Here is a 54,197-nt window from a genome sequence, read left to right on the forward strand (position 1 = left end):
GCCCGCGCCGGAGCCGTGCAGCAGGACCAGCGGTGCGCCGGTGCCCGCCTCGTGATACCGCAGCCGGTGGCCGTCGACGGTGACCCAGCGCTCGGTGTTCTCCACTGTCAGCGTCATTTACAGCATCCGATCCGAGACTTCGAGGCCCATCGCTCCCTTACCGAACATGGCCAGCGCGCGCTCCACGTCGTTGATGGCGTGCACGCTGCCCGCGTGCGCGTCGCGCCAGTGCCGCTCGATCGGATTGGGCTTCTTGATGGAGTGGCCGCCGGAGTTCTTGAACAGCAGATCGATTGCCTCCAGAGCGCGTTCGGTGCCGCGCACCTGATCGCGGCGGGCGCGCAGGCGGATCTCGAACGGAATCTCCTCGCCCGCTTCGGCATAGCGCAGCTGTTCGGCGGTATTGCGCTCCATCTGGAGAATCGCGGCGTCGATCTCGCTGGCGGCACGGGCGATTCGCACATGCGCGAACGGATCGTCGGCGACCTTCTGGCCACCGTAGGACAGGCGCACGCGCTCACGCTGGCGCTCGATATGCGCCTCGTAGGCGCCTTCGGCCGCACCGATGATGGGCGCGGTGATGGTGTTGGAGAAGACGCTGCCGAACGAGATCTTGTACAGCGGAGCGGTATTCACCTGCTGGCCGGGTCCGATCAGATTGGCCTGATCGGTGGCGGAGTACATGCGGTAGGCCGGGACGAAAGCCTTCTCGATGACGATGTCGTTGGAGCCGGTGCCCGACAGGCCGGACACATTCCAGACGTCGTCGATGCGGTAGTCGGTGCGCGGCACCAGCACCGTGAAGTAGTCCATCCCTTTCTCGGTGGGCAGCAGCGCGCCCAGGAACACCCACTGCGCGTGATCGCAGCCGGAGGAGAAGCTCCAGCGCCCGGACAGCTCGAAGCCACCCTCGACGGCGACCAGTTTGCCGGTCGGCGCGTAGGAGGACGACACCAGAATGTCCGGGTTCTCACCCCACACGTCCTGCTGTGCGCGATCGTCGAACAGCGCCAGCTGCCACGGGTGCGCGCCCAGCACCGAGGTCACCCACGCGGTGGAGGGGCAGGCCGTCGCGACCGCGCGCACCACGCGGTAGAAGTCCACCGGGGAGGCTTCCGCGCCGCCGAATCGCTTGGGCTGCAACATGCGGAACACACCGGCCTCGGTGAGTTCGGCGATGCTGGCGTCGGGCACCCGCCGCTGCTCTTCGGCCTGCACCGCGCGTTCCCGGATCGCGGGCAGCAGATCGCGAACCCGATCGAGCACCTTGTTAGTCATGCGGGTGTTTCCTCCTCGTGCAGTGGTTCCTGCACCCGACGCTATGGCGCGCGGCACTATGCCGAGTCGAAAAGTCCCGGTCAACGGAATTCTCGGCAGGTAGCTGCCACGGCCTTGCGGTCGGCGGAGCGGCTACTTGTGCGCATATTCCCAGGTGATGTCCTCATCGAGCGCTTGGCGAATGCGCTCGGCGAGTTCGGGTGTCCAGTCGGCGGGTTGGGCGACCTGCGCCCAGGCGTCCAGCACGGTGGTGCCGTAGCGATGGCCGTGTCCGGAGGGGACCTTCTGCGCGTGCGCGAGATCGGCGCTGATCTGCCAGAAGGTGACGATGGGCCACCAGCGAATGGATCGCGAGACATCCGAACCGCGCGGCTCCTTCAACCAATCGGGTTGGGTGAACAGCAGGTCCGGGGACCACCAGACGATCGGATCGGAGGCGTGCTGGAGGTAGCCGATGCGGGGCGAAAGCCATTGCCGGTCGGGGCGTTTCAGGTCGTCGGCGGTCGCGCCGAAGCGCACGGCGAGGCCGTCCGCGTAGATGGGCAGGATCTCGGGTGTGCCGGGGTCGCGGCGTTCGGTGAACTGCGTCCACAGGCGATTCGAATTGGGCGGGCCGACCCACAGCACACCGTCGACCAGGGTGCGAATGTCGTCGAGTCCGGTGAAGGCGGCCTCGGAACCCTGCGAGCCCAGGCTCTCGCCGTAGATCAGCAGTTTCGGGCGATGCTCCGGCGCCAGGGTGGCCCAGCGTTCGTGGACCGCGTGCACCACCAGGCGTCCGGCATCGGCGGCCTTCTGCTTATCGGAGAGGAAGGACAGCACGCTCGGCAGATAGGAGTACTGCGTGGCCGCGATGGCGCTGTCGCCGCCGTACATGAATTCGATGGATTCGGCGGTGGTGGAGTCGACCCAGCCGGTGCCGGTGGTGGTCACCACCACGAGCGCCTTGCGCTCCCAGGCGTTGGTGCGGTCGAGTTCCTTGACCACCAGGTCGGCGATGTCCTGCTCGGTCTCGGCCGACTCCAATCCGGCGTACACGCGAATCGGTTCGCGCGCGGGCTTTCCCGTCACCTCGGCGATGCGCGCGGCGGTCGGCACGTACGAGACGAACCAGCGTCCCTCCGAGCCGAGGGTATGCCAGGGCGCGAGCGATTGCGGGCTGCCCGAGCGTTCGGGCAACTGCGGCTGTATCGCCGATGGCGAGGTATTGCCGTTGCGCACACTGAAGGCCGAATTCGCCACGGAGAAGAAGGCTTTCGCGAGTACGCCCTGGAACAGCAGGACCGACAGCACCACGATCACCAGCACCGCGCCCGGGACCGCGACCGCGCGGGGAATCCGCCAGTCGATATTGAGCACCCGGATGAGCCAGCGGAAGAACCAGCGCACCGTGCGATACGCGCCGATCACCAGCGCGACGGTGGCCGCGGCCAGCAGTTCGGTGCGCAGATAGCTGGGGGTCGCGGTCGGGGCCATTCCCATCAGCGTTTCCAGATCGCGCTGCCAGCGCGCGGAGCGGGCCAGCACCGCCGCGGCACCCACGGCCGCGCCGATGATGATCACGATCTTGGTGATTCGACGCGCTCGGTCCGAGGGCTGCCACAGCCCCGTCCATCGGTTCACCGACGCGGGCAGCCGGGGCCGCACCCAGCGGCGGAACGCCCAGTCCAGGACGCAGCCGACGCCGTAGCCGATGATCGCGTTGATACCGCTGACCAGGCCCTGGAAGGTCCACTCGCGCGGCAGCAGGGACGGCGAGACCGACCAGGCGAAGAAGATCGCGCCGACCACCACCCCGGTGTAATTGGGTCGGATGGCGTGCTCGACCGCCGGCAACCAGCCCCAGATCCGCGTAGGCAGCGACTCCCCCGGCCACGACTCGGTAGTCATACCGCGAGTCTTCCCGCCTCCGGCAACCCTTCGGCTATGCGACACGCGCACCCGCCCCGCCGATACGCCCGCGGGCGCGGCGCGCGGTGCGAGAATTCCGGCGCGTCCGCTCGGGTCGCGGAATCTACGATTGCGCTACGCACGACTTCGGGAGGATTGGCGCGCATGCGAATCGAGGGTGACCGGTCCACCATGCTGGTGCCGTGGGCGGTGACGGCCTGGGGCGGGATCGCCGCGGTGCTGACGGCCCCGATCGCCGCGGCGATCGTCGGGATTCTGCTGCGATTCCCGATTCCGTTCGGCGACTACGCCAGCGGTATCGGCGACACCATCAACGCCGGGATGGCGTCGGTGTTCTACCTGGTGTGGGGCGAAGGGGTGGCATTGGCCGCGTTCGGCGCGACCGCCGGATATTTCCTCTCGAAAGCCTTGGGGCCGTGGTTGATTCGCGGACTGCTCTGCTCCGTGGTGGCGGGGTTCGGTGTGGCGCTGATCGGCGCGCTGCTCATCGCGGCGTTCGGGTAGGGCTCAGGAGCCGGTCCAGGACAGCAGCTTGTCGACGGGCCAGGTATTGATGATGCGCTCGGCGGGCACGCCATTGTCCAGGGCGCGCTGCGCGCCGTAACCGAGGAAGTCGAGTTGGCCGGGGGCGTGCGCGTCGGTGTCGATGGCGAAGTCGCAGCCGATATCGAGGGCCAGGCGCAGCAGCCGGGTCGGCGGATCGCGGCGTTCGGGTCTGGAGTTGATCTCCACGGCGGTGCCGTGGTCCCGGCAGGCCGTGAACACCTGCTCGGCATCGAAGGCCGACTCGGGTCGCACCCCGCGATTACCCTCCACGAGTCTGCCGGTGCAGTGCCCGAGAATATCGGCCTGACCGCCCGATACCGCTCGCACCATGCGCCTGGTCATGGCCGCGGCATCCATCTTCAATTTGGAGTGCACACTGGCCACCACGATATCGAGCCGTTCGAGCAACTCCGGTTCCTGATCCAGGCTGCCGTCATCGAGGATGTCCACTTCGATCCCGGTCAGAATCCGCATGGGCGCGAACTGCTCCCGCAACTCGTCGATGACATCGAGCTGCTGCCGCAACCGGTCCGCGGTCAGACCGTTGGCCACCGTCAATCGCGGCGAGTGATCGGTCAGCGCGCAGTACTCGTGCCCGAGCGCCCGCGCCGCCGCCATCATCTCCGCGATGGGCGCACCCCCGTCCGACCAATTCGAATGCACATGCAAATCCCCCCGCAGTGCCGCCCGCAATTCCCCGCCACCCAAATCCTGTGCCGCATTGCGCAATTGGACCAGCACATCGGGCTCCCGCCCGGCCCAAGCCTGCGCGATCACCGCCGCCGTCTTCGGCCCCACCCCCGCCAACGACTGCCACCCGTCGGTCCGGCCGAGCTCCTCGCGCTGCGCCTCGTCCAGCGCCTCGACCACATCGGCGGCCTTGCGATAGGCCATCACCCGCCGGGTGTCCTCACGGGCACGGTCCTTGTAGAACGCGATCTGACGCAGAGCGACGACAGGGTCCATATCTCCAGTGTGCCCCCGGGCACCGCGCGCCCGCGTGCGGCCCGGCGTGCAGCCGCAGCGGCGCCTGCGTTGGGGCGGCCCGCCGATCGGCGACGGTATGAGCATCGACGGCGGAATTCACGTCTGGAGCTTCATCCCGGTACCGGGCGGCACGCCGGTGCGCACCGAGGAGAACTGGAGCGGAGCCCGGGTGGAGGCGGATGCGCCCTCCTCCACCCGGTATCTGGGCGCCGGTCTCGAAGCCTGGCTGGCCAACCCGCGCACCGCCGCCGAAGACTAGCCGAAAGGCGCGGCGGCGCAGCCTATTCCGTGCGGGCGGCTGCGGTTCCGGCGCGGCGGCCGAAGAAGGTGCCGTCGCCGAGGGAGGTACCGGAGATATAGCCGAAGCCGTGCAGGCCGTTGGCCGCGCGGCCCGCGGCGAAGAGCCCGGGGATGCGATCGCCATTGAGGTCCAGGACATGGCCGTCGAGATCGGTGTGCAGGCCGCCGAGGGTGAAGACCGAGGCTCCGGTGCCGCGACGGTCGCCCGCTTCGGCCGGGGGACGGATACCCGCTTTCACATCGATGGCGGCCAGCGGCGGGGTGAGCGGGCGGAGCCAGCGCGGGTTCTTGTGCAGATCGAGATCCGCTCCGCTCGCGGCGAATTCGTTGTAGCGGGCAATGGTGGCCGTCAATGATCCGGTCGGCAGGCCGGTCGATTGCTCCAGTTCTTCGGGGGTTTCGGCGACATGGGTGGGTTGCACGCCCCAGCGCTGGGGTGCGGGAACCTCTTCGAAACCTTCCTCGTCGACGATGACCCAGACCGCGGTGTCACCCCCGGCCCAACTGCCGCCCATATTGTTTCGATACAGCGCGGCCTGGCCGATGCGCCCCGGATAGGTGTCCTCATTGATGAAACGCTGACCGCGCGCGTTCACCACCATGCCGCGCGCGGCCAGCCCGGGAATCAATGACATACCCACTTGACCGGAGGACATATGCCGCACGGCCGCACCCAGCGCCTGCGCCATCCGAATCCCACTGCCGTCATCGGTTCCGGCGCTGACCTTGGTGTGCCCCAACAGTTCCGGGGCGTGCGCGGCCAGCATATCGTCATTGTCGACGAATCCGCCGGTGGTGAGAATGACGCCGCGATGAGCGCGAATGGTGATCTCGGTGCCGTACCGCCGCGCGACCACACCGGCGACCACACCGTCCTCGTCCACGATCAGCGTGATCGCCTGGGTGTCGAACAGTGTTGTCGCACCGGCTGATTCGGCCGCAGCCGCCAGGCACTCCATGAGCAGCTTCCCACCGAAGTCATTGGCGGTGGGCCGATGCCCGCGCGGCGCGGGTTGCGCCGATTCGGTGAAGGGCCAACTGTTCTCGCCCAACCACATGAGCCCGTCATCGGTGGGCGGCACCCAGGTGGGCGCATCCCACATGGTCGGCTTGAACGGCACACCCCGATCCACCAGCCACTGGAAATGCTCGACACTGCCCGCGCTGTACTCGTCGATCTTGGCGAGATCCGCGCCCGCGCCCATGGCGGCCTTCAGGAACGCGGCCATGGCCTCGGGTGTGTCGTCGTATCCGCAGGCGATCTGAATGGGCGTTCCACCGCCGAGATAGATCTCGCCGCCGGACATGGCCGAGGCCCCGCCCGCCCCGCCGGAGCGGTCGATGATGAGCACCCGCGCCTCGGTGCGCGCGGCCTCGAACGCCGCCGCGGCGCCGGCCGCCCCGTAGCCGACGATCAGTACATCGGTCTCGAAGTCGTAGTGGCTCACCTCGACGGCCGCCCGGGGCGTCACCGAATTCCGCGCTGTCATGTCCTGCACGGTGCCCGCTCGGAGCCGTCGGACATAGCGCCCCATCTTGCTCACCGACTCTCAGATCCCGATGACCGGGACTGTGACCAGTACTGGAGCAGCGCACTGGGGATGGTGTGTGAACGGCGTCACTGTGGTTGGGGGCGTCGCACGAGTTGGAGGAGAGTCAATGCGGATTCTGGTCACCGGAGTCACCGAGCTGAGCGGTCGTTCCGTGGCGCGCATGCTGCTCGCGGCCGGGCACGAGGTCGTCGGCCTGGACCGGCAGCGCAACCGTCTGGTGGACCCGCGCGTCGAGGTGATCGTCGGCGATCTGTCCGATAAGCAGGTCTGCGCCCGCGCCGTCGCCGGTGCGGATGCCGTGGTGCACCTGGCGGGCCGCGCGGTCGCCGTCCTCGCCTCGGCCGCGCAGGATGCCGGTGCGCGTCTGGTGATTCCCATTGCGGCGGGCTCGGATTCGACCGTCGAGAAGACCGTGGCGGGCAGTGGCGTGGACGCGCTGATCGTGCGCACCGCCCTGGTCGCGGGCCGCCGGATGGATTCGGGCAGCTGGCGCGTACTGGAGAATCTGGCCGGAGCCCGCGGCAATACCGCATTGCAGGTGCTGCACTACGACGATCTGGAGCGCTTCCTGGTGCTCGCGGCGCTGTCCCAGCGCGGCGGTGTCGTCGGCCTGGCCGCCCCCGGTGAGGTTTCCGGCGACGACGTGCGCGCGGCGTTGCGCGAGGCGGGCGTGAAATACAGTGCGTGGCTGCCCCGTTCGGCCTCGAACCGCGCCCAGGTCGATACCGCCGCCGCCCGCGAGGAGTGGGGCTTTCGCTTCGGCTGGACCGCCCGCGAGACCATCGCCGATGTGGCGCGCGGTCTGCACGGCCGCAAGGCCGCCGGTTCGGGTATCCGCGCGCGGCGCGGCGCGATTCCGCTGCCCGCGCACGTGGTGCCGCAGAACGCGCCCACCTCGGACGGCTACCAGCTGAAAACCTCCGCGCCCGAAGGACTTCAGGGTGAGTTCGACGATCTGATGGATGACCGCATCCCGGTCTTCACCGCCACCAACACCTCCGAGGCGCTGCCCGGCCCGCTCACCCCGCTCACCATCGACCTGCAGGCGGGCGCGATCCGCCTGGGCAATGAGGCGATGGGCCATATGATCGCCATCGAGGGTGTGGCACTGGAGCATTGGGTGTCCCGGGTCACCGGCGTCATGGGCCACAATATGTACATCAACGCCTCCATCGGCGTCTTCTCCGCCGAGAATATGCCCGGCTGGGATGAGGAGAGCGTGCGCCGCGATGTCTACGGCGCGATCGGCGATGTGGAGCTGCATCCCAAGGGCCGCCCCGCCATGGGCTCGGGTTTCGCGGCCAAGCTGGGCACCTTCAAGGCGCTGGGCCGGGTCGGCGCGACCGCGCTGAGCTACCGCAAGACCGCCGAGCTGATCAATGCCGCCTCGCATGCGGAAGCCCTTGACCGGGACCGTATCTCGGAGCTCACCGATGAGCAGCTGCACGCCCGCTCCCTGCTGTGGCGAGATCGCCTGAATCAGGCGTGGCAGGCCGCCTCCATCGGCGTCATGATGACCGGCGCCGCCACCGCCGCGCACAAGGGCGAGGTGAAGATCAACCTCGAACGCCTGGAGTCGGCCAAGACCATGCTCGCGGTGGAGCGCCTGGCGGCCCTGTGCCGCAAGGACTCCGGGCTGCAGGCCATCGCCAAGAGCGGTGATGTGGCCGCGGCCCGGGAGAAGTCGCCGGAGTTCGCCAGGGCCCTGGATCAGGAGCTGGCCCGGATCGGCCATCGCGGCCCGGGTGAGTGCGAACTCATCAACGCCACCTTCGGCGATCGCCCCGAACTGCTGGTGACCGCCGCCGGTCGCGCCGCGGAAGTGCCCGCGCCGCACCGGGAACCGGTCGCCGAGCCGACCTCTCGCACCGCCAAGATGGCGGTCGGCGCGACCGTCTACCGCGAGCGCGCCCGCGATGCCGTTGTGCGCGTGACCAATTGCCTGCGCCTTGTCACCCAGGAGCGAGCGGCGCGCCTGATCAAGGCGGGCAAGCTCACCGAGATCGAGGATTCGGCCTTCCTGACCCTCGACGAAATCCTCTGGGCCCCGGCCGATCTGAAGGAACGGGTGGCCCGCCGCCGCGCCGAGCGGATTCGCTTCCAGGGCGTGCGCATGCCCGATGTCATCAATGGCGTCTGGGAGCCGGAGGAGATCTCCGGCGCGCTCGCGGTCGGTGAGACCCTCTCCGGTCTGGGCGTGAGCCCGGGTGTGGTCGAGGGCACCGTCAAGCGGATCCTGTCCCTGGACGACGATATCGAGCCCGGTGACATCCTGGTCGCCGCCGTCACCGATACCGGCCACACCGCCATGTTCGGATACGCGGGCGCGGTGGTCACCGATATCGGCGGCGCGGCCTCGCATGCCGCGATCGTGGCCCGCGAATTCGGCGTGCCCTGCGTGGTGGACACCAAAACCGCCAGCACCAGCCTGAAGGACGGACAGCGGGTGCGGGTCGACGGCGCCGCGGGCACCATCACCCTGCTCGCCGACGCCGAGTGATCCGAACGGGTCCCCACCACCCCGGGCCGCAACCCGAATCCCGGTGGCCGGGACCGGAAGTCCGCAGGCCGGTCAGTTCGCCGGGATCTCATCCCCCTACACCATCCGGCCAAGAATCCAGGTGCACCTGCTCCTGCCCGGCACCCCAGGGCGACGTGGGCACGCAGGCCGTCAGCCGATCACGCCCGCTTGGCCCATGAACCCGGGCCGGGTACCCACTATCCGGCCCGTGATTGAAAGGAATACCCATAGTGACGATTTCGCGCGCAGCACGCGGCACCCTGACCGGTGTAGCCGCCGCGCTCATCGCCGTCTTCCCGGTCGCGATGACACCCGCCACCGCCGCCCCGATCGCGATCGGGCACCAGGCTCCGGTCGGTGCGGACTTCAAGCTCCAGGCCGCACCGAACGCCCGTGACATCGGCGGCGTCACGGCGCAGAACGGAAAGATCAAGTCGGGTCTGGTATTCCGCGCCGATGCGCTGAACCGGCTCACCGACGCCGATCTGTCGACGCTGACCGCCGCGGGCATCACCAAGGTGATCGACTTCCGCAGCCCGACCGAGCGCGGCGCGAACCCGGACAAGCCGCTGCCCGCCGGGATCACCTCGGTCCAGTTGCCCGTGTACGACCCGGCCAATGACTTCTACGTGTTCTTCGGCAAGCTCGTGCAGGGCGGTCCGGACGCGCAGCAGGCGGCGCTGGGCGACGGCAAGGGCGCGCAGTACATGCGCGACTACTACAAGTGGATGATCAACGACGCCTCCTCGCGTGACCAGTTCGGTCAGGCGCTGAAGGAGATCGCCACCACCTCCGGCGGCGTGCTCTACCACTGCACCGCCGGTAAGGACCGCACCGGTCTGATGACCGCGTTGCTGATGAGCGTCCTGGGCACCCCGCAGGATCAGATCTACAGCAACTTCCTGCTGTCCAACGATCGTCTCGCGGGCAGCAACAAGGCCACCCTCGACGCGCTCGTGGCACAGGGTCTGGTCAAGGATCGCACCCTGTTCGAGCCCGTGCTCGGTGTGCAGAGGGACTACCTGGAGGCGGCGCTGACCCAGGCCGTGGCGTCCTACGGTTCGATCAACGATTTCATCTCCAAGGGTCTGGGCGTCGACCAGCAGACGTTCAAGCTGCTGCAGGACAAGCTGATCGAGAAGGGTGGCGTCTCCACCGGCTCGTTCGGTAGCTGATCCGCCTCGAATGCCGGCGCCACGTGTGGGATGACGCCGGCATTCGCATGTCCGGACACGGCAGACGGCATGTCCGGGACACGCGGGCATACCGCATGCGAAAATTCGCATGGTGCAGGAGATCTGGCATCTCGACGGGCGGCGCACCCGCTCGATCAGCGCGGAGAATCCCACCGGCGAGCCCGGTGCGGGCGGGCGTGCCCTCTCCGGGACCGGGGCCTATGCCGCCGCCGGACTGGGCCGCGGCTGGAAGGTCTCACCCTCGGTCGATGTGGAGCCCGGTCAGACCGTCACCCTCGCCGATATCACCGGACCCGGTGTGATCCGGCATATCTGGCTCACCACCGATCGCACCCTGCTGCGGCACTTCACCCTTCGGATGTATTGGGACGGCGCGCTGGAACCGGCCATCGCGGTACCGCTCGGCGATTTCTTCTGCAATGGCTGGGAGCAACTCGCACTGGTCAACTCGCAGATGGTTGTGGTCGCGCCGGCGGGCGGCCTGAACAGCTACTGGCCCATGCCGTTCGGTACGAATGCGCTCATCACCCTGCACAATGGCACCGAACGCACGGCACCGGTGTACTACCAGATCACCTATCTGGAAGAAGAGGTGCCCGCGGCGGCGGGATATCTGCACGCGCGCTGGCGCTGTAGTGATCCTCTGGGTTCGCCCGCGGTCCATCCGCTCGTGGAAGTCACGGGCGGTCCCGGTCGCTATGTCGGCACGTATTTGGCGATCGAACCGCGAGTGCCCGGCTGGTGGGGTGAGGGTGAGCTCAAGTTCTATCTCGATGACGACGGCGAATTCCCGACCGTCTGCGGGACCGGCACCGAGGATTATTTCGGCGGCGCATGGAATTTCGATCTCAATGGCGCGCAGCCGCCCTACTCGACGCCGTATCTGGGCCTGGTGCAGGTGCTGCCGCGCGATCGCATCTACGAGCCGCAGCAGCGATTCGGCATGTACCGCTGGCACATTCCCGATCCGATCTGTTTCGAGCACAGTCTACGCGCGACCGTGCAGGCGCTGGGCTGGCGCGAGGACGGGCACTATCTGCCACTGGAGCACGCGCACATCGCCTCGACGGCATTGTGGTACCAATCGGTCTGAATCCGGAATCCCCTAATGCCACCGCAATCAGGACGAAATGTGATCGACGATGTGATTGCTATTGGGTAAAACACATCGACCGGACGGCGATCGGGTGCATGGTATTTGTATGCGCGCGTTGGTGGTCGAGAAGCCAGGGCGGTTCTCGGTCGAAACAGTGCCGGATCCCACGCCTTCGGCGGGGGAAGCGGTGGTACGGGTCGATGCCGTCGGGATTTGCGGTACGGATATCCATATCGTCGAGGGTGAATTCCCGCCCACGCCCTATCCGATCATCCCCGGGCACGAATTCGCCGGGGAGATCGTGGCTCTCGGCGCGGGCTCGTCCGGGGTGCGTATCGGTGATCGGGTAGCGGTCGATCCCTCACTGTTCTGCGGCAGATGTCATTACTGTGCGATCGGGCGCGGAAATCTCTGCGAGAACTGGGGCGCCATCGGCGATACCGTCGACGGCGCCATGGCCGAGTATGTGAAAGTGCCCACGGCCAACTGTTATCGACTACCCGGGCATCTGTCCGCCGCGCACGGTGCGCTGGTGGAACCGCTCTCCTGCGCGGTGCACGGATTCGATGTGCTGCCACGGCAACTCGGCTCGCACTATCTGATCTACGGTGCGGGCACCATGGGTCTGCTCATGCTGCAATTGGCCATCGCGGCCGGGGCTGCCTCGGTCTCGGTGGTCGATACCAATGCCGATCGGCTCGCGGTGGCGCGCACGCTCGGCGCGGACGCGGCCACCGTCGCCGCCGACGCCATGGATCGGCCGGAGGGCTGGGAGATCGTCATCGATTGCAGCGGAACCATTGCCGCGATCGAGGACGGCCTGTCGCGGGTGCGGCGCGGCGGGACGTATCAGCAATTCGGGGTCGCGGCGGCCGACGCGCGCGCGGTCATCTCCCCGTTCCGCATCTACAACGACGAGATCACCATTGTCGGTTCGATGGCGGTCCTGCACAGTTTCGGGCGAGCCGTGGATCTGCTCGGGGAAGGCGTCATCGACGCCGACACCATGATCACCCACGATTTCGCGCTCGACGAATTCGGTGATGCCCTGCGGACTTTCCGCGCGGGCACCGGCCGCAAAATCCAGCTGCATCCCGGACGGGCGGCACGATAGGGACGGGTGAGGACCAATGACGGTCGTTGCCGGAGTGGACTCTTCGACGCAATCCTGCAAACTCGTGGTGTGTGACGCGGACACCGGAACGGTGTTGCGGCAGAAACAGATCGCGCATCCCGAGGGCACCGAGGTGGCGCCCGCGCTGTGGTGGGACGCGCTACGCGCGGCCTGCGATCGCATGATGCGCGATGTGGAGGCGATCGCGGTCGCCGGACAGCAGCACGGGCTGGTGGCGCTGGACCGCACCGGAATGCCGGTGCGGGATGCGCTGCTGTGGAACGACACCCGCTCGGCGGAGGCGGCCGAGCAGTTGGTCGCCGAATTGGGCGGGCCGCAGGCGTGGGCGGATGCGGTGGGCAGTGTGCCGCTGGCCGCGCACACCGTGGCCAAGCTGCGCTGGTTCGCCGACCACGAGCCGGAATTGGCGGATCGCACCGTTCGGGTACTGCTGCCGCACGACTATCTGACCTGGCAATTGCGCGGCGGGGATCCCGATTCGGAGCCGACCACCGATCGCGGGGAGGCTTCCGGAACCGGGTACTGGTCGCCCGCCACCGGGCACTATCGGACCGATCTGCTCACCATGGCGCTGCGCGGCCGAAGTCCCGGTCTCCCAACGGTTCTCGAACCCGCAGGGGTGGCCGGGCATACCCCGGGCGGGCGGCTGATCGCGGCCGGGACCGGCGACAATGCCGCCGCCGCACTGGGATTGGGCATCGAGGACGGTGATGTGGTGGTGTCGCTGGGCACCAGCGGAACCATCTTCACCCGCTCACCCTCCCCCAGCGCCGATCCCTCGGGCGCGGTGAACGGCTTCGCCGATGCCACCGGGGCCTTCCTGCCCCTGGTCTGCACACTGAACGCGGCCCGGGTGCTGGAGGCCACCGCGGTCCTGCTCGGCACCGACCTGTCCGGGCTGGAAGTGCTTGCCGCCCAATCCCCCGCGGGCGCGGACGGTCTCACGCTGCTCCCGTACCTCACCGGTGAGCGCACGCCCAATCTGCCCAACGCCACCGGCAGCCTGCACGGTCTGCGCCCCGCGACCATGCGCCCGCACCATCTGGCCCGGGCCGCCATCGAGGGCATGCTCTGCAATATCGCCGAAGCCTTCGATCATCTGCCGACCACGCCCCGGCGCATCCTGCTCATCGGCGGAGCCTCCCGCTCCCGCCTGATAGCCCACGCCGCGGCCACCATCTTCGGCCGCACCGTGGCCGTACCCAACCCCAGCGAATACGTGGCCCTGGGCGCGGCTCGCCAAGCCGCCTGGGCCCTGCGCGGCGGCCCCCGCCCACCCCGCTGGCCGGTCCCCCAATCCACCGAGTTCCACACGGCCACACCGGCAACGGGCGCGGCGATCCGCGCCCGCTACGCCCAGATCCGCGACAGCTACTACAACTGACCGCCGAGACAGACGTGCCTCGTCCACACGAGGACGGCACGTCATCCCGGCGTACGCGCCCTCGTAATACCGGCGTGCTTGTGGCCGGGATCCACGCCGCGCTCAGCTGAATACCACCGGTTCGTCGAAGAGGTAGTCCGCCCAGGTGCGCTGACGCTCCAGATAGGTGCGCAGTGCGTCCCGGGTGATCTCCTGCTTCGACCGTCCCTCCAGTAGGGCCTGCGCGTGCAGCGCAGCCTCTTCGTGCTCGCTGAGCCGCAACGTCCATGCCACGGCGCAAGTTGTACCACCTCGCCGCCCGCGTGTCCTCCGATCGACCGCGCGAACCTGGACGTGTGATCAACCGGACTTCGCGCGCCCTCATGCGCCGCGCGCGGCGCGGTGCTGTTCGGCGGCGAGGAAGTGGGCTGTGGCGCGGGTGGATTCGTAGAGGGTGCGGTAGTGGCGGTAGTAGGGGGCGTAATGGGCGGTGGCGGCGGGGTCCGGCTCGATGGTGGCGGTGATCGGATTCCAGGCGGCGGTGTCCACGCCGATGGCCTCGGCCGCCAACAGGGCATTGCCCAGCGCCGCGCCCACGGTATCGGCGGGCAGTTGCTGTGGCAGGCCGGTGATATCGGAGACGATGCGGGTCCAGAGGCCGCCCTTGGTACCGCCGCCGACCGCCACCAGCCGGGTCGGGGTGCCGCCCGCCGCCACCATGGCCTCGAGATTGTGCCGGACCCCGTAGCCGATGCCCTCCAGCACCGCACGGTAGATGTCGGCGCGGTCATGGGTGAGGGTGAGGCCGGCGATGATGCCGCGGGCATCCGGATCGAAGAGCGGGGTGCGCTCACCTGCGAAGTAGGGCAGCACCAGCAGACCTCGACTGCCGGGCGGAACCGCCGCGGCCTCGTCGACCAGATCGGTGAAATCACCCCCGGTGAGCGTGCGCAGCCAGTCGGTGACCGCACCGGAGGTCGCCATCCCGGCCGCGGAAGTGTATGTGCCGGGCCAGGTTCCGCAGGTGGTCCAGAGCCCCGGATGCGGGCGCGGTTCGGTGAGCACCTGGGTCAGGAATAGCGTGGTGCCGTACATGATCATGACGTCACCGGGTGCGCGCACGCCCACACCGGCAGCCTCGGCCCAGGCGTCGATGGTGCCGGTGGTGACGGGCAGCCCCGCCGGAAGTCCGGTCGCCGCAGCGGCTTCGGGGGTGATGCGACCGACCACCTCTGTGGGCCAGGCCAATTCGGGCAGCGGCAGACCCGGCGCGACCGAATCGGCCCAGTCGGTCGCCCACTCGCACGCCATCAGGTCGTACATGGGTACGCACTGACTGGCCGATTGATGGTCCAGCACATAGCGCCCGGTTAGTCGATGCACCAGAAAGGAACTGGCCATCAACAGCATTCGGGTCTGTTTCCACACCTGCGGCTCGTGCCGGGCGAGCCAGCGCAGTTTGGGTCCGACGGCCTGGCTGGTGAGCGGGGATCCGCACCGCTCCAGCACGGTGTCCGCACCCAATTCCGCTGTCAGCTCCTCGATTTCGATGCCCGCGCGGGTATCGACGCCGTAGAGGATGGCAGGTCGCAAGGGCCGCCCGTCGCGATCGGCGGGCAGCAGACACGGCCCGATCCCGCTCACCGCCAGGGCGTCGATGGTCTCACCGCCGACGGCGGACACCAGTTCACGCGTGATGGCCACGAAGTCCGCCCACCACACCGTCTCCGCGTCATGCTCCACCCAGCCGGGCCGGGGCGTGGAAACCCGGTGCGGCCGTTCGGCTCTCAGCGAGACCATCCCGTCGTGGTCGACCAGCACACCCTTGGATCCGGAGGTTCCGATATCGATTCCCAGCAGCATGATCAGCCCGCCCTGCCGAACTCGTCCATCGTCACCCCGAGCAGTTCGCAGGCCGCCCGCACCTGCCCGGCCACCGCGACCGCGTCCCGATTGCCGCCCACCGGTCCGCGACCGCGCACCACGGCGTGCCCGGGGGCGGTGAGTTCGGCGACCAGCCAACCCTCCACCGTCCGAAGGAATCCGACAATTCTCCCGTGCACACAGTCACGACCATCGGAGATGCTGATAACGCCGATCCGGGCCATTGCCTTGCCTCCCCACACCGGGTGGACTCTCGACTCCCCTTCAGAATCTCAGCTCACCGGGGCTCGCATGCCCGAAACCGGAAGATCGACTTCCGGAAGATCGACTGCGGACGGGAAGGACAAGGGGACCAGCCGCACTCCCCGCCGACCCGAACCCGCCCGGGTGATCCGATACCGTTCGGAATCGCGGATGACCTCGGCGAACGTGTGCCATACGTCCGCGATGCCTCGAATCACGGTGTGGTCGTCGACATACCGGCGGAGTTGGTCGCGGTTCGGATCGAAGATCCGCCGGAACCGCCCCGCCGGCACCCGCTGGCGCAGGCACCGAGTGCGGGTCTGGCGGCGTGAGTCGGGGGAATCGGAGAACGCGGGCCGTCCGGCTCAGTTCGGCGGCCCGGTGATTCGTGCTGTGGCCCCGTAATTCGTGCTGTGGCGCGGTGATTCGTGCTGTGGCGCGGCGCGATTCAGCGGCGTTTGAACAGGGACCTGCTCGCGAGATGCTGATCCACGGCGAGCAGGTACGCCACCTGTGATTGTTCGCGCAGCACCCGTCTGGCTTTGATGCGCCCGGCCACATACGGCGCGACGGTGAGGGTGAGGCCCGCCGCGGCCACCACCGGCTGCCCGGCCGTCGCGACCGGACCACCGATAATGGTGCCCGAGGCCAGATCCACCTTCAGGCCGAGCATTCCGGTGCTCGATTCGACGCCGAAGGCGCGCATGGCGCGGCGCAACTCCTCGAGCTGGGGTTTGGTAGTCGAACGGTAGATCGAGTGCAGATGCGCGTGTGCGGCAATGGGATTCTCGATGGCGGCGAGCGCGGCCAGCTCCTCCGAGAGCGAGCCGACGTGTTTTCGGAAGGCCGCCAGCTCACCGGTATAGCGTTCGCGGAAGTCGATCAGCTTGCGCACCGGGACATCGGCGATATTGGTGGGCCGGAGTACGGCCTCCACGGCGAGGTGGATGTAGGCGTGATCGAGATCGCCGATGGCGGGTCTCCTCGCCCCCTTCTCCAGCAGGAGTTCGTACAGCCTGTCGAGGGTGCCGACGGCGCTATGGGAATCGAGGTCGTCGGTGACCGGGGAGAGCAGCGCGCTCGCCGCCATCGCGTCGGCGAGCGCGGTCAGATAGATACGGGCGAAAAGGGGGTGCAGGCCGACATGGGTGACGCCGTCTTCTTCGGCGATGACCGCCAGCTCCATGCGGGTGAGCGAGAACGACAGCGAGCGCGTCATCTTGGGTCCGATCCCGCCCGCGTACACCCACACCAGGCCCGGATATCTGGCGCGCAGACCGGTCGCCGCCGGAGCCGCGGGCGCCGACTCGATTGCGGCACGCACCGAGAACCGGCCGCGCAGCTCCCCGCCACCGAGCTCGGCGATCTGCGCGAACAGCTCGCCGACGGTGTCGAGATCCTGTTCGCTCGGCTCCAGATCGAAGAGGAAGCCCGTCTCCGCGCGCAGCTGTCGGACCAGGTCGGAGTCGCTGTCCATGGTCAGTCGAGGCCGGATCCGCCCCACCTGATCCCAGGTCAGCATGGCCAGCTTCAGCCATTCCTCGCTTCGGAAACGCATCCTGGGGTAGTACAGCGCAATCGTCGGCACCGCCCCAGCATGACAGCTCGCCTACCGCCGGGGTTCACGATTCTTTACGACTCACGTTGTGCGCCAGTGCATTCGAATTCGCAGATGCACAGTCGCCATGCGGGCCGCAACCTCCATGCACAACTAGGACCTGTTCCGTCCTAATCGGCTCGGACAATGGGTTCATGACGGAGATCTCCCTGCGCCAGCTGAACCGAACCCTGCTCGCGCGCCAAATGCTCGCCGAGCGCGTCGATATGCCCGCGGCAGACCTCATCCGCCAGCTGATCGCGGTTCAGGGTCAGGAGGCCAATTGGCCCTTCATCGGCCTCTGGAGCCGCCTCGCCGACTTCGCACCGGCGGACCTGGATTCGCTGCTGCGCGATCGAACCGTGGTGCGCGGCACCATGATTCGCCGCACCGTGCACCTGGCGCACGCGCAGGACTACCGCTGGCTGTATCCGACGGTCCGCCCGATGGTCGAACAGACCCTGCGGCTCGCCTACTACCGCGAAGCCTTCGAGAATCTCGACCACGCCGAATTCCGCACTGCCGGGCGGAAACTCCTCACCGGCCGCACCCTCACCCGCACCGAGATCGGCCGCACCCTGGCCGCGGATTTCCCCACCCCGCATCCCGATCGCCTCTCCGCCATCCTCGGCCTGCTCACCCCCGTGGTGCACCACGCCGAGGCGGGCACCTGGGGTGCTTGGCGCAACCGGCGCGTCTCGATCTCCCTGGCAGAGGAGTGGATCGGCGCACCCCTGGCGGATCGCCCCGACCCCGAACAGATGATCCTGCGCTACCTGGCCGCCTTCGGCCCCGCCACCGTCGCGGACGTCCAATCCTGGTCCGGAGTCACCAAATTGGCCGAGGTGATCACCCGCCTGCGCCCCCGCCTGCGCGTGCTCGTCGACGACACCGGTCGCGAACTCTTCGACCTCCCCGACGCACCGATAGCCGACCCGGACCTACCCGCCCCGATCCGCTTCCTCCCCGCCTTCGACAATGCCCTCCTGGCCCACAAGGACCGCCGCCGAGTCATCCGGGACGAGGATCGCGCCCGCATCACCAAGATCGCCTCCGGCGGCGTCCCCATGTACCTGGTCGACGGATTCGTCCACGGCCGTTGGGATCTGGACGGCCCCGACCTCCGCATCACCCCCTGGCATCCGCTCGCCGACACCGACGAAGCCCCCCTGCGAGCCGAAGCCGAACAACTACGCCGGACAATCGCCCCCGACCAGAACGGCACCGTACTGATCGCCAAGGCGCACTAGCCACCCCCAGACCGCCACCCACCGCGCCTGATCCGCCACGTGCATGTAACCACGCAGGGGCCTACTCGACATTTGCCTGCGCCATTCCATGCGCATCACTGAACTGGGTGGGGGCTCTTGGGCTTCAGGCGACCAGGGCTGACCGGAGCGCCTCGAGTTCGTGTTGTGTGAGGCCGTTGGCGAGTAGCCAGTTGGCTGCGCCGCCGTGGTCGGCGTGGAGGTTTTTCAGGAAGCCGAGCATTACCTCGGTGGTGATGGCCAGGATGCCGGTGTTCGCCTGCGGGAGGCCCGCGTAGGACGGGAGGGCGTCGAGGCGGTCGCGGACCCGTGGCATACGCTCGTTGGTCAGGACGTAGTCTTCGGCGATCGCCTCCGGGGGGACGCCTACCGCGTCCAGGAGGATGGCGGCCAGGACGCCGGTGCGGTCTTTGCCCGCGGCGCAGTGGAACAGGACCGAGCGGCGGTCGGGGTCGATGATCAGGCGGACGGCTTCGACGATGTGATCACCGCTGCCCGCGAGCAGCAGACCGTAGAGCTCGGTCAGGTCCACGCGGGTCTTGTCTGGGACGAGATCCCTTGCGGCGAGCGAGGACCGGGGGGACTTGCGGATCGGCAGGTTGGCGATGTCGACGGCCGCGTCCGCGAACAGGCCGTAGCCTTCGCGCTCCACCTCATCGGGCAGGCGCAGGTCGATGACCGTGCGCAGGCCCAATGGCTCCAGGAGCCGGGTGAGGTCGTCGCAGGTGGCCTGTTGCAAGGTGCTCGATCGGAAGACCACGCCGAAACGTGTGGTGCCGCCGCCGGTTACGGGCAGCCCGCCCAGGTCGCGGACATTGTCGATCTCGGCGAAGTCGATCCAGCGGGTGTCGGCCGGGTCGGCCGCGGGCTCAGTGGGCACGACCGGCCGCTGCCTCTTCGGCGCGGGTGAGACCGCACAGGCCGATCAGGTCTTCGTGCAGTTCGAACCAGACGGTGTGGTAGCTGTCCATGATGGGGCGGGCCACATAGGTGTGGTCACCCTCGGCGATGCGCTCGATGGCGCGGTCGAGGCGGGCGGTGTAGCCGGTCAGGCGCGGGGCCAGGTCGCCGAGGCGCTGCACCAGGGGACGCAGGGCGCGGTGGGTGTCGGCCAGGCGGGCGAGAACGGCCGCGTCGTAATCGGAATCGGCGTGGTCGTTGACCGTGGCCGGATCCTTCATCTGCCAATCGGTGATGATCACCTTGAGATCGGCGTTGTAGACACAGAATTCGTCATAGGCGGCGGTCAGCGCGGCGGCATCGACGGTGGCGCGTTCCTCGGTGAGCAGTTGCTCCAAGCGGGGGCGGCCCTCGGGGGTGAGGCGGAAACCCGCGGGGGTGCCGGCGCACAGGCCCGCATCCACGAGACCCGCGCAGCACGACGCGATCTCGGCCGCGTCGGCGAAGAGGCTGAGCGCCAGATTGTCGGCGTTCACGCGGCCCTTGATGCCGACCAGGCGCAGCAGCGCGAGTTCGGTGACGGGGGTGTGCCCGGAAACCTCTTCCTGCTCGGTGCTTTCCGGGGTGGCGGTGCGTGCTTCGAGGCGGTCGGCCAGCTGTGCGCCGTCGACGCCCGCCCACTGGGCCAGCTGGGCGACATCGTCGAGAATGATCCGCTCGACCGGTTTGGCGACGATCTCACCGTCCAGGATCAGGCCCGCGCCGCCGTCGACGGTGACCGTGCGGCCGACCAGCGCGTCCACCACGCCGGGACCACAGCCGACCACGCAGGGGCGACCGAGTTCGCGGCTCACCAGCGCGGCATGTGAAGTGGTGCCGCCCAATTCGGTGACGATGGCGCGGGCGGCGATCATGCCGTGCAGATCGTCCGGGCTGGTGGTGGGGCGCACCAGGATGACATCCTCACCCGCCTCCGAACGGGCTTCGGCCTCATCGGGATCGGTCACGACCACACCGGAAGCCAGTCCGGGACAGGCGGATTCGCCGCGGGCCAGCGGCTCGAGACCGGCGGCCTCGCCCGAGGCGGGGCGCAGCACCTCGCGCACCTGATCGGCGGTGACGCGATCGAGGGCCTCATCGGCGGAGATCAACCCCTCGGCGACCATGGCGACCGCGGTGCGCACCGCGGCCCGCGCCGAGCGCTTGGCGGCGCGAGACTGCAACATCCACAGCGTCCCGGCTTCCACCGTGAACTCGATGTCCTGCATATCGCGACCGTCGCGCTCGAGCAGTTGGGTGGCGGCGATCAGACGCTCGTGCACCTGCGGCTGGGTGGCGGCGAGCTCATCGAGGGGACGCGGGGTGAGGCGGCCGGAGACCACATCCTCGCCCTGCCCGCCGATCAGCCATTCGCCGTAGACGGGGCCGTCGCCGGTATTGGGATTGCGGCTGAAGAGCACGCCGGTGCCGGAGCGCTCGTCGAGATTGCCGAACACCATGGCCTGCACGGTGACCGCGGTGCCGAGGGTGTCCGGCACACCGCGATTGCGGCGATAGGTCTTGGCGCGCGCGGAATCCCAGGAACGGAAGACCGCTTCGATGGCGCCGCGCAGCTGATCCCACGGATCGGCGGGGACCGCGGCGTTCGCGTCACCGAGGACGGTCTCGCGGTACTGATGCACGAAGCGCTGACGAGTGTCGTTGGCGTACACCGGATTCGAGGTCTCCTCGGCGAGCGCCCGCTGGACCGCGTCGGTCATGCCGAGGTTCAGGACGGTATCCATCATGCCCGGCATGGAGATGGCCGCTCCCGAGCGCACCGACACCAGCAGCGGCTTGTCGGCCGAACCGAAGCGCCGTCCGGTGCCGCGCTCGATCATGGCGACCCCGGCCCGCACCTGCGCCCAGATCTCGGCGGCGATCGCACCGCGCCGGGTGTAGTCCGCCCAGCCCGCGGTGGTGATGACGAACGCGGGCGGCACCGGCAGCCCGAGGGCCCGCATGTGATTGATGCTCCACGCCTTGCCGCCGATCCGCTGCCGCGACAGCTCGCACGCACCGTCGAGTTCGACAACGGTCACGGCGTCGGCCGCCACATCGGGTCGCTGCGCAAGCTCCGCTCCGGCGGTCATGTCACTCCTTCGATGTTCTGAATTCATCAGCACTCCAGCGCTCGCCACTCACCGCGGCCCGCCGGGCCATTGCCGCACACAGACACGGCGGTATGTCTCTGCCATCGAGCGTGCCGCGTGACACCCCTCACCCCCAACTGCCATCCCGATCAGCGGAACAGCCCGGCGGGCGGGGCCGCGGCCCACCCGGCGTGCGTATCCGGCACGCCCGGTCAGCGGGATGGCACGGCGGAAACGGGCAACCGGGACGGGGTCTTGCGGCAGGATGGGCGCATGGATCGGCGGCATGCGGCGGCCATCGGTGGCGGTTCCGCGAGCGCCCCGGTATCGACAATTCCGGCCCTGGTGGCGGACCGTGCGCGGCGGTATCCCGATGCGGTGGCCATTGCCGGGCCGATGGGGCGGTTGACCTTCGCCGAGTTGGCGCGGGAGGTGGGGGCGGTGACGCGGGCCGCCATCGCCTCGGGGATCGAGGCAGGGGATCGGGTGGGAATCTGGGCGCCGAACAGCAGTCGATGGATTGTGACGGCGCTGGGCATGTTGGGCGCGGGGGCGACACTGGTGCCGATCAGCACGCGGTTGCGCGGAGCGGAGGCGGCCGAGGTGCTCACCCGCAGCGGGGCCAAAGCGGTCTGCACGGTGCAGGAATTCCTGGGCAATGACTATCCGACCATGCTGGCCGAGTCCGGATATCCGCTTTCGGCGCTGGAACACCTTATCCTGCTGGATGATTCGCGCGGCGAGGATGCCAGGACATGGGATATCAGCTCCTGGGCCGGATTTCTCGCACCGGGCACGGTGGTCGCACCGGAGGCGGTGGCCGAGCGTGCCGCCGAGGTCGATCCGGAATCCATCTCCGATATCCTCTTCACCTCCGGCACCACGGGCGCACCGAAGGGCGTACTCGCCACGCACCGGCAGACTTTGGAGGTCTTCGCCCGCTGGGCCGATGCGGTGGCACTGCGCCCGCGCGACCGGTACCTATTGGTGAATCCGTTCTCGCACACCTTCGGATACAAGGCGGGCATCATCGCCTGTCTGCTGCGCACCGCCACCATGATCCCGGTCGAGCGCTTCGACGCCGATGCGGCATTACGCCTCATCGAGAGTGAGCGCATCACCGTATTGGCCGGTCCCCCAACACTCTTCACCGACCTTTTGGCGGCCGATCACCGCGACTACCTGCTGGGTTCACTGCGCCTGGCGGGGATCGGCGGCGCACCCATCCCCACCGCATTGGTGGAGCGGATTCGCACCGATCTGGGTGTGCCCTACGTCTTCACCGCCTACGGCCTCACCGAATCAATAGGCGTGGTCACGGTCTGCCCACCCGACGCCCCGGCCGAACTGCTCGCGGGCACCGTCGGGAAGGCTTTGCCCGGCACCGAGATTCGCATTGTCGACCGGGTTGGAGCGAATACGGTCCCGGGCGAGCCCGGTGAGATCATCCTCAGGGGGCCGAATGTCATGCGCGGCTACCTCGACGATCCGGAGGCCACCGCCGCCGTCATAGACCCCGCGGGGTATCTGCGCACCGGCGATGTCGGCACCCTCGACCAGGACGGCTATCTGCGCATCACCGACCGCCTCGAGGACATGTTCATCGTCGGCGGGTTCAACGCCTACCCCGCCGAGATCGAGCGGGTTCTCCTGCAACACCCCGATATTCGCGACGTAGCGGTGATCGGGGTCCCCGATGATCGGCTGGGCGAGGTGGGCCGCGCGGTGGTCGTGCCGCGAAGCCCCGCGGCCGCCGATGCCGCCGCGATCATCGAATGGTCGAAGGGGCGGCTCGCCGGTTACAAGGTGCCGCGCGAGGTGGTGTTCCTCGAGCGGCTGCCGCGTAATGCGGGTGGGAAGGTGATCAAGGGGCGGCTGTACGGTCCGGGCCGCCCGGCCTGATCACACCCCGAGCACCGCCCCTGCGCCCACCGAGACAGATGGGCGATACTCGGCTCGACGATGGATCCGGGAATCTCGGTATCGAACCACCGATCCACATTCTCCCGGCGATGCGGGTGCAGCGGGGGCGAAATACCAGTTCACAGCGCATTTTTCGAGCCACGGGCGATGGCCCCGCACCCGATGAGCGCGGGGCCGTCGAACCTCCGGCCGCCGTACGCGGTCAGCGGTGAAGTCAGATTTCCTTGCGCATCTGCGCGGTCAGCGGCTTCATATAGGCCGAGCCGAGCAGGCGGCGCATCCAGTTCATCGCCTTGGCGTCGGTGCCGATCAGAATGAGCGGCTTGTTCTTCTTCATGCCGTTGGCGATGATCTGCGCGCACTGCTCCGGCGTGGTCTTGGCCAGGCCGTCGAAGTTCTGCGCCAGCGCGTCCCGGTCGCGATTGGCCGAAGCCCTTGCCTTCCAGGCGATTTCGGTCTTGATCATGCCCGGATGCACCGAGGAGACGCCGACATTGTGGCCCGCGATGATCATCTCCTGGCGCAGCGCGTCGGTGAAGGCGTGCATGGCGTACTTCGAGGAGCTGTAACCGCTCTGGCTCGGGCAGGCCACCAGCCCGAACATGGAGGACACATTGGCGATATGCCCGTCACCGGAGGCGATGACATGCGGCAGGAAAGCCTTGGTGCCGTTGGCGGTGCCCCAGAAGTTGATATTGAAGATCCATTCGAAGTCTTCCCAGCTGACGTCTTCGACATTGGCGGTCAACGAGACTCCGGCATTGTTGACCACGATATTGACCTTGCCGAAGTCGGCGACGACATCATCGGCGTGCGCGTAGACGGCGGCGCGATCGGTCACATCCAGCCTGTAGGCGCGGGCCTTGGCCCCGAACTTCTCGCACAGCGCCGCGGTCTCGGCCACGCTCTCCAGATTGCGGCCCGACAGTGCCAACTGCGCGCCACCCCGCGCCAGTTCCAGCGCCAGCGCGCGGCCGATACCCGCACCGGCGCCGGTGATTACGGCGACTTTGCCGTGGAAGTCCTTCATAGCTGTTCCTTTTTACTGAGTGGTGAAGCCGCCGTCGGCGATGAATTCCGACCCGGTGCTGTAGGAGGACTCGTCCGAGATGAGGAACAGCACCAGATTGGCGAGTTCCTCGGGTGTTCCGGGCCGCGCGATGGGCTGGGTGGACGCAATCGATTGCGAGCGTTCGGATGTCGCGACCATCTCGGTAGCGACAATGCCGGGGTGCACGGAGTTGACGCGAATATTGTCGACCGCGAACTCCTGCGCGGCGGTCTTGGACATACCGCGCACCGCCCACTTGGAGGCGACGTAGCCGAGGATGTTCGAGTAGCCGATCAGCCCACCGGTCGAGGAGATGTTCACGATCGATCCGACACCGGCCCGGCGCATGGAGGCCACGACCGCCTTCATCCCCAGGAACACACCGACCTGATTGACGTCGATTACCTTGCGGTAATCGGCCTCGGAGAGCTCCTCGATCGGATCGACGTGCACGATGCCCGCATTGTTGACCAGGCCCGATACCGGTCCGAAACGCTCCTCGGCGACGGCTACCACCTCGGTCCAAGCGCCCTCGTCGGTCACGTCCAGGGGTAGGAACAGCGCGTTCTCCCCCAGCTCGGCGGCCAGTGCCGCACCCTCCTCGAGCAGGACATCGGCGATGACCACCCGGGCGCCCTCGGTGGCGAGCCTGCGCGCGAAGGCCGCGCCCATACCGCGCGCACCGCCGGTGACGATCACATGTTTGGAGTCGACTCGTCCCATGATCACTTCCCCTGGTTCGCGGGCGCGCGGCGAGCCGGGCGCTTGGCGGTAACGGCTTCGGCCGCGACGGCTTCCGCGGCCGCGGCGACGGATTCGACCGGTTCCTGATCGGCCATATGGTTGGCGGCGATATAGCCGAAGACCATGGCGGGGCCGATGGTCGCGCCCGCGCCGGCGTAGTCATTGCCCATGACGGCGGCCGAATTATTGCCCGCCGCATACAGGCCCGCGATGACCGCGCCGTTCTCGTCGAGCACGCGCGAGTGCTCGTCGGTGACCAGGCCGCCCTTGGTGCCGAGGTCGCCGGGCACCATTTCGACCGCGTAGAACGGGCCGCGGGTCAGCGGTGCGAGGGTCGGATTCGGCCGCACCGTCGGATCGCCGTAGTAGCGGTCGTAGGCGGAGTCACCGCGCCGGAAGTCCTCATCGCGACCGGCCTCGGCGAAGCCGTTGAAGCGCCGCACGGTCGCGGCCAGCTTGTCCGCCGGGATGTCCAGCTTGCGCGCCAATTCCTCGAGGGTGTCGGCCTGCTTGATGATGCCCTTGTCGAAATACGCCTGCGGCAGTGGACGTTTGGGGAAATTGCCCAGGAACAGGTACCGGTCGCGGAAGTTCTGATCGAAGATGAAGTGCGCCGGAATGCTGCCGGTGCCGTTGGCCTCGTCCTCGTACATCTTGTGCACGACATTCACATACGGCGCGGATTCATTGACGAAGCGCTCACCATTGTTGTTGACCATGATGGCGCCGGGCTGCGAACGCTCGGCCAGGCAGAAGAACGGCGGGCGGCCCTCGGGGCTGCGCACCGACGGACCCCACCAGGCGTCATCCATGAGATCGACTGCCGCGCCGACATTCTGGCCCGCGACAATGCCCTCGCCGACATTCTCGATGGCGCCGACGGTCCATTCGGTGGACTGCGGACCGGAGATGTACTTCTTGCGCATCTCCAGGTTGTGCTCGAAACCACCGGCGGCGAGCACGACCCCGCGCTTGGCCTTGATGACCACGGGGCGGCCCTCATGCTCGGCACGCACGCCGACCACCACGCCGTCCTCGGTAATCAGTTCGGTGAGCGGCGTGTTCAGCCACACCGGCACCCCCGCGTCCCGCAGCGACAGCCACAGCCGGGCCGCCAGGGCCTTGCCCAGACTCAGCGGCAGCGCGCCCTTGGCCAGCGCCAGCGCGGTACGCGCCCCGACCTTCACGGCCGTCTTCTTGCCGGTCCAGGTCCGCGCGATCATATTCAGGTCGTGGAAGTCACTGACCGTGATGGCGATTCCCTTGGGCGCGGACATGGTCGGCTGATTGATCTTGTGCAGATCGCCGCCGAGCAGTCGGCCGTCGATGACGGCGGGCTCGATACTGCGACCCTGCGCCAGACCGCCAGGGAACTCCGGATGGTAATCGGAATACCCACGGTCGTAGACGAATTCCCAATACTTGGAGCGAGCCCCGATGTAGGAGAACATCTCCGGGCCGTGATCCAGGAACGCCTGCTGCTTGGCCTCGGGAACCCGGTCGCCGACAACGGCTTTCAGATAGGTCTTGGCCATGGTCGGGCTGTCCGGCACGCCCGCGGCCCGAAGCACCGGGTTGTTGGGCACCCACACGCCGCCGCCGGAGCGCGCGGTGGAGCCGCCGAACAGCCGGCTCTTCTCGATGAGGGTCACCGACAGTCCGCGATAGGCGGCGGTCAGGGCGGCGGTCATACCGGCCGCGCCGGAGCCGACGACAACGACGTCGAATTCGAATTCCATTGCGTATCAGTCCTTAGTAGCCGCAGCTGGTGAGCATGCCGCCGTCGACGACGAATTCGCCGCCGGTGCAGTAGCTCGAGGCGTCCGAAGCCAGGAAGAGTGCCACCTCGGACACCTCGACCGGCCGACCCCAGCGCGGAATGGGCAGATCGGAGAAGAAACCATTGCCGTCCAACCCGGTGGCGCCCGCCACGGAGGCGGTCATCGGGGTGGCGATACCGCCGGGATGGATGGAGTTCACCCGGATACCCGAATGCCCCAGCTCCCGCGCGGCCGACTTGGTGAGCCCGCGCAGCGCGAACTTGCTCGCGCTGTAGGCGGACAGTCCGGCAGCGCCGACGAAACCCTCTACCGAGGACACGTTGACGATGGAACCCGCACCGGTCTCGATCATGGCGGGCGCGACATGCTTGATGCCCAGGAACGCACCCGTCACATTGATGCCCTGCATCAGGTTCCACTCGTCCAGACTCATATCGAGCAACTTCACGAAGCGAAGAATGCCCGCGTTGTTGATCAGCACATCGAGGCGTCCGAAACGCGCGATCGTCTCGGACACCGCTGCCTGCCAATCGCTTTCACTGGTGACATCGTGATGCACATAGTGGACCGCAGCGCCGATCTCGGTGGCCAGCGCCTTACCGTCGTCGTCGAGCACATCACCGAACACGACCCGCGCGCCCGCGGCCACGAAGCGGCGCACATGCTCGGCGCCCATACCGCGCGCGCCGCCCGTAACCAGGGCGACCTTCCCGTCCAGCTGTCCCACCGGTGATCCGTCCTTCCTCAGCATGTGAACCGACGCTAAGACCGGGGGCTGGGTGCGGCACGGTGTGGTCCCGGCCACTGAGACAACCGAATGACCTGAAGGTTTGAGTCCTGAACTATTCCGGTTAGGCATAGCGGCCGCACCGGCCCGGAACAGGGCCGCGAGGAGTACCCGAATGAAGTTCGCGATGATCTCCGAAGCACAGCTGACGGACCCCACCCCCGAGCACAAGGCGCAGGTGCCGCGCGACAGCGTCGAACAGGCCGTGCTCGCCGTTCGGGTCGAATTCGACACCGTCTGGGCCGTCGAGCATCACGGGCTCGAGTGGTACGCGCATATGAGCGCACCGGAGATCTTCCCGACCTGGGTGGCCGCGCGCACCGAGCGGATTCGTCTCGGGCACGTCGTGGTGTGCATGCCGATGGGCACCGTGCCGCAGGACGCCTGTATGGAGACCATCCGACAGTGGGGCGACAAGGTCATTCCCCACTTCCGCACCGAATAGCACCGAGAAGCACCGAGTAGATCGAGTAGAAGGAAACGAAATGGCTGATCTCACAGGCAAAGTCGCCCTGATCACCGGCGCGGCGCGCGGCCAGGGTGCGGCCGAGGCCCGGCTCTTCGTCGAGCGCGGCGCCAAGGTGCTCATCACCGACGTGCTCGAGACCGAGGGTAAGGAACTCGCCGAATCGCTCGGCGACGCAGCACGTTTCGTCAAGCATGACGTCTCGGATGCCGACAGCTGGGATGCCGCGGTGGCCGTGGCGGTCTCGACCTTCGGCAAGCTCGACGTGCTGGTCAACAATGCCGCGATCTACACCATGAAGCCGCTCATGGAGACCGAATCCGCTGAGCTGGAACGCATTCTGAAGGTGAACCTGATCGGCGCGTTCAACGGCATCAAGGCCGTGGTGCCCGCCATGCAGGCCGTCGGCGGCGGCTCCATCGTCAATATCTCCTCGCAGTCCGGACTCGAGGGGCTGATGAACCATGCCGCCTACGGCTCCTCCAAATGGGGTCTGCGCGGCTTGAGCAAGGTCGCCGCGCTGGAGCTGGGGCTGTCCCAGATCCGGGTCAACTCGGTGTATCCCGGCCCGATCGCCACCCCGATGGTGCCGTACCTGACCACCGGTCCGGGCAGCTTCCCGAACCTGCCGCTGGAGCGCAGCGGACTGCCCGAGGAGGTCGCCGAACTGGTCGCCTTCCTGGCCTCGGATGCGGCGGGATACATCACCGGCGCCGAGGTCTCCATCGACGGCGGTCTGGCCGCAGGCAAGTTCATTCCGCGCGGCATGTAGTTCCTCCGCGCGGAGCCGTCTTCGAACGCTTCGCGCGGTCGGTGCGCCGCCCGCACCTGCGAGGCGGGCGGCGCGCCATTCCACCCGACAATTGTTGCCCAGCGAAGGAGTCCACGATGCCACTCCCACCCGAATGGCAGGTCTTCGTCGACGCGGCCACCGCCGCCTTCCCCGAACTGGGCACCAAGGTGGTCGATGCCGCCGAGGCGCGCGCCTTCCTGGCCGCGCGCCCCGCACCGCCCGCCGCCGAACCCGTCCCCGTCGCGGCGGTGGAGGATTGGCTGGTGCCCGGCCCCGTCGACGCACCCGAGGTGCCGGTCCGGATCTACCGGCCGCTGGACGCCGAGCAGACGCCCGGGGTGGTGGTCTTCTACCACGGCGGCGGCTTCGTGCTCTGCAATCTCGACAGCCATGACAAATTCTGCCGCGTCATGGCGAATGCGGCCGGGGCGCTGGTGATTTCGGTGGACTACCGCCGCGCACCCGACGCCCGCTTCCCCGCCGCCACCGCGGACGCCTACGCCGTACTGCGCTGGGTCGCCGACAATGCCGAGGCCCTCGGCGGCGATCCCGCCCGCATCGCCGTCGCCGGTGACAGCGCGGGCGGCAATCTCGCCACCGTCGCCGCACTCCAAGCCCGCGACAACGGCGGACCGGATCTGGTCTTCCAACTACTCCTGTACCCGATGCTCAACCCGGCCTGCGATACCGTCTCCTACACCGAGAACGCCACCGGCTACTTCACCACCGCCCCCCAAATGCGTTGGTACTGGCAGCAATACCTGAACTCCCCCGCCGAAGCCGACGATCCCTACGTCAATCCCATGGTGGCCGACCTCACCGGCCTCCCACCCGCCCACCTCGCCACCGCCGAATTCGATCCGCTGCGCGACGAAGGCGAGATCTACGGCAAACTGCTCCGCGAAGCGGGCGTACCCACCGAGATCCAGCGCTGGGACGGCACCATCCACGGCTTCATGTCCATGGCCTGGCATCTCCCGGAAACCCAGCGCGCCAACGCAGCCGCCTTCGCGGCACTGCGCCGGGCGCTCGCCCGGACGACCTCCCACAGTCGCTGATTCGCTGGCGCGCCGCCGCGAGATGCGCGTCGACCATGGTGCGCACGAGCGTCTCCACGATCGCGAGGCCGCGGCCGATATCGCGCCGGAAACCGGTGCACGTACTGAATCCGGGCATTTCGCTCACGGGCTGAGAGGTCTTGGTTGCGGTGCGGTCAAGATCGGGCGGAAATGGCGGGGGCGGCGGACAATGGGGTACCGGGACCGCGCGGTGCGCCGGTGAGCAGGGAGAACGGTGATGCCGGAGAAGTTTCCGTCACCCGCGGGGTGGACTCCGCCGGGGGCGCAGTTTCGTAGCAGCGGAGGGTTTTCGCGCACCATCGCCGGTGCGCTCATCGGTCTCATTGTCACGCCGATCGGTATCGGCTTCGCGGCACGGGGGGCCGCCGGGACCCGGCAGTGGGTGATCCTCGGCGATCTCACCGACCGTCTGGGCGCGACCGTGCAAATTCTTGTGGCGGCGGTGCTGTTCCTGTTGGTGGCCGCGCTGGCCGCCTATTCCGCGGCGGGAACCATTGTGGCGGGGCTGGTTTGGGGCGTCCTGCCGGGAATCATCTATCTGATCTTCCCGGACGACACCTTCCGCCTGATCGGCGATCTCCCGGTCTCGGACGATATGCACATAGCGCTGTTCCAATGGCTGCAAACCGGATTCCCACTGATCGTGGGCATTCTGCTCATCGGCGCCGGAGGAGCCGCGACCCTCCGGCGCCGATAGCCGTCATCCCTTGACGCACAACACCTGTCGCAGCGTGTGCACCACATCCACCAGATTCCCCTGTGCCGCGATCACCTGATCGATGTCCTTGTACGCGGCCGGAATCTCATCGACAACCCCCGCGTCCTTACGGGATTCGACCCCTTCGGTCTGCTTGACGAGATCCGCGACGGTGAACTGCCGCTTGGCGGCATTACGGCTCATCCGGCGGCCCGCACCGTGCGACGCGGAGTAGAACGAGTCCGGATTTCCCTTCCCCCGAACCACATACGAGCGCGTACCCATGGAACCGGGAATCAATGCCAGATCACCCGTCCCTGCCCGCACCGCGCCCTTGCGGGTAACCAGCATCTTCATCCCGTCGATGACCTCCTCCGCCACATAATTGTGGTGGCAGGAAATCGGCTGATCGAAAGACACCTCCCGCTCGGAGAATTCATCCCGGACCGCCTTGCACACCAGCGCCAACATGACCGCACGATTGCGCGCCGCATACTCCTGCGCCCAGGTCAGATCCCGGCGATAAGCATCCATCTCCGGTGTTCCGGAAACGAATACGGCGAGATCTTTGTCCGGCAGATCCCGGTTATGCGGCAATGCCCGCGCAACCGCCATATGCCGCTCCGCCAATTCCTTACCGATATTCCGGCTTCCGGAATGCAGCAGAATCCACACCTGCCCATCCAAATCCAGACAAACCTCGCAGAAGTGATTGCCGCCTCCCAGCGTTCCCATCTGTTTGTGCGCCTTGGATTCCCGCGAATGAACAGCCGGATCCAACGCATCGAAGGACTTCCAGAACCGGTCCCATCCCGAACGCAGGGTACTGCTCGCGCGATGCCCGGAGACCTCGGCATTGAGCCGATTCACATTCACCGGATCCTGGTGTGCGGCAAAGCCGACCGGAACCGCGGCCTCGATGCGCGAGCGCAGGGCATGCAGGTTGTCGGGCAGATCCGAAGCCTTCAGCGAGGTCCGCACGGCCTCCATTCCGCACCCGATATCGACGCCGACCGCCGCGGGCGAAACCGCATCCTTCATGGCGATGACCGAGCCGACCGTGGCCCCCTTGCCGAGGTGTACATCCGGCATGACCCTTACCCCGTATACCCACTCCAGCGCGGCGATATTGCGCAGCTGTTGCAGGGCGGCGGGCTCGACCTCGTGCTCGTGGGCCCACATGAGGGTCTGCGCTCGAGTTCCGCGCAGCTCGACGGGAAACATTGGACTGTCCTTCCTTCGGATTGCTTCAAAGGTAGGGGCAACCCCGTCGAAGCGCACCGGATTATTTCGAGCGACAGCGCGCCTCAGCGAGTGCGCAGACCATCGAGGATTACGGCGAAAGTGCGCTCACGCCGCGCCGAATCCATGGTGTCCATATGCACGGCGATGAAGAATCCTTTGAGGATCGACATGAGATCGTCGAGCCCGATGTCCTGGCGCACCGCACCGGCCTGCTGTGCGCGGGAGAGTAATTCACCGATGGCGGCCTGCAATTCCCGGGTGGGCCCCTCGTACGCGTGCGCACCCTGCGGTCCGAGCGCATCGGCGAGATCGCGTTTGACCCCGCCGCCGGAATCCATCTGGCGCAGGAAGGCGAAGAAGGCCGGACCCGGATCCGCGGCGGCCAGTCCCTCGCGGGCCCGCCCGGTCATCCGGTCCACGCGATCCACGATCGCCGCCTCGAAAAGCGCTTCCTTGGTGGGGAAGTGGCGATACACGGTGCCCGCGCCGACCCCGGCGCGTCGCGCGATCTCATCCAGGGGTACCGAAATGCCTTCCGCCGCAAAGGCTTCCTGTGCGGCGGCCAGCACCCGTTCGCGATTGCGGCGGGCGTCGGCGCGGAGCGGGCGTTCGGTCATCCCCCGCAGCCTACCCATTGACAAGCGGGTCGAGCGCCCCGCATATTAACCGGGTCGTACGTTCCGTTTAATTCCGACACCGTGGAGACCCCATGTCCGCTAAGGCAGAAACCCCTCGTGAACTGGTAGAACGACTCTTCCGGCTATTGCCCGAACGCGATGCCGACGCCTTCGTCGCCCTCTTCGCCGCCGATGCCGTCTTCGAGATCCCCTTCGTCCTTCCCGGCTTCCCGAACCGCTTCGAGGGTCGCGAGGAGATCCGGGCACACCTGGAGCGCTGGTGGTCGCCGCAGCGCCTCTCCGGTGTGGTGATCCACGGTATCCACCCGACCATCTACGAGACCTCCGATCCCGAAACCCTGTGGGTGGAGAACGATGTCGACCTCACCCGGCCCGGTACGGAGCGCGCCCGGGTGCGCACCTCGGTCAATGTGGTCCGGGTGCGGGACGGACAGGTCACGCTCTTGCGCGACTACATGGATACGAACCGGATCGCGGCCATGGTCGACCGAATGAAGCGGGTGTGATCCGAACGACCCACTCGATCGCGTGCCAATAGTTAGTGCGTTAAGTATTATCGCCCTAACGGTATCGATCGAGGAGGGCTCGTGCGGGATATCGAGGATCCGCTGCGCTTGGACCGGCAGGTCTGCTTCGCGCTGGCGGTCGCCAATCGCGCGGTACTGGCCGTCTACCGGCCGCTCTTGGAACCGATGGGGCTCACGCATCCGCAGTATCTGGTCATGCTGGCACTGTGGGGTGAGGCCCCGATGTCGGTCAAGGATATCGGCGAGGCCATCCAACTCGATTCCCCGACGCTGTCGCCGCTGCTCAAGCGCCTCGAAGCCGCCGGACTCATCACCCGGCGGCGGGACAGCCACGATGAGCGCACTCTGATCGTCGACCTGACCGCGGCCGGGCGTGAATTGCGCAAGCAGGCGGAGAAGATTCCGCCCGCGGTGGTCGAACGGCTCGGCGTCAGCCTGGCCGATCTGGAGGATCTGCGCGCGGTGCTCACCCGCGTGAACGACGCCGCCCGGCGGTCGGTGCTGTCCGGTGCGGCGGAGACGGCGAAGGGAACCCGGAGATGAAGCACCCCAACCCGATTCAGTGGGTCGGCTATTCCTGCGGTATGCGGCTGCCGGATTCACTGGAGGAGTGGGTCCGCAATGATCTGACCGGGAAGTTCGCGGTGCCAAGGCATTTGGTGCGCGGATTGTTCCCGCTGCTGCCGATCTTCGCGGCGTTCCTGCTCTTCCCCGGCGAACTGTGGCTGCGCGGGGCGATGATTCTGCTGGCCGTGCTGCTCGCGGGTTTCTACGTCATCGCGTACATGCCGATGAACCGAGCGCATCGACTCCAAAAGCACGGCCTTCCAGCCGATCTGGAGAATCCCACCCGGGCCTCGCAACGCGCCGCCGAACGGGCGGCCTACGAGGCCCGCTACGGGCGATAGTCGCCGGGCCGCGCCTACTGAATGCCACCGGTGCAGGTCGAGGCCACGACCTTGGCGGCCTGCGGACTGGCACTGCCCAGGTCCGGGAAGGGCGGATTGCTCCGGCCGAGTCCGGCGACCGCGGCGGCCTCGGCCTCCTCGCGGGAACTCGCTGCGGCCCAACCGAAAATACCGTCCGCACCCTGGGCGAGCGCACCGCAACCATCGGTGAAGCGGAAGACGATATCGCAGTCGTAATTGGCGCAGTCGCGAATAGCGGCGGCGTCGGCGGTGACCTTGCTGTTGCCGACGGTGACAACACCGGCGTTCTTGAGCTTGGAGATCGCGATGGTGCCGTAGGACTGGGCGGCGGCCGCCGCGGTACCGGCGGCGCCCAGGGCGCAGGACATGGTCACGGCCGCGGTAATGGCGGTGATTCGAGCAACCGACAAGAGAATTCCTGACATTTCAGAAACTGGCGAACGAGGCCGATAGTAGACGATCGACCTTGCGCGCCAGGTCGGCTTGGGTGAAGGCGCTCAGTCGACTTCGGCCCGCGCGGGTATCAGCCCGAACGGGTCCGGATGGATGCGCCGGGCGAAGTCCATCACCTCGACCGCATGCGGGCGCAACCGCAACAGGATGAAATCGTCACCCTCGGGGCCATCCGGGAAGTAGGCGCGAAAACCCGCTATCCAGCGCTCTTTTCGCGTATCCGGGTCGTCGACCAGCTCCGCGGTCGCGTAGACGCAGACGTAGGCGGGCGTGGCCTGATCCTGTACCGCGTAGGCCACCCGCGGATGCCGCGCGATCTGAGCGACCTTGCGCGATTTCGGGCTGGTGCCTATCCAGAGGGTTCCGTCCGCGTCAATGCCCACGTGCTGCACGAGCCTGGCATGCGGGGAATCACCGCCGCTCGTGGTGAGGAAGCCGCGCGGATTCGCGCGCAATATCGCCGGCGCCGCCTCGAACAGTTCCTCGTTGTTCAGATCCTCGGACACTGTGGTCTCCCGCCGTTCTATATGAAGCATTTGCTCTATATAGAGCGAGCGTACTACTTTCCCGGGCGGCAGCATATTCGCGGCCCCGACCGGGGTGGATGGCATCGGCGATTCCGTCGGCACACCCGGAGCTCACGGCGCGCCGGGGTGCGAGGTTATGGTCGGGCTGGGTCGTGTCGGTGCGGTGAGGCACGATGGAGCGCGTGACCTCGACCGACGCGACCCGAACCGAAACCTCCAGCGACCTGCGAGCGGACGCCGAGCGGTTGTTGCGCGAACTCGCCGGACCGGGGGCGCGGTTGCGCGAGGATCAGTGGGTGGCCATCGAGGCCCTGGTGGTGCAGCGGCGGCGGGCCCTGGTGGTGCAGCGCACCGGCTGGGGTAAGTCGGCGGTGTACTTCATCTCCGCCAAACTGCTGCGGGCCGCGGGGCGCGGGCCGACGGTGATCGTGTCACCGCTGCTGGCGCTCATGCGCAATCAGGTTTCCTCCGCCGAACGCGCGGGAGTCGTTGCCGCGACCATCAATTCGGGCAATGTCACCGAGTGGGACGAAATCCACGCCCAGGTCGCGGCGGGCGAGGTGGATGTATTGCTGGTAAGCCCGGAGCGGCTGAACAACCCCGATTTCCGCGATGCGGTACTGCCCAAGCTGGCCGCCGATGCCGGACTCGTGGTGATCGACGAGGCGCACTGCGTCTCGGACTGGGGTCATGATTTCCGGCCCGACTACCGCCGAATCCGCACGCTCATAGCCGATCTCGGCTCCGATGTGCCGGTGCTGGCCACCACCGCCACAGCCAATGACCGCGTGGTCACCGATGTGGCGACGCAGATCGGCCACGACACCCTGGTGCTGCGCGGCGGCCTGGATCGCGAATCGCTGCACCTGTCCGTCGTGCGTATTCCCGACGCCGTGCAGCGCACCGCCTGGCTGAGCCGGAAATTGCACGAATTGCCCGGCAGCGGAATCGTTTACGCGCTCACCGTGGCGGCGGCGCACGATCTGGCCGATGTACTGAACTCACACGGGCATCACGTCGCGGCGTACACCGGCCAGACCGATCCCACCGAACGCGAGGCGCTGGAGGCCGCGCTGCTCGGCAATGAGGTCAAGGCGCTCATCGCCACCTCGGCCCTCGGAATGGGCTTCGACAAACCCGATCTCGGCTTCGTCGTCCATGTCGGCGCGCCCTCCTCCCCCATCTCGTACTACCAGCAGGTCGGCCGCGCGGGCCGCGGTACCGAACGCGCAGAAGTGGTGCTGCTACCCGGGCCGGAGGACCGCCAGATCTGGAGTTACTTCGCCTCGGTGGCCTTTCCGCGCGAACACATCGTCCGCTCGGTGCTGGCCGCGCTGAACCCCGATCGCGCGCTCTCCACCGCCGCCCTCGAACCCCTGGTGGAGTTGAACCGGTCCCGCCTGGAGATGGTGCTCAAGGTGCTCGATGTGGACGGCGCGGTACAGCGCGTGCGCGGCGGCTGGATCAATACCGGCCAACCGTGGGAGTACGACACCGAACGCTATGAACGCCTGAGCATTGCCCGAAATGCCGAGCAGCAGGCCATGATCGACTACCAGTCCACCGACGCCTGCCGAATGAACTTCCTGCGCGGACAACTCGACGATCCGGACCTGCGGCCCGACTCCCCCGGCTGCGGTCGCTGCGACAACTGCACCGGCACCCGCCAGGACACCGCGGTGGACGCCACCGATCTGGCCGCCATTCGCACCCGCCTCGATCGTCCCGGCATCGACCTGGCACCGCGCAAGCAGTGGCCCACCGGTATGGCCAAACTCGGAATCCCCCTGTCCGGCAAGATCACCCAGGGTGCGGAGACCGGCCGCGTACTCGGCCGCCTCAGCGATCTCGGCTGGGGTCAGCGGTTGCGCGCACTACTGGACGGCCCCGACGGCCCCATCCCCGAGGAGGTCTTCCGCGCCTGCACCACCGTGCTGCGCGAATGGGATTGGGCGGACCGCCCCACCGCGGTCCTCGCCCTGGAATCGCCGAACCGCCCGCTGTTGACCGCCTCGCTCGCGGCGCGCCTGGCCGAGGTCGGCCGCCTGCGCGACCTCGGCACCCTGTATCTGCGCCCGGATATGCCGCCGGTCTCCGCGGTCAACTCCGCGCACCGGGTCGCGGCACTGCACAATGCCTGGGAGACACCGGATCTCACCGATGTCGACGGTCCCATTCTGCTGGTCGACACCCTCACCGACACCGGCTGGACCTTCACCATGGCCGCGCGCACGCTGCGCGCCGCGGGTGCGGATGCGGTCCTACCGTTCGCCCTGGCCACGCCCTCGTAACCGCCGCCGGGACGCCGCGAAGTCGTATTCGACCGCGCCACAGCGACGGTCGCCGATACTAGGAGTCTTTGGCGAGCCCTCGATCCTTGAGGGCCTCGAGCGAATCCACGTACTTCAACATCAGCCGGGCGAAGTCCAGTCGCTCGGTTTCGGTCCAGTCGGCGGTGATGTAGTCGTAGGCATCGCGCTGATGCCTACGGAACCGCGTCATCAGCTCCCGGCCCTGCGGGCTCAACTCCAGCACCGTGCGGCGCCCGTCCTGCTGTGAGGCGGCGCGCACCAGGAATCCGGCCTTGATGTTGTCGCTGACCATACGGCTGGCCACCGAGGGATCGGTGCCGAGCAGTTCGGCGACCTTGCCGACCGTCACCTCCGCACCGGGTTCGCGACTGTGCTCCAGCACCAGATTGAGCACCAGGGTTCGGCTCAAATCCTTTGCCGAGATGGGGTTCTCGACCTCGAGCAGGGAGGTCCGGCGCAACTTGCCGAAGGCCGGTCCGACGGCATCGAGCAGCTCATCGGGGGTCCGGGGGTCCTGTGCACTCATATGCACATCGTATATCCATGCCCATTCGAAGACATGTGTTGACTTACAATTGTGTGCATGACAACATGCATATGTACACAACCACAGAACAACCACCCGATGGAGAACCTCATGACCACCCTCGTCACCGGCGCTCGCGGCAAGATCGGCCGGTCGCTCATCGCCCGGCTGCACGCCGCCGGTCTCCCCGTCCGCGCCGCCAGCGCCGACCCGGCCGCCCTCACGGTCCCCGCCGGCGTCCAGACCGCCGAACTCCGGCTCGACACCCCCGCGACCTTCGACGCCGCACTGACCGGCGTCACCCAGGTGCTGCTCTACGCCGAGCCCGCCGGCATCGACGCCTTCATCGCCTCCGCCCGCACCGCCGGGGTCGAGCACATCGTGCTCATCTCCTCCTCCTCGGTGCTCGGCCCGAACGCCGCCGACGACTCCCTCGGCGCGCACCACCTCGATGTCGAGAACGCGCTCGCCGCCTCCGGCATCCCCACCACCGTGCTGCGCCCCGACGCCTTCGCCAGCAATGCCCTCGGGTGGGCCCGGTTCATCGGCAACGGCATGCCCATCGAGCACGCCTACGCCGATGCCGAAACCGCCCCGATCCACACCGACGATATCGCCGATATCGCCTTCGCCGCCCTCACCGGGCACGAATTGCGCGGTGGCACATACCATTTGACCGGCGAAGAGGCGCTCACCTTCCGCGCCCAGCTCGCCGTGCTCGCCACCGTGCTCGACCGCGATATCCCGGTCGTCGATATCACCCCCGAGGCCGCGCGCGCTCAGCTCACCCAGCACATGCCGGTCGAAATGGCCGATTCGCTACTGGCCTTCTGGGACTCGGCCACCCGGCGCCCGGCCCCCATCGCCGATACCACCCGGTCCCTGCTCGGCACGCCCGCCCGCACCTTCGCGCAGTGGGCCCGTGAGCACGCGGCCGCGTTCTCCCGCAATTGATTCCGGTCTCGCCCCGGCGAGACCCCTCTCCCCCAAGGCAATCATGTCCACCCCACCGGCGGCCACGCCACGCACCGCCGACCCCCGCAAGACCATCCGCGCCCGCTGGGCCGTACTCGCCGTCATCCTCTTCGCCGAGATACTCGATCTGCTCGACTCCACGATCACCACCATCGCCGCCCCGACCATCGCCGCCGACCTCGGCGGCGGGGAATCGCTGGTCCAATGGCTCGGCGCGACCTACGCGCTCGCCATGGGCGTCCTGCTCGTGGTCGGCGGACGACTCGGTGACAAATTCGGCCGCCGCCGCCTGTTCCTGATCGGCATCGTCGGCTTCACCCTCGCCTCGGTCGCCTGCGGACTCGCCTTCGGTCCGGCCGCGATCATTGTCTTCCGCCTGCTCCAGGGCGCTTTCGGCGCACTGCTCATACCGCAGGGCTTCGGCATTCTCGGGGCCGTCTTCCCGCGCGACCAACTCGGCAGGGCGTTCGGCGTCTTCGCCCCGGCACTCGGACTCTCCGCCGTCTGCGGTCCCATCCTGGCCGGATTCCTCATCGACGCCGACCTTTTCGGACTCGGCTGGCGATCGATGTTCCTGATCAATATCGTGCTCGGCGGTCTCGCCACCGCGCTCGCCGTCAAACTGCTGCCCCGCGACGCCGGTGATCCTGCGGTCACCGTGGACGGACTCGGTTCCATCCTGCTCGCCGCCGCCATGCTCGGCGTGCTCTACGGACTCATCGACGGTCCGGCCAATGGCTGGGCCACCCGGCCGATCCTGGCGCTCGCCGCCGGATTCATCTTCTTCGCCGGATTCTGCCTGCGCCAGCGGCACGCCGCCGCACCGCTCATCGAACCCTCACTGCTGCGCAATCGCGGCTTCACCTCCGGGCTGCTGCTCGGCCTGATCTACTTCGCGGCCACCTCCGGACTGCTCTACGTGCTCTCGCTCTTCCTACAGAATGTGCTGGGCCGCACACCGACCCAGGCGGCGATCGCCCTCGCCCCACTCGCGGTCGGCATTATCGTGGCATCCATCGCCACCCATCAACTGCTCGAACGCCTGGGCCGCGGACTGGTTCTCATCGGCCTGCTGCTCACCCTGACCGGCAGTCTGATCCTCTACGCGCTCATCGACCACTACGGCGCCGACCTGTCCGGCCGGCTGCTCATCGCGCCCATCCTGCTCACCGGCCTGGGCCTCGGCGCGTGCTTCGGCACCATCTTCCGGGTCACCCTCGGCGATATCGATCCCGCCGAATCCGGCAGTGCCAGCGGCACCCTGTCCGCCGTCCAGCAGCTCGCCAACAGTATCGGCGCGGCCGCGGTCACCACCGTCTACTTCCACACCTCCGGCGGCGCGCCCACCAGCTTCCTGGTCATCGCCGGACTCACCCTCGCCTGCTGTCTCGTCCACCGGCTGCTGCCCGCACACGCCGCCGCCGAATCACACTGAAGGACAATGACTCTCATGAAGCCCATCGGCTACTGGCTCAATCGCACCGATCGCGCCATCACCACCTACATGAACAACACCCTCGCCGAATTCGGCATCACCCGGCTCGCCTGGCAGGTGCTCAATGTCGTGCGCGACGGCGAGCAGGTCACCGACGACGAGGTGCGCGCCCTCCTGGTCGCCAATGCCGATACCGCCGAACTCGACACCGCCCTCAGCCTGGTGCTCACCGGCGGCTGGGTCACCCGTCCCGCTCCCGAACAGCTCGCGCTCACCGATGCCGGCCGGGCGCGGCTGGTCGAGGTCGGCGCGCACATCAACACCTTCCGGGAGATCTCGCTCGCGGGGGTCACCGATGACGAATACCGCACCGCCGTCTCGGTTCTCGAACGCATGACCGAGAATCTCGAATCCCGCGCGTAGGCTCGAACCAACCCAGCATGAGCATTCCCCTGTCGAACCGGTTGGAGTTGATCATGGCGTCCGCAACAGTTCCGCCCCTGCCACTACTGCGCGCACTCGGCTGGTTCCGCGACGGACTCGCGGCACTGCACCGGCGACTCGTCCCCGGCCATGTGGCACTGCTCGAATTGAATATGACCGGATTCCTCACCCAGGCCATCAATGCCGCCGCCGAACTCGGGATCGCCGATGAACTCCGCGATGGCCCACGGCAACCCGCGGAGCTGGCCCGCGCCCTCGGCGTGAACGAGGACGGGCTGCGGCGGCTCATGCGACTGCTCATCAGCTTCGATATCTTCACCCAGCGCCGCAATGGGGCGTACGCACTCAATGGCATAGCGCAGGCGCTGCGCAGTGACGGCGATGTCACGCTGCGAGATGTGTTCCTGTTCTTCGGATCCGAATTCCATCGCGGACACTGGACGCACCTCGCCGATGCGGTGCGCACCGGACATTCGGTCGGCCCCGCATTGGACGGCATGCCGTTCTTCGAATACGCCGCCGCACACCGCGATATCGGGGATATGTTCGACCGGGCCATGACCAGTATCAGCACGCTGAGCACCGAACCTCAGCTCGCCGCATACGATTTCGGCCGCTTCGAGACGCTGGTCGATGTGGGCGGCGGGCACGGGAGTCTGCTCACCGAGATCCTCGACCGCACCGCCGCCGCGCGCGGCATCATCTTCGATCTGCCGGAAGTCGTCGCCGAATTGCCCGAACAGATAGCGAAACTCGGTTTGACGGAACGACTTTCGGTACAGGGCGGCTCATTCTTCGAATCGGTGCCCAAGGGCGGGGACGCCTACATTCTCAAACACATCATTCACGACTGGTCCGATGCGGAGGCCGAACGCATTCTGCGAACGGTCCGCACGGCCATGGAACCCGATGCCTGCGTCCTCATCATCGATATCGTGCTGCCCGGCCATCGACGCCCGCACGCCGGGAAGTTCATCGATCTGGAGATGCTGGTCAATGCCACCGGGCGCGAACGCAGCGCACAGGAGTTCCGGGACCTGTTGGCCCGCAGCGGATTCACCCTCACCCGCACCGTGCACACCGCCGCCCCCGACAGCATTCTGGAGGCCCGGCCGACCCGATGAATCCCCCGGGCGGTGATCGGCCCCCTTGCGCCGATCACCGCCGGCACGGGTGCGTGCCGCAACACCGGAATCCTCGGACAACCGCCGCACCAAAGGCTTCCAGCAGCGCTTCACCACCCAACCCGGCGCACCCATTTGCCACCGGGGTGCCTATACCCATCCTTCGCGACGACAGATTTCGTGAGGTCGGGGTAACTTCGGGGTATCCCCGAAACCGTTGCCGAACCCCATCGCACCACGCGAATGGGACTGTCCTCCTTCTCAGGCCGGGCGCTGAAGGCCCGGAGAGGCGGAGTGAGATCTTCGTTCCTGTGCGCCTAGAACATTCACTGCACGGTCGGTCCAACCCGCCGCCATCTCGGCGAGGTCGTACCAGGCCGCGTGCACCTGTTCATCGGAGACGCGATCCACCGTTCGCAGTAGATGTACCGCGTGCACGTGCGCGGCGGCCATGGAATCGATGAGAGAACCCAGGGATTCGGTGCGCGTTCCCCTCCGACGCGCCCGTCTGGCCACCCACTCGTCGATGAAAGTGACTGTCTGGGCGCGGCGCTCATCCACCACGCGGGTATCGGCCGCACCCGGATCGCCGCGTTCGACGCGGCGTTCCAAATGCAGTTCCGCGAGGCCACGGGCCCAGCGGGTGACCGGGTGATCGTCGGACTGGTCGCCTATATGACCGCAGAAGGCGGCCAGCAGTTCGTGCCAGTCGGGTAATAGGGGGCGGTGTACGAAGACATTGTCACGGCCACTCGCCCACGACAGCTGGGTGTCGTCCGGTTGCGGTATGTACATACCTACCTCCACGGCGGTGCGGGCGCACCCGGCGCCGCGGGCGGTCACCGGACCGCGAGCCCGGCGCGGCAAGGGCGGACCGCGCCGGATCCTGGCGACCGCTATCGGCGAAGGGCACATCTACGATGCGGCGCCGGGTGCAAGTTCCAGGATGCGCCGCATTCCCGTCCCGCCCACTGCCCTTTCCATGGCCTTCCGATGCCCCTTGCTCGCCGCGCCGTGCCGACACGCTCGAAAATGCGGTATATGCGACCAACCGGTCGGTGAATAACGCTCTCACCACTCGCGTTGTCGACCGGTTCGGATCTATGGCACAGTCGCTTTCGCACATGATCACCGGCAGGACCGGTGGGAGGGCGCGCGCTTTCCCACCGCACAGGGGGTAGTAGATGACGCGCGTGGTGGGAATCGATCTGGGGACCTCGAAGTCCGTCGTCTGCGTACTGGAGAACGGGCGACCCCGCATCCTGGCCAATGCCCAAGGCGCGCGGTACACGCCGTCGGTCGTCGGATTCAAGGACGACGGGTCGGTGATCGTCGGGCAGAAGGCCGCCGATCAGGCCGTCCGATACCCCGAGCGAACCGCCACCGCCGTACGCCGCCGCCTCGGCACCGACTGGTGCTTCACCGACCACGGAACCACCTACACCGCACCGCAAATCGCCGCCTGCGTCCTACGCAAACTCAAACGCGATGCCCAGGCCGCACTCGGCGCGGAGTTCACCGACGTGGTGCTGTCCGTACCCGCCCACTTCGGCGAGGCCGAACGCCGGGCCACCCTGGAAGCCGCGCAGCTCGCGGGGCTGCGAGTCCTGCGGCTGGTCGGCGAGACCAACCTGGCCGGATTCGCCTACGCCGTGCAGGCCCGTCCCGCCGAGGAGACCGTCCTCGTACTCGACCTCGGCGCAGGCACTTTCAGCGTTTCCCTGCTCGCGATCGGCGCGGGCGTCACCGAGGTGCGCGCGGTCGCGGGCGACAACACACTGGGCGGTGACAACTGGGACGAACGCCTCGCCGAGACCCTCGTGCAGCGGCTCCGCGCGAATGCCGGCATCGATATCAGCGGCGATTCGGCTGCGCTACAGCGTATTCGGGCCGCGGCCGAGCTGGCGAAGATCGAGCTGTCCGGTGCGGCGGCCACCTCGCTGAATCTGCCCTATAGCGCCACCGACAGCGGTGGCAACCCGCTGTTCCTCACCGAGAACATCACTCGCGCCGACTTCATCGCACGCACCGCCGACCTCCTCGACCGCTGCCGCACCCCGATCACCAAAGTCATTGCCGACGCCGGTATTTCGATGCGTGATATCGATCGTGCAGTCCTGATCGGCGGTGCCAGCCGCATGCCCGCCTTCGCGGCGCTGGTCTCCGAGATGACCGGCCGCGAACCATATCGCGGGGTACACCCGGAAGAGTCCGTCGCCCTCGGCGCGGCCGCGTTGACCGGGGTCTTGGACGGCTCCCTCAGCGACCAACTGCTCGTGGACGACGCGGTGGACAAGCGTCCCGGCCAGGACGCCGCAGCCCGTCGCGAGCAAGAGCACACCGCCGGCATCGCACAAACACCCCAAATGCCAGGCAGCACCCCACAATTCAGCGCACCGCAGGACAGAGTGCAATCGGCCACCTCACAATTCAGCGCGTCACAAGACACGGTGCGGTCGGCCTCATCGCAGGGCAGCCCGGCGCAGGGTGGTGCGCAGCACGCCTACGCCGCACAGTCGGGCGCGCCCGGATCCTCCGCACGCGGGGCGCGGGACGCGTCGGCACCGGATCAGCCTTCTCCGCTCATCACCGAAGCCGCCGCGAAATACCAACTCGGGCAGCATATTTCCACCCATCCACACCGATGGTACGGCGGTAAGGGGGCCTGGATCATCGGGATTCCGGTCGTACTGCTGGGCGGGCTGATCATCGCCGCCGGGATCACCGATGGCGTGTCGGGCGCGCTGGGCACGACGATATTCTTCGCCATCGTCGCGGTGCTGGTCTGGGTGCGCAAGGCGATCAGTTCACCGCGGCATACGCTCGCACGGGTGAACTACGCGGGCAGCCGCACCACCGGAACCCATTTCAGCGATGCGCAATTGAGCCTGTACGAACACGGCGCGGTGGTGCTCAGCGGCGGGCGGACCAGCGCCTTCCGCTGGCAGACGGTCTCGGTACTGCAGGACGTCACCCGGATCTCGCATCGAACGTACGGCACCGAGACCGGCGTCTCCATGACCTACCGCTACCAACTGACCGATCCGAGCGGCGACAGCTACCTGCTCACCCACAGTTTCAACGAGCCGCACCGGTGGGGACCCGCCATTCAGGACCGGGTCACCGCGGCACAACTCCCCGGCGCGATCGCCGCCGTCAATCGCGGTGAATCCCTCGAATTCGGTTCCCTCGCACTGAATTCGAACCAGGTCCTCGCGAATGGCCAAGCGGTCCCTTGGGCTCGGGTCGAGGAAATCCGGGTGAAGAAGGGATTCATCTCCATTCGCGTTGCCGGACAATGGCTTTCCCTCACCAAGGTCACCGTGAGCGCTATCCCGAACGTATTCGTCTTCCTGGAACTGGCCGAACGGCTGCGCACCGCCGCCGCCGGGACCTGAGCGTCAGAGCTTGACCAGGTCGTCGGCGTGGACGACGGGGCGCTGGGAGTTCTCCGGAAGGTCGCCGGTGGAGCGGCCTTTCATGGATTCGAGTTCCTCGCTGTCGTAAGCGGCGACGCCGCGCGCTACGACGGCCCCGTCCGGGGAGATCAGGTCGATCACGTCGCCGCCGTAGAAGCGGCCCGCGACCCGGGTGATACCGGCGGCCAGCAGGGACCGGCGGCGTTCGGCCACCGCGGCGACCGCGCCCGCGTCGATATGGACCGCGCCGCGGCTGTCGGCGGCATGGCGAACCCAGAACTTGCGGGCGGACAGGCGAACCGGGCGGGCGGCGAAGGCCGTACCCACGGTCGCACCGGCGAGCGCGGCGGCGGCATCGGAGGCCGCGGCCAGCAGCACCGGGACGCCCGCGTCGGCGGCCAGGCGGGCCGCGGAGAGTTTGGAGGCCATTCCGCCGGTGCCCAAAGCGCCTCCGCTACCGGCGATCACGCCGTCCAGGTCGGCGCTGCTGCGCACCTCGGGAATGAAAGTGGCGGCCCCCTTGCGAGGGTCGCCGTCGTAGAGACCGTCGACATCCGAGAGCAGGATCAGCGCGTCCGCGCCGACCAGGTGCGCCACCAGCGCGGCCAGCCGGTCGTTGTCACCGAAGCGGATCTCTTCCGTTGCGACGGTGTCGTTTTCGTTCACCACCGCGATCGCGTGCAGGGAGCGCAACCGGTCCAGGGTGCGCTGGGCATTGCGATGGTGTTCGCGGCGGCCGAAATCGCCCGCGCTGAGCAGGACCTGGCCGACCACGCGGTCATAACGGGCGAACGAGGTGCCCCAGGCGTGCGCGAGGGCCAGCTGGCCGACGCTGGCGGCAGCCTGTTTGGTAGCGAGATCCTTGGGGCGCCTGGACAATCCGAGCGGGGCGATACCCGCGCCGATGGCCCCGGAGGAGACCACCACCACATCGGATCCGGCGCGCATACGCGCCTCCACGGCATCGGCGAGGCGGTCCAGCCGCTCGGTCTCCAACCCGCCCTCGAGACTGGTCAGCGCCGAGGAACCGATCTTCACCACCACACTGCGCGCCGTCGCGATGGCCTGCCGCGCCGCGCTCAGCTCCGACTCCACCCGCGTGATACTCGAACTCACCTGCACCACACCTCAATTCGCCCGCGGTACGGTACCGCCGCTTCGAATCACTATCACCCGCACCGGTATTCGCGCGAATCCCGGTGCGGTCGTAACGCCTAGCCCTCGTCGTCGATCAGGCCGCGCCGCGCCCGCGAGGCGTGCTTGCGCTCGGCCGCGCCGATGCGCTCGGTCTGATCCAGTCGCGCGTCGACGCCACGACGGGTGAGCAGCGTCTCCACACCGGCGGAGATCTGCGGCTCCCAGTCGAAGCAGTAGTCGCCGATGGTCACCGAACAGCCGGGCTCCGCGCCCAGCTTGACCAGCGCGTCCTCCACGCCGAGCCGCGCCAGGCGGTCCGCGAGGAAGCCGACGGCCTCGTCATTGTCGAACTGGGTCTGCGCGACCCAGCGCTCCGGACGCTCACCGATGACGATGAAGCCGCCCTCGACCTCGCCATCCTTGATGATCTTGAAGCCGACCTCGCCCTTGGCGACCGGGCGAATGACCGCCCGCTTGGCCTCGGCCTTGGGATGCGCCTCGCGGTACTGCTGAATCATCTCCGCCAGCGCGAAGGTCAACGGCCGCAAGCCCTCCCGGCTCACCGCCGAGATGGTGAACACCGGCCAGCCGCGCTTCTTGAACTCGGGGGTGACCATCTCGGCCAACTCGGCCGCATCGGGCACATCTGCCTTGTTGAGAATGACCACGCGCGGTCGATCGGCCAGGTCGCCCAGTCCCTCATCACCCTTGAGCGCGGGCTGGTACGCGGCGAGCTCGGCCTCGAGCGCGTCCACATCGGAGATCGGATCCCGGCCCGGATCCATGGTGGCGCAGTCCACGACGTGCGCGAGCACGGCGCAGCGCTCCAGATGCCGCAGGAAATCCAGACCCAGGCCACGGCCCTCGCTCGCGCCCGGAATCAGACCGGGCACATCGGCCACGGTGAAAGTCGTCTCACCCGAGAGCACCACACCGAGATTCGGCACCAGCGTGGTGAACGGATAGTCGGCGATCTTCGGCTTGGCCGCCGACAACACCGACACCAGCGAGGACTTACCGGCCGACGGGAAACCCACCAGGCCCACATCCGCCACCGACTTGAGCTCGAGCACCAACTCGCGCTCCTGGCCGTCCTCACCGAGCAGTGCGAAACCGGGCGCCTTGCGCGCCTTGGACACGAGCGCGGCATTGCCGAGCCCGCCGCGACCGCCGAGCGCGGCGATGAACTGGGTGCCGACGCCGACCAGATCGGCCAGCACCTCACCGTCGGTGCTCATGACGACCGTGCCGTCCGGCACCTTCAGCAGCAGACCCTCGCCCTGCTTGCCATTGCGGTTGTTGCCCTCACCGGGCTTACCGTTGCCGCCCTTGGCATGCGGGTGGAAGTGGAAGTCCAGCAGGGTGTGCACATTGCCGTCGACCTCGAGGATCACATCCCCGCCGTTACCGCCATTGCCGCCATCGGGGCCGCCCAGGGGCATGAACTTCTCTCGGCGCACCGAGGAACATCCGTGCCCACCCTTGCCCGCACGCACGTGCAGCACGACACGGTCGATGAATTTGGACATATCGGTGATCATCCTCCTTCAGGACAGTCGGCTTGCTATCGCACGGCCACGGCGGGCGCGTGTTCGGATCAGTCTGTGAAAACAACGAAGCGGGCCAGGGCTATTTCAACCCTGACCCGCGTCGCGAAGTGCGTGTGGATTAGCTCCGTGACGGCGTCAGGCCGACACCGGCTCCGGAACCACGATGTTGACGGTCTTGCGACCACGCTTGGTGCCGAACTGCACCGCGCCCGCGGCCAGTGCGAACAGGGTGTCGTCGCCGCCACGGCCGACATTCACACCGGGGTGGAAGTGCGTGCCGCGCTGGCGAACCAGGATCTCACCGGACTTGACGACCTGGCCGCCGAAGCGCTTGACGCCGAGCCGCTGGGCATTCGAATCGCGACCATTGCGCGAGCTGGATGCACCCTTCTTATGTGCCATTTCAGAACTCCTCGTGCAGTGTTATTTGCGGCATGAGCGGGGCCCTACGTGGTTACGCAGGCTGCCGCCTTCGGGCCTGACCACTCATACCGGGGGTGACGAACCCCAAGTCGGATTACTTGATGCCGGTGACCTTCAGGACCGTCAGCTTCTGACGGTGGCCCTGACGCTTGTGGTAGCCGGTCTTGTTCTTGAACTTGTGGATACGGATCTTCGGGCCCTTGGTCTGCTCGACCACCTCGGCGGACACGGAAACCTTCGCCAGCTTGTCAGCATCGGTGGTCAGCTCGGCGCCATCAACCAGCAGCACCGGCGCCAGCGACACGGAAGTGCCCGGCAGACCCTCGATCTTCTCGACCTTCACCAGGTCACCAACCGCGACCTTGTACTGCTTTCCGCCGGTCTTGACGATTGCGTACGTTGCCATCGGTCGGCTGCCCTTCTTCCTGTAGTACTACACGGCTGATCCACCGGCATTGCACCGGGAACCGCCGAATGACTGGTCTGGTATTCACCGCCGCCTCGGGCCTGTGGTTCACATTTGAACCGGACCCTCGTTCTCACAGCGCATTTGCTGAAATCATGCTGCACAGCAGAGCGCTGTCGCCGGGGGCAGCGACTGTCCAAGAGTACAGGACTGGCCCGGGGCGTCCAAACCGGGGGTTCCGCATCCGTGAACGCCGAGGAAACCCGCCTGGCCTGGGGAACCTCACGAGAGCGGCCCCGCCGTGAAAACGGCGGGGCCACCTACTCGCTATCGAACTGAACGGTCAGTTCTCGCCCTCTGGAGCGCCCGCAGGGCGTCCGGCGGCACGACGGCGCGGACGAGCCCGCGGCGTCACCTCCGCGGGCGCCAGATCCGCCAGGGACAGACTCGGCGACTGCGGCTGATCCGCGCTGGAGAGCACGAAAACCGCGCCCTCACTGGCGGAGGCCGGAGCGGTGACCGCGCGGGCGACCCGGCGGCGGCCGGCCCGGCGGGCGGGCCGGGCGACCTGCTCGGTCACCACCGGTTCGGCAGCCTGCGCCCGCTCCACCACGACCGCGGCTTCGGCGGCGGCCGCGACGGCCTCCTCCTCGACCACGGCATCCGCCGCAGCGGCCTCGGCGACCGAGACCGATTCGCTTGTGTGCCTGCCGGTTCCATTGGTCGAGGCCTTCACCGGCTCCGACTTGGCGGCCTCGGCGACCGCCTCCGCACCGGCGACCGCGGCGTCGGCCAGGGCCTGCTGGGCGTAGGCGACCTCATCGGCCACCTCGCCATGCTCATCGGGATCGGCATCGTCGTGATGCAGATCATCGTCGTGATGCGCGGCCATGGCGAGCGCGACCGGATGCGCCCGCCGGGCGGCGGCCTGCTCCTTGGTCTCGACCTCGACCACCGGGGCGACCGGCTCGACGACGGCCGGAGCCGCCTCGGGCGCGGCGTTGCCGCGATCCTTGCGACGGCGGCGCGAACCCTCACGACGGCCCACGCCCTCCTCGGCCGGAGCCGATTCGACGGGGTAGTTGTGCACGATCAGACCGCGGCCGTGGCAGTGCTCACAGGTGCTCGAGAACGCCTCGACCAGACCGGTGCCCAACTTCTTACGGGTCATCTGGACCAGGCCCAGCGAGGTGACCTCGGAAACCTGATGGCGGGTGCGGTCGCGGCCCAGGGCCTCGGTCAGCCTGCGCAGCACCAGATCCCGATTGGATTCGAGCACCATATCGATGAAGTCGACGACGATCATGCCGCCGATATCGCGCAGTCGCATCTGGCGGACGATCTCCTCGGCCGCCTCCAGATTGTTCCGGGTGACGGTCTCCTCGAGGTTCGAGCCGCCCGCACCGGTGAACTTGCCGGTATTGACGTCGATGACCGTCATGGCCTCGGTGCGATCGATCACCAGGGTGCCGCCCGAGGGCAGCCACACCTTGCGGTCCAGCGCCTTGGCCAACTGCTCGTCGATGCGCAGGCTGCCGAACACGTCGACACCGTTGTTCTCGTACTTCTCCACGCGGACAAGCAGATCCGGGGCGACGGTGCGCACGTAGTTCTCCACCGTCGACCAGGCGCGCTCACCCTCGATGATCAACTTGGAGAAGTCCTCGTTGAACAGATCGCGAACCACCTTGACCAGCAGGTCGGGCTCTTCGTACAGGGTCTTGGGCGCATTGGAGCCGTTCTTGGACTGCTCCTCGATGGTGCGCCAGGTCTGCTGCAGCCGTTCGACATCGCGCGCCAGCTCGGGCTCGCTCACGCCCTCGGACGCGGTGCGAATGATGACGCCCGCGTCCTGCGGGACGATATCGCGCAGGATCTCCTTGAGCCGCTTGCGCTCGGTATCGGGCAGCTTGCGCGAGATACCGGTGGAGGTGCCACCCGGCACGTACACCAGAAAGCGACCGGCCAGGCTGATCTGCGTGGTCAGGCGGGCGCCCTTATGCCCCACCGGATCCTTGGAGACCTGCACCAGCACGGTGTCACCGGGCCGCAGCGCCTGCTCGATCTTGCGCTCCTTGCCGCCGAGTCCGGCGGCCTCCCAATTCACCTCGCCCGCGTACAGCACGCCATTGCGGCCGCGGCCGATATCGACGAAGGCGGCCTCCATGGACGGCAGCACATTCTGCACCTTGCCCAGGTAGACATTGCCCACCATGGACGCCGAACCGGTGCTGGTCACGAAATGCTCGACCAGCACGCCGTCCTCGAGCACCGCCACCTGCGTGGTGGAGGTCGGATGATCGGCGAAGTGCTTGTCCCGCACCACCATCACCCGGTCCACCGATTCGCGGCGGGCCAGGAATTCGGATTCGGTCAGGATGGGCGGGCGACGGCGACCGGCCTCGCGACCGTCCCGGCGACGCTGACGCTTGGCCTCGAGCCGAGTCGAACCGCTGATGCCCTGGACCTCGTCCGGATTGGACTCCTTGGCGGCGGCGCGACGCTTACTGCGCGGCTCACGCTCGTGCACGACGGTGTTCGGCGGATCGTCCTCCGCCACCTCGGGCTCGTTATCGGTGTCCTCTCCGCCCTTGCGGCGGCGGCGACGGCGACGGCGACGGCTGCTCGAACCCTCCGGCACGGCCGAATCATCGGCATCGTCCTCGGACTCCTCGGCTTCGGCCTCGGCATCGGCGCGCAGCTGATCCTCGATCTCGGGATCGATCTCGCCGTTCTCGTCATCGGGATGCTGTTCGCCGCGACCCCGGCCGCGCCCGCGACGTCCCCGGCGACGACGCCGCGAGGCACCGTCGCCGCGCTGCTCGCGGGAGTCGTCACCGTCCCAGTCCTGCTCGTCCTCGGAATCGTCGGCGGTCTCCTCGGCGGCCTTGGACTCGGCGGCCTTGGACTCGGCGGCCTTGGACTCGGCGGCCTTGGACTCGGCGGCCTTGGACTCGACGCGGACCTGCTCCTCGACCTTGGCCTTCTCCGCGCGCGGCTTATCCTCGCGGACCGGCTCCTCGCGCGGCTTCTCCTCGACCTTGGGCTTGCGCTCGGAGCGCAGCTTGCGGCGGGTCTCCTCGGCGGCGGCCACATCCGGGGACAGGAACAGCGGTGCGGCCACGGGCGCGGACGGCTGATAGAGCACCGGCTCCTCGACCGGGAGCTCCGGCTGCTGGAACGGGCTGGTGAAAAGTTTGGGTGCGCGTTTGCGCGCGGGGGCGGTGACCGCGGCCTCGGCGGCCTCGACCTCTTCCGCGGCCAGTTCGTCGGCGGCGAGTTCGTCTCCGGCGATGATGGCCTCATCGACGGTGGCCGGCTCGACCGATCGCGGTCCGAAGGCGTCTCGGACGGTCTCGGCGACCGTGCGGTCCAGGCTGGACTGCGGGCTGCGGGCCTGAGCGCCCATTTCGGTCAGGTGGGCCAGGATACGTTTGCTGGTGGTGCCCAGCAGCTTCGCCAGTGCGTGCACTCGGATCCGTTCCGGCAACTGTTCGGCGGCCGGGATAGTGTCCGCGGCCTCCCCGTCGGCGTTCACCTGTGTTGCTTCTTGCGGCTCTTTTTCGGCCACGAAATCTCCCTTGGACCCCCGGGCGCGTCCCTCCGAGGAGTGACGCGGCCGACGCGGGGGCACTGTCTTCGCCTCGCGCCCTCAGCGGGCGCGAGATCAATGGTCTGCGCGCCGCGTGCCCGTTATCACTTTGTTCTCGTCGTTCGGGCTAACTGGTCACGTGGCGCCTGGGTGGTTTGGCTCAACCCCACAGCACGAGCGTTCATCCAGCGTGCGAGCCGACAACCGAGTCTTTGAAGCCGTCGGCGGCAGCGATGATCGTCCGTCGTGCCGTGGTGTCAATCAGAAGTGGCACTCACCTGCCGCTTGTGACGGGCAGTGACCACTTCCGCTGCCAGTATCCCACATGACGCCGCTGCCCCCGCAGCGGCGCACGAGAGTCCCCGAGTTCGGGACTTGATCAGTGAGTGAATTCGGGGAACCAGAGGGAGATCTCGCGCTTGGCGGATTCCGGGGCATCGGAGCCGTGGACCAGGTTGAACTGGGTTTCCAGGGCGTAATCGCCGCGGATGCTGCCCGGGACAGCCTTCTCGACCGGATCGGTGCCGCCGGCGATCTGGCGGAAGGCGGCGATGGCGCGGGGGCCTTCGAGGACGGCCGCGACGACCGGGCCCGAGGTGATGAATTCGATCAGCGATCCGAAGAACGCCTTGTCCCGGTGCTCGGCGTAGTGCGCCACGGCGATCTCTTCGGAGACATTCACCTGCTTGAGCGCGGCGATCTCGAGACCCTTGCGCTCGATTCGGGTGATGATCTCCCCGATCAGGCCGCGGGCCACGCCGTCGGGCTTGATGAGTACCAACGTCTGCTCAGTCACGGGCGAAAGCGTAACCGGCTTTTACCAGGGAGAAAATTCACGCCCCCGCGACCCGGCGGTCGCGGAGGCGAGGTGAAGAGGGAGGGAAGGGGGTTTCAGGTGCCGGACATCCGCTGGCTGGGCAGCAGACCGGCCGCGATGCGCTTACGCACGTCGGCGCGCAGGAAGAGGATGAAGAGCCAGACGGCGGCGAAGACGACGCCGATCACCGCGATGGAGATGTGGATGAAACCGCCCGCGAGCAGGGCTGCTTGCAGAGTGAGGTTGAAGGGCATGGCCCAGAGCCGGCGCTGGAGGCCCGCGCCGAGGAACATGAGCACCGCGAGGCCGACCAGGTACAGGACGGACCACCACTTCAGGCCGCCGCCGACCGCGCCGACCACCGGTAGTGCGAGCAGCACGGTGATGGCCTCGAGGACGAGGGTGCCGGCCATGACCCCGCGGAAGCCCTTCCACGGGTCGGTGGCGGGTTCGGGCACTCCTGCGGGCGCCTCGTCACTCATGCTGT

At 67.6% G+C, this 54,197-nt stretch carries 50 protein-coding genes (1 of these 50 running past the window's edge); 22 read left to right on the top strand and 28 right to left on the bottom strand.

Translation table 11 applies throughout. The features are described 5' to 3' along the window. From NA10_RS17090 to NA10_RS17100, 3 genes are all read right to left on the bottom strand, one after another. Nucleotides 1-117: the 5' end (the start) of an alpha/beta fold hydrolase gene (locus NA10_RS17090; RefSeq protein ID WP_067568842.1), read on the bottom strand. Its footprint begins 738 nt before the window's first position; 117 of the gene's 855 nt are visible here — the first part of the coding sequence; it begins with the start codon at nt 115-117; its stop codon lies beyond the left edge, outside the window. After that, nucleotides 118-1,278, bottom strand: a complete 1,161-nt coding sequence (hsaA, locus tag NA10_RS17095) for a 3-hydroxy-9,10-secoandrosta-1,3,5(10)-triene-9,17-dione monooxygenase oxygenase subunit (RefSeq protein ID WP_067568843.1) — start codon at nt 1,276-1,278, stop codon at nt 118-120. It lies immediately after the preceding gene. A gap of 132 nt (nt 1,279-1,410) precedes the next feature. Further along, nucleotides 1,411-3,168, bottom strand: a complete 1,758-nt coding sequence (locus NA10_RS17100) for an alpha/beta hydrolase (protein ID WP_067568844.1) — start codon at nt 3,166-3,168, stop codon at nt 1,411-1,413. Between the two features lie 165 nt (nt 3,169-3,333). On the opposite strand from NA10_RS17100, the gene NA10_RS17105 reads away from it, so the two are divergent. After that, the gene (locus tag NA10_RS17105) at nt 3,334-3,693 is read left to right on the top strand and encodes a hypothetical protein (RefSeq protein WP_067568845.1); all 360 of its coding nucleotides are present in this window, start codon (nt 3,334-3,336) and stop codon (nt 3,691-3,693) included. A gap of 3 nt (nt 3,694-3,696) precedes the next feature. On the opposite strand, the gene NA10_RS17110 is transcribed toward NA10_RS17105, so the two are convergent. Then, entirely contained in the window at nt 3,697-4,701 is a 1,005-nt protein-coding gene (locus NA10_RS17110) for a PHP domain-containing protein (protein WP_067568846.1), read from the bottom strand. A 97-nt stretch (nt 4,702-4,798) separates the two neighbouring features. Between NA10_RS17110 and NA10_RS17115 the strand changes: the two genes are divergently transcribed. Then, nucleotides 4,799-4,981, top strand: a complete 183-nt coding sequence (locus NA10_RS17115) for an SRPBCC family protein (RefSeq protein ID WP_157556579.1) — start codon at nt 4,799-4,801, stop codon at nt 4,979-4,981. 22 nt (nt 4,982-5,003) lie between these two features. On the opposite strand, the gene NA10_RS17120 is transcribed toward NA10_RS17115, so the two are convergent. Beyond that, nucleotides 5,004-6,512: an FAD-dependent oxidoreductase gene (locus NA10_RS17120; RefSeq protein WP_067568911.1), complete on the bottom strand. Its 1,509-nt coding sequence runs from the start codon at nt 6,510-6,512 to the stop codon at nt 5,004-5,006. 169 nt (nt 6,513-6,681) lie between these two features. Between NA10_RS17120 and NA10_RS39160 the strand changes: the two genes are divergently transcribed. From NA10_RS39160 to xylB, 5 genes are all read left to right on the top strand, one after another. Then, nucleotides 6,682-9,075 (top strand): PEP-utilizing enzyme, encoded by a 2,394-nt coding sequence (locus NA10_RS39160; RefSeq protein ID WP_067568848.1) that lies wholly within the window; start codon nt 6,682-6,684, stop codon nt 9,073-9,075. A gap of 251 nt (nt 9,076-9,326) precedes the next feature. Beyond that, complete coding sequence (locus NA10_RS17130) at nt 9,327-10,271, top strand: tyrosine-protein phosphatase (RefSeq protein WP_245677519.1); 945 nt, start codon at nt 9,327-9,329, stop codon at nt 10,269-10,271. Nucleotides 10,272-10,380: 109 nt separating this feature from the next. Then, nucleotides 10,381-11,385 carry a glycoside hydrolase family 172 protein gene (locus NA10_RS17135; protein WP_067568849.1) on the top strand — a complete coding sequence of 335 codons (1,005 nt, stop codon included), beginning with the start codon at nt 10,381-10,383 and terminating at the stop codon, nt 11,383-11,385. Between the two features lie 109 nt (nt 11,386-11,494). After that, nucleotides 11,495-12,502: a zinc-dependent alcohol dehydrogenase family protein gene (locus tag NA10_RS17140; protein ID WP_067568850.1), complete on the top strand. Its 1,008-nt coding sequence runs from the start codon at nt 11,495-11,497 to the stop codon at nt 12,500-12,502. A 16-nt stretch (nt 12,503-12,518) separates the two neighbouring features. Next, the gene (xylB, locus tag NA10_RS17145) at nt 12,519-13,907 is read left to right on the top strand and encodes a xylulokinase (protein ID WP_067568851.1); all 1,389 of its coding nucleotides are present in this window, start codon (nt 12,519-12,521) and stop codon (nt 13,905-13,907) included. A 102-nt stretch (nt 13,908-14,009) separates the two neighbouring features. Here xylB and NA10_RS36820 read toward each other — a convergent pair whose 3' ends face one another. The 4 genes from NA10_RS36820 to NA10_RS17160 form a co-directional block, all read right to left on the bottom strand. Then, nucleotides 14,010-14,180, bottom strand: a complete 171-nt coding sequence (locus NA10_RS36820) for a YlcI/YnfO family protein (RefSeq protein WP_157556581.1) — start codon at nt 14,178-14,180, stop codon at nt 14,010-14,012. A gap of 87 nt (nt 14,181-14,267) precedes the next feature. Continuing rightward, on the bottom strand, nt 14,268-15,749 hold the full coding sequence (locus NA10_RS17150) for an FGGY-family carbohydrate kinase (RefSeq protein WP_067568852.1): 1,482 nt from the start codon (nt 15,747-15,749) through the stop codon (nt 14,268-14,270). A gap of 2 nt (nt 15,750-15,751) precedes the next feature. Further along, the gene (locus NA10_RS36825) at nt 15,752-15,994 is read right to left on the bottom strand and encodes a hypothetical protein (RefSeq protein WP_157556582.1); all 243 of its coding nucleotides are present in this window, start codon (nt 15,992-15,994) and stop codon (nt 15,752-15,754) included. A gap of 467 nt (nt 15,995-16,461) precedes the next feature. Continuing rightward, a complete protein-coding gene (locus tag NA10_RS17160) occupies nt 16,462-17,571 on the bottom strand; it encodes a DUF6236 family protein (protein WP_067568854.1) in 1,110 nt (369 codons plus the stop codon). A gap of 194 nt (nt 17,572-17,765) precedes the next feature. On the opposite strand from NA10_RS17160, the gene NA10_RS17165 reads away from it, so the two are divergent. Beyond that, nucleotides 17,766-18,860: a winged helix DNA-binding domain-containing protein gene (locus NA10_RS17165; protein WP_067568855.1), complete on the top strand. Its 1,095-nt coding sequence runs from the start codon at nt 17,766-17,768 to the stop codon at nt 18,858-18,860. 124 nt (nt 18,861-18,984) lie between these two features. Here the strand turns inward: NA10_RS17165 and NA10_RS17170 are convergent, their stop codons facing one another. Both NA10_RS17170 and NA10_RS17175 read right to left on the bottom strand, forming a co-directional pair. Beyond that, entirely contained in the window at nt 18,985-19,758 is a 774-nt protein-coding gene (locus NA10_RS17170) for a tyrosine-protein phosphatase (RefSeq protein WP_067568856.1), read from the bottom strand. Next, nucleotides 19,748-21,910, bottom strand: a complete 2,163-nt coding sequence (locus tag NA10_RS17175; RefSeq protein ID WP_067568857.1) for a pyruvate, phosphate dikinase — start codon at nt 21,908-21,910, stop codon at nt 19,748-19,750. Before NA10_RS17175 ends, NA10_RS17170 begins: the two co-directional genes overlap by 11 nt. A gap of 273 nt (nt 21,911-22,183) precedes the next feature. Between NA10_RS17175 and NA10_RS17180 the strand changes: the two genes are divergently transcribed. Beyond that, the gene (locus tag NA10_RS17180; RefSeq protein WP_067568858.1) at nt 22,184-23,812 is read left to right on the top strand and encodes a FadD3 family acyl-CoA ligase; all 1,629 of its coding nucleotides are present in this window, start codon (nt 22,184-22,186) and stop codon (nt 23,810-23,812) included. Between the two features lie 235 nt (nt 23,813-24,047). Here the strand turns inward: NA10_RS17180 and NA10_RS17190 are convergent, their stop codons facing one another. Genes NA10_RS17190 through NA10_RS17205 form a run of 4 tightly spaced genes read right to left on the bottom strand, consistent with a single transcriptional unit; the run spans nt 24,048 to nt 28,160 of the window. Then, nucleotides 24,048-24,863, bottom strand: a complete 816-nt coding sequence (locus tag NA10_RS17190) for an SDR family NAD(P)-dependent oxidoreductase (RefSeq protein ID WP_067568860.1) — start codon at nt 24,861-24,863, stop codon at nt 24,048-24,050. A gap of 12 nt (nt 24,864-24,875) precedes the next feature. After that, entirely contained in the window at nt 24,876-25,607 is a 732-nt protein-coding gene (locus NA10_RS17195) for a glucose 1-dehydrogenase (protein WP_067568861.1), read from the bottom strand. Nucleotides 25,608-25,609: 2 nt separating this feature from the next. Continuing rightward, nucleotides 25,610-27,367, bottom strand: coding sequence for a 3-oxosteroid 1-dehydrogenase (kstD, locus tag NA10_RS17200; protein WP_067568862.1), 1,758 nt, complete (start codon nt 27,365-27,367; stop codon nt 25,610-25,612). Between the two features lie 13 nt (nt 27,368-27,380). Next, the gene (locus NA10_RS17205; protein ID WP_245677530.1) at nt 27,381-28,160 is read right to left on the bottom strand and encodes a glucose 1-dehydrogenase; all 780 of its coding nucleotides are present in this window, start codon (nt 28,158-28,160) and stop codon (nt 27,381-27,383) included. Nucleotides 28,161-28,311: 151 nt separating this feature from the next. Between NA10_RS17205 and NA10_RS17210 the strand changes: the two genes are divergently transcribed. The 4 genes from NA10_RS17210 to NA10_RS17225 all read left to right on the top strand — a co-directional run bounded on the left by NA10_RS17210 (nt 28,312) and on the right by NA10_RS17225 (nt 31,231). After that, nucleotides 28,312-28,641, top strand: a complete 330-nt coding sequence (locus tag NA10_RS17210) for an LLM class flavin-dependent oxidoreductase (RefSeq protein WP_067568863.1) — start codon at nt 28,312-28,314, stop codon at nt 28,639-28,641. Nucleotides 28,642-28,681: 40 nt separating this feature from the next. Further along, entirely contained in the window at nt 28,682-29,434 is a 753-nt protein-coding gene (locus tag NA10_RS17215; protein WP_067568864.1) for a glucose 1-dehydrogenase, read from the top strand. A 116-nt stretch (nt 29,435-29,550) separates the two neighbouring features. Then, the gene (gene lipP1 / locus NA10_RS17220) at nt 29,551-30,513 is read left to right on the top strand and encodes a LipP1 family hormone-sensitive lipase (protein WP_067568865.1); all 963 of its coding nucleotides are present in this window, start codon (nt 29,551-29,553) and stop codon (nt 30,511-30,513) included. Nucleotides 30,514-30,751: 238 nt separating this feature from the next. Then, nucleotides 30,752-31,231 (top strand): hypothetical protein, encoded by a 480-nt coding sequence (locus tag NA10_RS17225; RefSeq protein ID WP_067568866.1) that lies wholly within the window; start codon nt 30,752-30,754, stop codon nt 31,229-31,231. A gap of 3 nt (nt 31,232-31,234) precedes the next feature. Here NA10_RS17225 and NA10_RS17230 read toward each other — a convergent pair whose 3' ends face one another. After that, complete coding sequence (locus tag NA10_RS17230; RefSeq protein WP_067568867.1) at nt 31,235-32,455, bottom strand: RtcB family protein; 1,221 nt, start codon at nt 32,453-32,455, stop codon at nt 31,235-31,237. An 83-nt stretch (nt 32,456-32,538) separates the two neighbouring features. Then, nucleotides 32,539-33,093 (bottom strand): TetR/AcrR family transcriptional regulator, encoded by a 555-nt coding sequence (locus tag NA10_RS17235; protein ID WP_067568868.1) that lies wholly within the window; start codon nt 33,091-33,093, stop codon nt 32,539-32,541. A gap of 92 nt (nt 33,094-33,185) precedes the next feature. Between NA10_RS17235 and NA10_RS17240 the strand changes: the two genes are divergently transcribed. The 3 genes from NA10_RS17240 (at nt 33,186) to NA10_RS17250 (ending at nt 34,549) form a co-directional block, all read left to right on the top strand. Beyond that, complete coding sequence (locus NA10_RS17240; protein ID WP_067568869.1) at nt 33,186-33,620, top strand: nuclear transport factor 2 family protein; 435 nt, start codon at nt 33,186-33,188, stop codon at nt 33,618-33,620. 81 nt (nt 33,621-33,701) lie between these two features. Continuing rightward, nucleotides 33,702-34,184, top strand: coding sequence for a MarR family winged helix-turn-helix transcriptional regulator (locus NA10_RS17245; RefSeq protein ID WP_157556583.1), 483 nt, complete (start codon nt 33,702-33,704; stop codon nt 34,182-34,184). Next, nucleotides 34,181-34,549: a DUF5313 family protein gene (locus NA10_RS17250; RefSeq protein WP_067568871.1), complete on the top strand. Its 369-nt coding sequence runs from the start codon at nt 34,181-34,183 to the stop codon at nt 34,547-34,549. The genes NA10_RS17245 and NA10_RS17250 overlap by 4 nt, the downstream gene beginning before the upstream one ends. A gap of 14 nt (nt 34,550-34,563) precedes the next feature. Here the strand turns inward: NA10_RS17250 and NA10_RS17255 are convergent, their stop codons facing one another. Both NA10_RS17255 and NA10_RS17260 read right to left on the bottom strand, forming a co-directional pair. Then, nucleotides 34,564-34,980: a DUF4189 domain-containing protein gene (locus NA10_RS17255; RefSeq protein WP_245677533.1), complete on the bottom strand. Its 417-nt coding sequence runs from the start codon at nt 34,978-34,980 to the stop codon at nt 34,564-34,566. An 87-nt stretch (nt 34,981-35,067) separates the two neighbouring features. Next, entirely contained in the window at nt 35,068-35,529 is a 462-nt protein-coding gene (locus tag NA10_RS17260) for a pyridoxamine 5'-phosphate oxidase family protein (RefSeq protein WP_218021538.1), read from the bottom strand. A 194-nt stretch (nt 35,530-35,723) separates the two neighbouring features. Here NA10_RS17260 and NA10_RS17265 point away from each other — a divergent pair, with 194 nt between their 5' ends. Beyond that, the gene (locus tag NA10_RS17265) at nt 35,724-37,841 is read left to right on the top strand and encodes a RecQ family ATP-dependent DNA helicase (RefSeq protein ID WP_067568874.1); all 2,118 of its coding nucleotides are present in this window, start codon (nt 35,724-35,726) and stop codon (nt 37,839-37,841) included. Nucleotides 37,842-37,899: 58 nt separating this feature from the next. On the opposite strand, the gene NA10_RS17270 is transcribed toward NA10_RS17265, so the two are convergent. Then, nucleotides 37,900-38,388, bottom strand: a complete 489-nt coding sequence (locus tag NA10_RS17270; RefSeq protein WP_067568875.1) for a MarR family winged helix-turn-helix transcriptional regulator — start codon at nt 38,386-38,388, stop codon at nt 37,900-37,902. A gap of 111 nt (nt 38,389-38,499) precedes the next feature. On the opposite strand from NA10_RS17270, the gene NA10_RS17275 reads away from it, so the two are divergent. The 4 genes from NA10_RS17275 to NA10_RS17290 are packed head-to-tail and all read left to right on the top strand — an operon-like array spanning nt 38,500 to nt 42,366. Continuing rightward, nucleotides 38,500-39,342, top strand: coding sequence for an NAD(P)H-binding protein (locus tag NA10_RS17275; RefSeq protein ID WP_067568876.1), 843 nt, complete (start codon nt 38,500-38,502; stop codon nt 39,340-39,342). A 43-nt stretch (nt 39,343-39,385) separates the two neighbouring features. Further along, the gene (locus NA10_RS17280) at nt 39,386-40,798 is read left to right on the top strand and encodes an MFS transporter (RefSeq protein WP_067568877.1); all 1,413 of its coding nucleotides are present in this window, start codon (nt 39,386-39,388) and stop codon (nt 40,796-40,798) included. A gap of 6 nt (nt 40,799-40,804) precedes the next feature. After that, nucleotides 40,805-41,221 carry a MarR family winged helix-turn-helix transcriptional regulator gene (locus NA10_RS17285; protein WP_218021539.1) on the top strand — a complete coding sequence of 139 codons (417 nt, stop codon included), beginning with the start codon at nt 40,805-40,807 and terminating at the stop codon, nt 41,219-41,221. A 17-nt stretch (nt 41,222-41,238) separates the two neighbouring features. Further along, on the top strand, nt 41,239-42,366 hold the full coding sequence (locus NA10_RS17290; RefSeq protein WP_245677536.1) for a methyltransferase: 1,128 nt from the start codon (nt 41,239-41,241) through the stop codon (nt 42,364-42,366). Nucleotides 42,367-42,627: 261 nt separating this feature from the next. Here NA10_RS17290 and NA10_RS17295 read toward each other — a convergent pair whose 3' ends face one another. Further along, nucleotides 42,628-43,161: a DUF4254 domain-containing protein gene (locus NA10_RS17295; RefSeq protein ID WP_245677539.1), complete on the bottom strand. Its 534-nt coding sequence runs from the start codon at nt 43,159-43,161 to the stop codon at nt 42,628-42,630. A gap of 389 nt (nt 43,162-43,550) precedes the next feature. Between NA10_RS17295 and NA10_RS17300 the strand changes: the two genes are divergently transcribed. Further along, the gene (locus NA10_RS17300) at nt 43,551-45,764 is read left to right on the top strand and encodes a DUF6585 family protein (RefSeq protein ID WP_067568879.1); all 2,214 of its coding nucleotides are present in this window, start codon (nt 43,551-43,553) and stop codon (nt 45,762-45,764) included. A gap of 3 nt (nt 45,765-45,767) precedes the next feature. Here NA10_RS17300 and proB read toward each other — a convergent pair whose 3' ends face one another. The 7 genes from proB to NA10_RS17335 form a co-directional block, all read right to left on the bottom strand. Continuing rightward, nucleotides 45,768-46,868, bottom strand: a complete 1,101-nt coding sequence (gene proB / locus NA10_RS17305) for a glutamate 5-kinase (RefSeq protein ID WP_067568922.1) — start codon at nt 46,866-46,868, stop codon at nt 45,768-45,770. Between the two features lie 131 nt (nt 46,869-46,999). Continuing rightward, nucleotides 47,000-48,451 carry a GTPase ObgE gene (obgE, locus tag NA10_RS17310; RefSeq protein ID WP_067568926.1) on the bottom strand — a complete coding sequence of 484 codons (1,452 nt, stop codon included), beginning with the start codon at nt 48,449-48,451 and terminating at the stop codon, nt 47,000-47,002. Nucleotides 48,452-48,607: 156 nt separating this feature from the next. Next, nucleotides 48,608-48,874: a 50S ribosomal protein L27 gene (gene rpmA / locus NA10_RS17315; protein ID WP_067568880.1), complete on the bottom strand. Its 267-nt coding sequence runs from the start codon at nt 48,872-48,874 to the stop codon at nt 48,608-48,610. A 115-nt stretch (nt 48,875-48,989) separates the two neighbouring features. Continuing rightward, on the bottom strand, nt 48,990-49,301 hold the full coding sequence (gene rplU, locus NA10_RS17320) for a 50S ribosomal protein L21 (RefSeq protein ID WP_067568881.1): 312 nt from the start codon (nt 49,299-49,301) through the stop codon (nt 48,990-48,992). Nucleotides 49,302-49,644: 343 nt separating this feature from the next. Then, the gene (locus NA10_RS17325) at nt 49,645-52,872 is read right to left on the bottom strand and encodes a translation initiation factor IF-2 N-terminal domain-containing protein (protein WP_067568882.1); all 3,228 of its coding nucleotides are present in this window, start codon (nt 52,870-52,872) and stop codon (nt 49,645-49,647) included. Between the two features lie 400 nt (nt 52,873-53,272). Then, nucleotides 53,273-53,689 carry a nucleoside-diphosphate kinase gene (ndk, locus tag NA10_RS17330; RefSeq protein ID WP_067568883.1) on the bottom strand — a complete coding sequence of 139 codons (417 nt, stop codon included), beginning with the start codon at nt 53,687-53,689 and terminating at the stop codon, nt 53,273-53,275. Between the two features lie 95 nt (nt 53,690-53,784). Beyond that, nucleotides 53,785-54,192, bottom strand: coding sequence for a DUF4233 domain-containing protein (locus NA10_RS17335; RefSeq protein WP_067568886.1), 408 nt, complete (start codon nt 54,190-54,192; stop codon nt 53,785-53,787). Nucleotides 54,193-54,197 lie beyond the last annotated feature (5 nt).

The sequence above is a fragment of the Nocardia acidivorans NBRC 108247 genome (genome assembly GCF_001625085.1).
GTDB classification, from domain to species: Bacteria; Actinomycetota; Actinomycetes; order Mycobacteriales; family Mycobacteriaceae; genus Nocardia; species Nocardia acidivorans.

Bases quoted from the DNA above. Each gene is read 5' to 3' on its own strand.
- hsaA (WP_067568843.1), bottom strand. From the start codon at position 1,278: ATGACTAACAAGGTGCTCGATCGGGTTCGCGATCTGCTGCCCGCGATC.
- NA10_RS17100 (WP_067568844.1), bottom strand. From the start codon at position 3,168: ATGACTACCGAGTCGTGGCCGGGGGAGTCGCTGCCTACGCGGATCTGG.
- NA10_RS17105 (WP_067568845.1), top strand. From the start codon at position 3,334: ATGCGAATCGAGGGTGACCGGTCCACCATGCTGGTGCCGTGGGCGGTG.
- NA10_RS17110 (WP_067568846.1), bottom strand. From the start codon at position 4,701: ATGGACCCTGTCGTCGCTCTGCGTCAGATCGCGTTCTACAAGGACCGT.
- NA10_RS17115 (WP_157556579.1), top strand. From the start codon at position 4,799: ATGAGCATCGACGGCGGAATTCACGTCTGGAGCTTCATCCCGGTACCG.
- NA10_RS17120 (WP_067568911.1), bottom strand. From the start codon at position 6,512: ATGACAGCGCGGAATTCGGTGACGCCCCGGGCGGCCGTCGAGGTGAGC.
- NA10_RS39160 (WP_067568848.1), top strand. From the start codon at position 6,682: ATGCGGATTCTGGTCACCGGAGTCACCGAGCTGAGCGGTCGTTCCGTG.
- NA10_RS17135 (WP_067568849.1), top strand. From the start codon at position 10,381: ATGGTGCAGGAGATCTGGCATCTCGACGGGCGGCGCACCCGCTCGATC.
- NA10_RS17140 (WP_067568850.1), top strand. From the start codon at position 11,495: ATGCGCGCGTTGGTGGTCGAGAAGCCAGGGCGGTTCTCGGTCGAAACA.
- xylB (WP_067568851.1), top strand. From the start codon at position 12,519: ATGACGGTCGTTGCCGGAGTGGACTCTTCGACGCAATCCTGCAAACTC.
- NA10_RS17150 (WP_067568852.1), bottom strand. From the start codon at position 15,749: ATGCTGCTGGGAATCGATATCGGAACCTCCGGATCCAAGGGTGTGCTG.
- NA10_RS36825 (WP_157556582.1), bottom strand. From the start codon at position 15,994: ATGGCCCGGATCGGCGTTATCAGCATCTCCGATGGTCGTGACTGTGTG.
- NA10_RS17160 (WP_067568854.1), bottom strand. From the start codon at position 17,571: ATGCGTTTCCGAAGCGAGGAATGGCTGAAGCTGGCCATGCTGACCTGG.
- NA10_RS17165 (WP_067568855.1), top strand. From the start codon at position 17,766: ATGACGGAGATCTCCCTGCGCCAGCTGAACCGAACCCTGCTCGCGCGC.
- NA10_RS17175 (WP_067568857.1), bottom strand. From the start codon at position 21,910: ATGACCGCCGGAGCGGAGCTTGCGCAGCGACCCGATGTGGCGGCCGAC.
- NA10_RS17180 (WP_067568858.1), top strand. From the start codon at position 22,184: ATGGATCGGCGGCATGCGGCGGCCATCGGTGGCGGTTCCGCGAGCGCC.
- NA10_RS17190 (WP_067568860.1), bottom strand. From the start codon at position 24,863: ATGAAGGACTTCCACGGCAAAGTCGCCGTAATCACCGGCGCCGGTGCG.
- NA10_RS17195 (WP_067568861.1), bottom strand. From the start codon at position 25,607: ATGGGACGAGTCGACTCCAAACATGTGATCGTCACCGGCGGTGCGCGC.
- kstD (WP_067568862.1), bottom strand. From the start codon at position 27,367: ATGGAATTCGAATTCGACGTCGTTGTCGTCGGCTCCGGCGCGGCCGGT.
- NA10_RS17205 (WP_245677530.1), bottom strand. From the start codon at position 28,160: ATGCTGAGGAAGGACGGATCACCGGTGGGACAGCTGGACGGGAAGGTC.
- NA10_RS17210 (WP_067568863.1), top strand. From the start codon at position 28,312: ATGAAGTTCGCGATGATCTCCGAAGCACAGCTGACGGACCCCACCCCC.
- NA10_RS17215 (WP_067568864.1), top strand. From the start codon at position 28,682: ATGGCTGATCTCACAGGCAAAGTCGCCCTGATCACCGGCGCGGCGCGC.
- lipP1 (WP_067568865.1), top strand. From the start codon at position 29,551: ATGCCACTCCCACCCGAATGGCAGGTCTTCGTCGACGCGGCCACCGCC.
- NA10_RS17225 (WP_067568866.1), top strand. From the start codon at position 30,752: ATGCCGGAGAAGTTTCCGTCACCCGCGGGGTGGACTCCGCCGGGGGCG.
- NA10_RS17230 (WP_067568867.1), bottom strand. From the start codon at position 32,455: ATGTTTCCCGTCGAGCTGCGCGGAACTCGAGCGCAGACCCTCATGTGG.
- NA10_RS17235 (WP_067568868.1), bottom strand. From the start codon at position 33,093: ATGACCGAACGCCCGCTCCGCGCCGACGCCCGCCGCAATCGCGAACGG.
- NA10_RS17240 (WP_067568869.1), top strand. From the start codon at position 33,186: ATGTCCGCTAAGGCAGAAACCCCTCGTGAACTGGTAGAACGACTCTTC.
- NA10_RS17250 (WP_067568871.1), top strand. From the start codon at position 34,181: ATGAAGCACCCCAACCCGATTCAGTGGGTCGGCTATTCCTGCGGTATG.
- NA10_RS17265 (WP_067568874.1), top strand. From the start codon at position 35,724: ATGGAGCGCGTGACCTCGACCGACGCGACCCGAACCGAAACCTCCAGC.
- NA10_RS17270 (WP_067568875.1), bottom strand. From the start codon at position 38,388: ATGAGTGCACAGGACCCCCGGACCCCCGATGAGCTGCTCGATGCCGTC.
- NA10_RS17275 (WP_067568876.1), top strand. From the start codon at position 38,500: ATGACCACCCTCGTCACCGGCGCTCGCGGCAAGATCGGCCGGTCGCTC.
- NA10_RS17280 (WP_067568877.1), top strand. From the start codon at position 39,386: ATGTCCACCCCACCGGCGGCCACGCCACGCACCGCCGACCCCCGCAAG.
- NA10_RS17285 (WP_218021539.1), top strand. From the start codon at position 40,805: ATGACTCTCATGAAGCCCATCGGCTACTGGCTCAATCGCACCGATCGC.
- NA10_RS17290 (WP_245677536.1), top strand. From the start codon at position 41,239: ATGAGCATTCCCCTGTCGAACCGGTTGGAGTTGATCATGGCGTCCGCA.
- NA10_RS17295 (WP_245677539.1), bottom strand. From the start codon at position 43,161: ATGTACATACCGCAACCGGACGACACCCAGCTGTCGTGGGCGAGTGGC.
- NA10_RS17300 (WP_067568879.1), top strand. From the start codon at position 43,551: ATGACGCGCGTGGTGGGAATCGATCTGGGGACCTCGAAGTCCGTCGTC.
- obgE (WP_067568926.1), bottom strand. From the start codon at position 48,451: ATGTCCAAATTCATCGACCGTGTCGTGCTGCACGTGCGTGCGGGCAAG.
- rpmA (WP_067568880.1), bottom strand. From the start codon at position 48,874: ATGGCACATAAGAAGGGTGCATCCAGCTCGCGCAATGGTCGCGATTCG.
- rplU (WP_067568881.1), bottom strand. From the start codon at position 49,301: ATGGCAACGTACGCAATCGTCAAGACCGGCGGAAAGCAGTACAAGGTC.
- NA10_RS17335 (WP_067568886.1), bottom strand. From the start codon at position 54,192: ATGAGTGACGAGGCGCCCGCAGGAGTGCCCGAACCCGCCACCGACCCG.